Origin of the sequence: Bacillus sp. FJAT-27225 (assembly GCF_001685025.1) — a bacterium.
Lineage (GTDB): Bacteria > Bacillota > Bacilli > Bacillales > Cytobacillaceae > Bacillus_D.
The window spans coordinates 173,015-227,640 of sequence record NZ_MAYU01000022.1; the positions used below are offsets into that span (position 1 = coordinate 173,015).

The 54,626-nt window shown below is 42.5% G+C and carries 67 protein-coding genes and 2 pseudogenes; 25 read left to right on the forward strand and 44 right to left on the reverse strand.

The genetic code is table 11. The annotated features are described in order from the left end of the window. The first annotated feature begins 16 nt into the window (after positions 1 to 16). Both A8F94_RS16960 and A8F94_RS16965 read left to right on the forward strand, forming a co-directional pair. Positions 17 to 418, forward strand: coding sequence for a hypothetical protein (locus tag A8F94_RS16960; protein ID WP_066202936.1), 402 nt, complete (start codon positions 17 to 19; stop codon positions 416 to 418). A 145-nt stretch (positions 419 to 563) separates the two neighbouring features. Then, positions 564 to 1,286: a suppressor of fused domain protein gene (locus tag A8F94_RS16965; protein WP_066202939.1), complete on the forward strand. Its 723-nt coding sequence runs from the start codon at positions 564 to 566 to the stop codon at positions 1,284 to 1,286. A gap of 76 nt (positions 1,287 to 1,362) precedes the next feature. Here A8F94_RS16965 and A8F94_RS16970 read toward each other — a convergent pair whose 3' ends face one another. From A8F94_RS16970 to A8F94_RS16990, 5 genes are all read right to left on the reverse strand, one after another. Then, the gene (locus A8F94_RS16970; protein WP_066202941.1) at positions 1,363 to 1,917 is read right to left on the reverse strand and encodes a nitroreductase family protein; all 555 of its coding nucleotides are present in this window, start codon (positions 1,915 to 1,917) and stop codon (positions 1,363 to 1,365) included. A 224-nt stretch (positions 1,918 to 2,141) separates the two neighbouring features. Next, the gene (locus A8F94_RS16975) at positions 2,142 to 3,545 is read right to left on the reverse strand and encodes a M28 family peptidase (protein WP_066202944.1); all 1,404 of its coding nucleotides are present in this window, start codon (positions 3,543 to 3,545) and stop codon (positions 2,142 to 2,144) included. 364 nt (positions 3,546 to 3,909) lie between these two features. Next, positions 3,910 to 4,632, reverse strand: coding sequence for an amino acid ABC transporter ATP-binding protein (locus tag A8F94_RS16980; RefSeq protein WP_066202947.1), 723 nt, complete (start codon positions 4,630 to 4,632; stop codon positions 3,910 to 3,912). Next, positions 4,607 to 5,338 (reverse strand): amino acid ABC transporter permease, encoded by a 732-nt coding sequence (locus A8F94_RS16985; protein WP_066202950.1) that lies wholly within the window; start codon positions 5,336 to 5,338, stop codon positions 4,607 to 4,609. Before A8F94_RS16985 ends, A8F94_RS16980 begins: the two co-directional genes overlap by 26 nt. Positions 5,339 to 5,355: 17 nt before the next feature. Then, on the reverse strand, positions 5,356 to 6,129 hold the full coding sequence (locus A8F94_RS16990; protein WP_066202952.1) for a basic amino acid ABC transporter substrate-binding protein: 774 nt from the start codon (positions 6,127 to 6,129) through the stop codon (positions 5,356 to 5,358). 180 nt (positions 6,130 to 6,309) lie between these two features. Between A8F94_RS16990 and A8F94_RS16995 the strand changes: the two genes are divergently transcribed. Beyond that, positions 6,310 to 6,729, forward strand: a complete 420-nt coding sequence (locus tag A8F94_RS16995) for an RDD family protein (protein WP_066204028.1) — start codon at positions 6,310 to 6,312, stop codon at positions 6,727 to 6,729. Positions 6,730 to 6,773: 44 nt separating this feature from the next. On the opposite strand, the gene A8F94_RS17000 is transcribed toward A8F94_RS16995, so the two are convergent. The 6 genes from A8F94_RS17000 to A8F94_RS17025 form a co-directional block, all read right to left on the reverse strand. Continuing rightward, complete coding sequence (locus A8F94_RS17000) at positions 6,774 to 7,463, reverse strand: DUF3888 domain-containing protein (protein WP_066202954.1); 690 nt, start codon at positions 7,461 to 7,463, stop codon at positions 6,774 to 6,776. A gap of 72 nt (positions 7,464 to 7,535) precedes the next feature. Beyond that, positions 7,536 to 7,832 carry a hypothetical protein gene (locus A8F94_RS17005; RefSeq protein WP_066202960.1) on the reverse strand — a complete coding sequence of 99 codons (297 nt, stop codon included), beginning with the start codon at positions 7,830 to 7,832 and terminating at the stop codon, positions 7,536 to 7,538. 85 nt (positions 7,833 to 7,917) lie between these two features. After that, positions 7,918 to 8,346 carry a DUF1801 domain-containing protein gene (locus A8F94_RS17010; protein ID WP_066202963.1) on the reverse strand — a complete coding sequence of 143 codons (429 nt, stop codon included), beginning with the start codon at positions 8,344 to 8,346 and terminating at the stop codon, positions 7,918 to 7,920. A 15-nt stretch (positions 8,347 to 8,361) separates the two neighbouring features. Next, a complete protein-coding gene (locus A8F94_RS17015; protein ID WP_066202966.1) occupies positions 8,362 to 8,697 on the reverse strand; it encodes a hypothetical protein in 336 nt (111 codons plus the stop codon). Positions 8,698 to 8,748: 51 nt separating this feature from the next. Continuing rightward, positions 8,749 to 9,204 (reverse strand): GNAT family N-acetyltransferase, encoded by a 456-nt coding sequence (locus tag A8F94_RS17020; protein WP_066202969.1) that lies wholly within the window; start codon positions 9,202 to 9,204, stop codon positions 8,749 to 8,751. 51 nt (positions 9,205 to 9,255) lie between these two features. Further along, the gene (locus tag A8F94_RS17025; RefSeq protein ID WP_066202972.1) at positions 9,256 to 9,717 is read right to left on the reverse strand and encodes an SRPBCC family protein; all 462 of its coding nucleotides are present in this window, start codon (positions 9,715 to 9,717) and stop codon (positions 9,256 to 9,258) included. Positions 9,718 to 9,803: 86 nt separating this feature from the next. Between A8F94_RS17025 and A8F94_RS17030 the strand changes: the two genes are divergently transcribed. Then, on the forward strand, positions 9,804 to 10,166 hold the full coding sequence (locus A8F94_RS17030; protein WP_066202975.1) for a VOC family protein: 363 nt from the start codon (positions 9,804 to 9,806) through the stop codon (positions 10,164 to 10,166). Between the two features lie 258 nt (positions 10,167 to 10,424). Here the strand turns inward: A8F94_RS17030 and A8F94_RS17035 are convergent, their stop codons facing one another. Then, a complete protein-coding gene (locus A8F94_RS17035) occupies positions 10,425 to 11,084 on the reverse strand; it encodes a hypothetical protein (RefSeq protein WP_077247791.1) in 660 nt (219 codons plus the stop codon). 71 nt (positions 11,085 to 11,155) lie between these two features. Between A8F94_RS17035 and A8F94_RS25850 the strand changes: the two genes are divergently transcribed. Continuing rightward, the gene (locus tag A8F94_RS25850; protein WP_175384454.1) at positions 11,156 to 11,332 is read left to right on the forward strand and encodes a hypothetical protein; all 177 of its coding nucleotides are present in this window, start codon (positions 11,156 to 11,158) and stop codon (positions 11,330 to 11,332) included. A gap of 65 nt (positions 11,333 to 11,397) precedes the next feature. Continuing rightward, positions 11,398 to 11,601 carry a hypothetical protein gene (locus A8F94_RS17040; RefSeq protein WP_066202977.1) on the forward strand — a complete coding sequence of 68 codons (204 nt, stop codon included), beginning with the start codon at positions 11,398 to 11,400 and terminating at the stop codon, positions 11,599 to 11,601. Positions 11,602 to 11,673: 72 nt separating this feature from the next. On the opposite strand, the gene A8F94_RS17045 is transcribed toward A8F94_RS17040, so the two are convergent. From A8F94_RS17045 to A8F94_RS17065, 5 genes are read right to left on the reverse strand one after another with little or no spacing between them, the layout of a single operon-like run. Beyond that, positions 11,674 to 12,105: a DUF4275 family protein gene (locus tag A8F94_RS17045; protein WP_066202980.1), complete on the reverse strand. Its 432-nt coding sequence runs from the start codon at positions 12,103 to 12,105 to the stop codon at positions 11,674 to 11,676. Between the two features lie 2 nt (positions 12,106 to 12,107). After that, a complete protein-coding gene (locus A8F94_RS17050) occupies positions 12,108 to 12,494 on the reverse strand; it encodes a hypothetical protein (protein ID WP_066202983.1) in 387 nt (128 codons plus the stop codon). 22 nt (positions 12,495 to 12,516) lie between these two features. Beyond that, positions 12,517 to 13,023 (reverse strand): hypothetical protein, encoded by a 507-nt coding sequence (locus A8F94_RS17055; RefSeq protein WP_066202986.1) that lies wholly within the window; start codon positions 13,021 to 13,023, stop codon positions 12,517 to 12,519. 37 nt (positions 13,024 to 13,060) lie between these two features. Then, positions 13,061 to 13,327, reverse strand: a complete 267-nt coding sequence (locus A8F94_RS17060) for a hypothetical protein (RefSeq protein ID WP_066202989.1) — start codon at positions 13,325 to 13,327, stop codon at positions 13,061 to 13,063. Between the two features lie 27 nt (positions 13,328 to 13,354). Then, positions 13,355 to 13,582, reverse strand: a complete 228-nt coding sequence (locus A8F94_RS17065; RefSeq protein ID WP_066202992.1) for a hypothetical protein — start codon at positions 13,580 to 13,582, stop codon at positions 13,355 to 13,357. A 103-nt stretch (positions 13,583 to 13,685) separates the two neighbouring features. On the opposite strand from A8F94_RS17065, the gene A8F94_RS17070 reads away from it, so the two are divergent. Together A8F94_RS17070 and A8F94_RS17075 are read left to right on the forward strand one after the other, a co-directional pair. Next, the gene (locus A8F94_RS17070) at positions 13,686 to 15,476 is read left to right on the forward strand and encodes a S41 family peptidase (RefSeq protein WP_066202996.1); all 1,791 of its coding nucleotides are present in this window, start codon (positions 13,686 to 13,688) and stop codon (positions 15,474 to 15,476) included. Between the two features lie 72 nt (positions 15,477 to 15,548). Then, positions 15,549 to 15,947, forward strand: a complete 399-nt coding sequence (locus tag A8F94_RS17075) for a GNAT family N-acetyltransferase (protein ID WP_066202998.1) — start codon at positions 15,549 to 15,551, stop codon at positions 15,945 to 15,947. 380 nt (positions 15,948 to 16,327) lie between these two features. Here the strand turns inward: A8F94_RS17075 and A8F94_RS26580 are convergent, their stop codons facing one another. Continuing rightward, entirely contained in the window at positions 16,328 to 16,468 is a 141-nt protein-coding gene (locus tag A8F94_RS26580; RefSeq protein WP_368072794.1) for a hypothetical protein, read from the reverse strand. Positions 16,469 to 16,576: 108 nt separating this feature from the next. After that, on the reverse strand, positions 16,577 to 16,846 hold the full coding sequence (locus tag A8F94_RS26585) for an AAA family ATPase (protein WP_368072795.1): 270 nt from the start codon (positions 16,844 to 16,846) through the stop codon (positions 16,577 to 16,579). Between the two features lie 91 nt (positions 16,847 to 16,937). Between A8F94_RS26585 and A8F94_RS17085 the strand changes: the two genes are divergently transcribed. Continuing rightward, positions 16,938 to 17,192, forward strand: a complete 255-nt coding sequence (locus A8F94_RS17085; RefSeq protein ID WP_066203001.1) for a hypothetical protein — start codon at positions 16,938 to 16,940, stop codon at positions 17,190 to 17,192. Positions 17,193 to 17,321: 129 nt separating this feature from the next. Then, complete coding sequence (locus A8F94_RS17090; RefSeq protein ID WP_254660887.1) at positions 17,322 to 17,663, forward strand: hypothetical protein; 342 nt, start codon at positions 17,322 to 17,324, stop codon at positions 17,661 to 17,663. Positions 17,664 to 18,256: 593 nt separating this feature from the next. Here the strand turns inward: A8F94_RS17090 and A8F94_RS17095 are convergent. From A8F94_RS17095 to A8F94_RS17135, 8 genes are all read right to left on the reverse strand, one after another. After that, the gene (locus A8F94_RS17095; RefSeq protein ID WP_066203008.1) at positions 18,257 to 18,745 is read right to left on the reverse strand and encodes a C40 family peptidase; all 489 of its coding nucleotides are present in this window, start codon (positions 18,743 to 18,745) and stop codon (positions 18,257 to 18,259) included. A 162-nt stretch (positions 18,746 to 18,907) separates the two neighbouring features. Next, positions 18,908 to 19,363 (reverse strand): GNAT family N-acetyltransferase, encoded by a 456-nt coding sequence (locus A8F94_RS17100; RefSeq protein ID WP_066203011.1) that lies wholly within the window; start codon positions 19,361 to 19,363, stop codon positions 18,908 to 18,910. Positions 19,364 to 19,375: 12 nt separating this feature from the next. Next, positions 19,376 to 19,855, reverse strand: coding sequence for an AraC family transcriptional regulator (locus tag A8F94_RS17105; RefSeq protein WP_066204032.1), 480 nt, complete (start codon positions 19,853 to 19,855; stop codon positions 19,376 to 19,378). A gap of 762 nt (positions 19,856 to 20,617) precedes the next feature. Continuing rightward, the gene (locus tag A8F94_RS17115) at positions 20,618 to 20,857 is read right to left on the reverse strand and encodes a hypothetical protein (RefSeq protein WP_066203016.1); all 240 of its coding nucleotides are present in this window, start codon (positions 20,855 to 20,857) and stop codon (positions 20,618 to 20,620) included. A gap of 167 nt (positions 20,858 to 21,024) precedes the next feature. Further along, positions 21,025 to 21,729, reverse strand: a complete 705-nt coding sequence (locus A8F94_RS17120) for a nucleotidyltransferase domain-containing protein (RefSeq protein WP_077247793.1) — start codon at positions 21,727 to 21,729, stop codon at positions 21,025 to 21,027. Between the two features lie 146 nt (positions 21,730 to 21,875). Further along, a complete protein-coding gene (locus A8F94_RS17125; RefSeq protein ID WP_066203022.1) occupies positions 21,876 to 22,613 on the reverse strand; it encodes a hypothetical protein in 738 nt (245 codons plus the stop codon). Further along, positions 22,610 to 23,149 (reverse strand): sigma-70 family RNA polymerase sigma factor, encoded by a 540-nt coding sequence (locus A8F94_RS17130; RefSeq protein WP_066203027.1) that lies wholly within the window; start codon positions 23,147 to 23,149, stop codon positions 22,610 to 22,612. Before A8F94_RS17130 ends, A8F94_RS17125 begins: the two co-directional genes overlap by 4 nt. 252 nt (positions 23,150 to 23,401) lie before the next feature. Further along, entirely contained in the window at positions 23,402 to 23,857 is a 456-nt protein-coding gene (locus A8F94_RS17135; protein WP_066203030.1) for a GNAT family N-acetyltransferase, read from the reverse strand. 89 nt (positions 23,858 to 23,946) lie between these two features. Here A8F94_RS17135 and A8F94_RS17140 point away from each other — a divergent pair, with 89 nt between their 5' ends. Further along, positions 23,947 to 24,150 carry a DNA-binding protein gene (locus A8F94_RS17140; RefSeq protein WP_066203033.1) on the forward strand — a complete coding sequence of 68 codons (204 nt, stop codon included), beginning with the start codon at positions 23,947 to 23,949 and terminating at the stop codon, positions 24,148 to 24,150. Between the two features lie 16 nt (positions 24,151 to 24,166). Here the strand turns inward: A8F94_RS17140 and A8F94_RS17145 are convergent, their stop codons facing one another. Next, positions 24,167 to 24,604 carry an SRPBCC family protein gene (locus A8F94_RS17145; RefSeq protein WP_066203037.1) on the reverse strand — a complete coding sequence of 146 codons (438 nt, stop codon included), beginning with the start codon at positions 24,602 to 24,604 and terminating at the stop codon, positions 24,167 to 24,169. A gap of 195 nt (positions 24,605 to 24,799) precedes the next feature. Here A8F94_RS17145 and A8F94_RS17150 point away from each other — a divergent pair, with 195 nt between their 5' ends. Beyond that, entirely contained in the window at positions 24,800 to 25,300 is a 501-nt protein-coding gene (locus tag A8F94_RS17150) for a DoxX family protein (protein ID WP_066203040.1), read from the forward strand. Between the two features lie 61 nt (positions 25,301 to 25,361). Here the strand turns inward: A8F94_RS17150 and A8F94_RS17155 are convergent, their stop codons facing one another. After that, a complete protein-coding gene (locus A8F94_RS17155; protein ID WP_066203043.1) occupies positions 25,362 to 25,700 on the reverse strand; it encodes a YmaF family protein in 339 nt (112 codons plus the stop codon). A gap of 448 nt (positions 25,701 to 26,148) precedes the next feature. Here A8F94_RS17155 and A8F94_RS25125 point away from each other — a divergent pair. Then, positions 26,149 to 26,636 (forward strand): annotated as a pseudogene (locus tag A8F94_RS25125) (Crp/Fnr family transcriptional regulator); the annotation flags it as partial. Between the two features lie 237 nt (positions 26,637 to 26,873). On the opposite strand, the gene nikC reads toward A8F94_RS25125, so the two are convergent. The 6 genes and pseudogenes from nikC to A8F94_RS17190 form a co-directional block, all read right to left on the reverse strand. Beyond that, positions 26,874 to 27,773: a nickel transporter permease gene (gene nikC / locus A8F94_RS17165; RefSeq protein WP_066203049.1), complete on the reverse strand. Its 900-nt coding sequence runs from the start codon at positions 27,771 to 27,773 to the stop codon at positions 26,874 to 26,876. Positions 27,774 to 27,790: 17 nt separating this feature from the next. Beyond that, on the reverse strand, positions 27,791 to 28,795 hold the full coding sequence (locus tag A8F94_RS17170; RefSeq protein WP_066203052.1) for an ABC transporter permease: 1,005 nt from the start codon (positions 28,793 to 28,795) through the stop codon (positions 27,791 to 27,793). Positions 28,796 to 28,861: 66 nt separating this feature from the next. Beyond that, a complete protein-coding gene (locus tag A8F94_RS17175; protein ID WP_066204034.1) occupies positions 28,862 to 30,478 on the reverse strand; it encodes an ABC transporter substrate-binding protein in 1,617 nt (538 codons plus the stop codon). A gap of 49 nt (positions 30,479 to 30,527) precedes the next feature. Beyond that, positions 30,528 to 31,496, reverse strand: coding sequence for an ABC transporter ATP-binding protein (locus tag A8F94_RS17180; protein WP_066203054.1), 969 nt, complete (start codon positions 31,494 to 31,496; stop codon positions 30,528 to 30,530). Next, positions 31,477 to 32,487 carry an ABC transporter ATP-binding protein gene (locus tag A8F94_RS17185; protein WP_066203057.1) on the reverse strand — a complete coding sequence of 337 codons (1,011 nt, stop codon included), beginning with the start codon at positions 32,485 to 32,487 and terminating at the stop codon, positions 31,477 to 31,479. Before A8F94_RS17185 ends, A8F94_RS17180 begins: the two co-directional genes overlap by 20 nt. 343 nt (positions 32,488 to 32,830) lie before the next feature. Then, positions 32,831 to 33,276 (reverse strand): annotated as a pseudogene (locus A8F94_RS17190) (NUDIX hydrolase). A gap of 199 nt (positions 33,277 to 33,475) precedes the next feature. Between A8F94_RS17190 and A8F94_RS17195 the strand changes: the two are divergent. Continuing rightward, positions 33,476 to 33,958 (forward strand): VanZ family protein, encoded by a 483-nt coding sequence (locus A8F94_RS17195; RefSeq protein ID WP_066204037.1) that lies wholly within the window; start codon positions 33,476 to 33,478, stop codon positions 33,956 to 33,958. A 344-nt stretch (positions 33,959 to 34,302) separates the two neighbouring features. Continuing rightward, positions 34,303 to 34,806, forward strand: a complete 504-nt coding sequence (locus A8F94_RS17200) for a DoxX family membrane protein (RefSeq protein ID WP_066203060.1) — start codon at positions 34,303 to 34,305, stop codon at positions 34,804 to 34,806. 100 nt (positions 34,807 to 34,906) lie between these two features. Here the strand turns inward: A8F94_RS17200 and A8F94_RS17205 are convergent, their stop codons facing one another. Genes A8F94_RS17205 through pnuC form a run of 3 tightly spaced genes read right to left on the reverse strand, consistent with a single transcriptional unit; the run spans position 34,907 to position 37,092 of the window. Next, the gene (locus A8F94_RS17205) at positions 34,907 to 35,356 is read right to left on the reverse strand and encodes an NUDIX hydrolase (RefSeq protein ID WP_066203062.1); all 450 of its coding nucleotides are present in this window, start codon (positions 35,354 to 35,356) and stop codon (positions 34,907 to 34,909) included. A gap of 12 nt (positions 35,357 to 35,368) precedes the next feature. Beyond that, the gene (gene nadR, locus A8F94_RS17210) at positions 35,369 to 36,403 is read right to left on the reverse strand and encodes a multifunctional transcriptional regulator/nicotinamide-nucleotide adenylyltransferase/ribosylnicotinamide kinase NadR (protein ID WP_066203065.1); all 1,035 of its coding nucleotides are present in this window, start codon (positions 36,401 to 36,403) and stop codon (positions 35,369 to 35,371) included. After that, positions 36,400 to 37,092 (reverse strand): nicotinamide riboside transporter PnuC, encoded by a 693-nt coding sequence (pnuC, locus tag A8F94_RS17215; RefSeq protein ID WP_066203067.1) that lies wholly within the window; start codon positions 37,090 to 37,092, stop codon positions 36,400 to 36,402. Before pnuC ends, nadR begins: the two co-directional genes overlap by 4 nt. A 361-nt stretch (positions 37,093 to 37,453) precedes the next feature. Here pnuC and A8F94_RS17220 point away from each other — a divergent pair, with 361 nt between their 5' ends. From A8F94_RS17220 to A8F94_RS17230, 3 genes are all read left to right on the forward strand, one after another. Further along, a complete protein-coding gene (locus tag A8F94_RS17220) occupies positions 37,454 to 37,954 on the forward strand; it encodes a DoxX family membrane protein (protein ID WP_066203069.1) in 501 nt (166 codons plus the stop codon). 383 nt (positions 37,955 to 38,337) lie between these two features. Further along, on the forward strand, positions 38,338 to 38,622 hold the full coding sequence (locus A8F94_RS17225) for a hypothetical protein (RefSeq protein ID WP_066203072.1): 285 nt from the start codon (positions 38,338 to 38,340) through the stop codon (positions 38,620 to 38,622). After that, positions 38,556 to 38,927, forward strand: coding sequence for an SRPBCC family protein (locus A8F94_RS17230; protein WP_254660888.1), 372 nt, complete (start codon positions 38,556 to 38,558; stop codon positions 38,925 to 38,927). Before A8F94_RS17225 ends, A8F94_RS17230 begins: the two co-directional genes overlap by 67 nt. A gap of 78 nt (positions 38,928 to 39,005) precedes the next feature. On the opposite strand, the gene A8F94_RS17235 is transcribed toward A8F94_RS17230, so the two are convergent. Together A8F94_RS17235 and A8F94_RS17240 are read right to left on the reverse strand one after the other, a co-directional pair. Beyond that, entirely contained in the window at positions 39,006 to 40,172 is a 1,167-nt protein-coding gene (locus A8F94_RS17235) for a DUF4317 domain-containing protein (protein WP_441294201.1), read from the reverse strand. A gap of 116 nt (positions 40,173 to 40,288) precedes the next feature. Then, the gene (locus A8F94_RS17240; RefSeq protein WP_066203081.1) at positions 40,289 to 41,308 is read right to left on the reverse strand and encodes an STAS domain-containing protein; all 1,020 of its coding nucleotides are present in this window, start codon (positions 41,306 to 41,308) and stop codon (positions 40,289 to 40,291) included. A gap of 279 nt (positions 41,309 to 41,587) precedes the next feature. Between A8F94_RS17240 and A8F94_RS17245 the strand changes: the two genes are divergently transcribed. The 6 genes from A8F94_RS17245 (at position 41,588) to A8F94_RS17265 (ending at position 47,772) form a co-directional block, all read left to right on the forward strand. Beyond that, a complete protein-coding gene (locus A8F94_RS17245) occupies positions 41,588 to 42,088 on the forward strand; it encodes a DoxX family protein (protein ID WP_066203083.1) in 501 nt (166 codons plus the stop codon). A gap of 411 nt (positions 42,089 to 42,499) precedes the next feature. Then, the gene (locus A8F94_RS25855) at positions 42,500 to 42,652 is read left to right on the forward strand and encodes a hypothetical protein (RefSeq protein ID WP_175384455.1); all 153 of its coding nucleotides are present in this window, start codon (positions 42,500 to 42,502) and stop codon (positions 42,650 to 42,652) included. Between the two features lie 308 nt (positions 42,653 to 42,960). Next, positions 42,961 to 44,898, forward strand: coding sequence for an LTA synthase family protein (locus tag A8F94_RS17250; RefSeq protein ID WP_066203086.1), 1,938 nt, complete (start codon positions 42,961 to 42,963; stop codon positions 44,896 to 44,898). A gap of 225 nt (positions 44,899 to 45,123) precedes the next feature. After that, positions 45,124 to 45,624, forward strand: coding sequence for a DoxX family protein (locus A8F94_RS17255; protein WP_066203089.1), 501 nt, complete (start codon positions 45,124 to 45,126; stop codon positions 45,622 to 45,624). A 198-nt stretch (positions 45,625 to 45,822) separates the two neighbouring features. After that, positions 45,823 to 47,244, forward strand: a complete 1,422-nt coding sequence (locus A8F94_RS17260; RefSeq protein ID WP_066203092.1) for a S8 family peptidase — start codon at positions 45,823 to 45,825, stop codon at positions 47,242 to 47,244. A 126-nt stretch (positions 47,245 to 47,370) separates the two neighbouring features. Continuing rightward, positions 47,371 to 47,772, forward strand: coding sequence for a cytochrome-c oxidase (locus A8F94_RS17265; protein ID WP_066203095.1), 402 nt, complete (start codon positions 47,371 to 47,373; stop codon positions 47,770 to 47,772). 438 nt (positions 47,773 to 48,210) lie between these two features. Here the strand turns inward: A8F94_RS17265 and A8F94_RS17270 are convergent, their stop codons facing one another. Then, the gene (locus A8F94_RS17270) at positions 48,211 to 49,443 is read right to left on the reverse strand and encodes an MFS transporter (RefSeq protein ID WP_066203098.1); all 1,233 of its coding nucleotides are present in this window, start codon (positions 49,441 to 49,443) and stop codon (positions 48,211 to 48,213) included. Between the two features lie 465 nt (positions 49,444 to 49,908). Further along, positions 49,909 to 50,502 carry an NADPH-dependent FMN reductase gene (locus A8F94_RS17275; protein ID WP_066203100.1) on the reverse strand — a complete coding sequence of 198 codons (594 nt, stop codon included), beginning with the start codon at positions 50,500 to 50,502 and terminating at the stop codon, positions 49,909 to 49,911. Positions 50,503 to 50,683: 181 nt separating this feature from the next. Here A8F94_RS17275 and A8F94_RS17280 point away from each other — a divergent pair, with 181 nt between their 5' ends. Further along, on the forward strand, positions 50,684 to 51,013 hold the full coding sequence (locus A8F94_RS17280; protein WP_066203103.1) for a winged helix-turn-helix transcriptional regulator: 330 nt from the start codon (positions 50,684 to 50,686) through the stop codon (positions 51,011 to 51,013). A gap of 213 nt (positions 51,014 to 51,226) precedes the next feature. On the opposite strand, the gene A8F94_RS17285 is transcribed toward A8F94_RS17280, so the two are convergent. Together A8F94_RS17285 and A8F94_RS17295 are read right to left on the reverse strand one after the other, a co-directional pair. Next, complete coding sequence (locus A8F94_RS17285; RefSeq protein ID WP_066203105.1) at positions 51,227 to 51,715, reverse strand: cupin domain-containing protein; 489 nt, start codon at positions 51,713 to 51,715, stop codon at positions 51,227 to 51,229. A gap of 425 nt (positions 51,716 to 52,140) precedes the next feature. Continuing rightward, positions 52,141 to 54,516, reverse strand: coding sequence for a M14 family zinc carboxypeptidase (locus A8F94_RS17295; protein ID WP_066203111.1), 2,376 nt, complete (start codon positions 54,514 to 54,516; stop codon positions 52,141 to 52,143). Positions 54,517 to 54,626: the final 110 nt, after the last annotated feature.

A 54,626-nucleotide genomic window follows, 5' to 3' on the forward strand; every position in this document is an offset into this window, starting at 1 on the left:
CCAGGAGTTGTGTATTATGATGAACCAGGAAACTTTTGGGGAAGAACGTAATAATGGGAAAAGCGCAGAGGTCTTGCGTTATGAAAAAGAAGTGGCCCTCGGGTTATGGGTTCAGGTAGTCGGCCAACTTATCGAACTCAAAGGCTTAAGTGGGCTGCTTCAATTGGAGAAGGATGTGAACCTGACCGGTGAACAGCAAATATTAACGGGTGTCTCAATCAGAACAATCGGTCAGCTTCTGGAAGCTATCTCTGTTACGAAACAAATATATGAAACTGATATCCTTAGGCTTCTTCAGGAACAAAAGATTGCGATTGCCGGAGATATACTTGCGGCAATTGGTTCTGCCCTTGAAGCAGGTGGAGGGCTACAGGTGCTTAATGAAGAAAGTTCTGGAACTACTCGGATTGTTCCATAATTAAAAGAAAGGCTTGTTGCTTTGGAAGCAGCAAGCTTTTTTTTATGAAAAATGCAGATAATTTCATCATGCTGCAGGATAGCTTGGCTTAAAAAGAGAATTAAACTACACAGTAGTATTGTAAAAAATTTGAGGGGGTATGGGAATGTGGCCTTTTAAGAAAAAGAAAAAGGTGTCAGGATCCGGGGCACCTGTATATGAGTACGAATCACAGGAAACGAAGTTCGGAGGGGTAAGGGAATATGATTTTGAAGCTAAGGAAAAATTCGAGCAGCATATTGAAACCTATATAGGAAAACTTAATGCTGTTTTCCATGAGATTGTTTCAAATCTAGTCCATATTGATGTATATCATGTTGCACCAACTCCCGAAAAGCCATTTCACACATTAGTGACCCATGGGATGAGTGATTTGGCAATGAACGTCCCCCAAGGGGCTGAAGACTGGCGGTTTGCTGAATTGGTTTGCTTTTTGCCGGAGGAATACGATATTTCGGATGAGGGCTTTAATGATGAGCGTAATTATTGGCCGATTGGAAACATGAAGTTTTTAGCAAGATTTCCCCATGAGTATAATACCTGGCTGGCCTATGGCCATACGCTTCAGAACGGGAACCCGATTCAGCCCTTCATCGGTGGGACACAGTTGTGTGCGTCTCTATTAATTCCGCCGACTATCGTTGATGGCAAGTTTTTTTCATTGAAGGTTAGAAATGACAAGAACATTTTTATCTACAATGTCATGCCGATTTATAAGGAAGAAATGGACTATAAGATGGAGAATGGGATTGATAAGTTATGCAATCGGTTCGATCTCTATGGGGTGAATGATATTTATCATTTGAACAGGGTCAATACGTGTAAATAGCATGACTGGACGAATACAAACGGGCCTGGCACTATTAAATGATGTCAGGCCCGTTTGTTTTTTAAATGAAAAAATGCTATCTAATCCACTTTGTCACGTTCTGAAATGGATTCCTTTTTCCTTCAGGCAGGGCGCGTTTCGGATAGCCCAAATAAAGAAATCCGAGGACCTCCCCATTCTCTGACAGACGGAAAAATTCTTTCATTAACGAGTCATACGTTGGTGCACCTGTCCGCCAGTATCCCGCCAGACCCAGGCCATGTGCGGCCAAAAGCATATTTTGAATGCAGGCATAAACCGCGCCGTATTCTTCGAGTTGGACTACTTTGGGATTCGTTGCTGGTTCTGCTGCCACTGCGATAACGACCGGGGCACGATATGGTTTTTTTAATTCCTTGTCTAGCTTGGCTGAGTCGGCCTCCCCCTTCATTTCTGCAATTTTCCTAAAAACCTCTCCTAGTTGTTTTCTCCCCTCTTCCACTAGGACAAAGAAGCGCCAAGGCTCTGTCTTGAAATGGCTAGGGGCCCAGGTTCCTGCTTCAAGGATTTGTTCAATAATTGAATCTGGCACCGCCTCATCCTTCAAAAGCCCAAAGCTTCTTCTTGTTTTAATTGCTTCCAGCACATCCATCCGTTACTCCTCCCTCAATCTTAGTCGTTAGGGGTCTAATACAAATTTATTTTCAATAGGTAAAAGTTTATTCTTTCGCCTGCTAAACAATGAATAGCCTATAAAAATAGCTTGGCGCTATTGGAAGCACCAAGCAGGTGATAGGCAGCATACCTAAAGAGAAGGCTGCCCAAATGGACAGCCCTTTCGTTTTCTATTAAACTTCTTCTTTCCAAGGGAAAATTCTAAGCCCCAGGTGGGCGGTTTTCAAAGTCATAGTCAACTGGTTGTGGTGCTACTCTTGAATGAATTAATGCTGGCGTATCTGGTCGGGCGATTTGGTAAACAGAGGCACCAACGAGTTCTGCTGTTTCCTGCAGTTTGTTTTTATCGATCTTGTCAATCGTGTCAGCAGGTGTGTGGTACCATGGCTCGAGCGGCGAGTGAATAAATAATGCTGCGGGTATACCCAGGAGGTGGAAAGGCTCATGGTCGCTTCGTCCCAGTTGTCCATACGGAACGGCTTCCCCCAGTGCGGTTCTTGCACCTGCGGCTGAAGCAAGATCGGTTACGAGGTTCTTCTTGCCATCTATCGTATACATGATTAAACCGTTAGCCTTATTTTCACCGCCTGCATCTTTACTGCCGATCATATCCATTTGGAAGTGAGCAACTATGCGATCAGCTTCCTGTTCACTTAAGCTTCCTGCATAATGATAGGAACCTAACAGACCCGCTTCCTCTGCACCGAATGTAACGAAGCGAAGCTCAGAATCTATTGGCATATTGGCCATGACTCTTGCAAGCTCAAGGACAGCTGATACGCCGGAGGCATCATCATTTGCTCCTGGGCCATTTGCAACGGAATCATGGTGCGCACCGACCATGACAACTTGTCCAGTGTCTTTGTTCTTGTTTGGCTTCATTTTGGCAATCACGTTGTAGGAGATTTTCTCTTCAAGGCCTGATCCTGTTACTTTTATATGGGCTGTTATGGGACCATTTTTCAGTTGCTCTACAATTGATAATCCTTGGGCTCTAGTAATTGCTACCGCTGGGATGTTTTGACCGTACGCGGCTTGACCAAACCTGTTAGATGTACCAGAATTGTTATACATAACTACCCCGACAGCGCCTTTATCAAGTACATTTTGGATTTTTTCAACGAATGTGATATCACCGCGTTCGATTAAAGCAATTTTACCCTTTACACTGTCAGGCACTGTACCTAAAAATGCTTTGCCGACATCTACCAATTCTGCTGTTATCTCTCCACTAAATGAACCAGAGAGAACATAAGGATTCAAATTCTGTCCTCCAATTTCCACTAAGCCGCTGACATTATTTCGTATCACGGAATAGATTGGGAAAGGCTGCACCTCAGTTTCATAGCCATATTGTTTAAAATGGCTTTCTATGTAGTTTACACCTCTTAGTTCTCCCGGAGTACCAGCCTGACGAGGAACTTCTGATAAGTAGGCGATGTGATTATACATGTTGTCAGCACTTATCTTTTTGATGATCTTGTTGTCAAACGCAGCAGCCGCATTGGTGTTTGGAGTTCCTGCCTCCGGAGCTTTGGCATAAGCCCCATTGACACTTAGCATTAATCCTGCAGTAAGTAAAAGTGACATCGTTTTTTTCCGCAACTATTTTTCCTCCTTAAATATTAGTAGTAGTTACCATTAGTAGCCTACACTTATCTGAATTATTAGTAAATTTAAGTATTTTTACAAAATTCACCTTTTTATGAGATAAATGAAGACCATTTTACTAGTTAAAAGGAAGAAAATTATATAAGTATGTTATTAAATATAGAAATAAGGAAAAAAGATAAATCTAAGGTCCTATTAATTTACAATTAATAAGGATCTTAAAATGCAAGTTACATCCTAAAATCAGGCAAGTATCCTATGGAGTCAACAAAAAAACAGGCTTGATGCCTTATGGCACCAAGCCTGTTTTATGTCATCTTACGGGATTTCCGCCGGCAAATAAGAACGTCCCCTTTTGTTAGAGGACTTTGCCGAGGAAGGCTTTTGTGCGTTCGTGCTGGGGATTGCTGAAGAGGTCTTCAGGTTTTCCTTGTTCGACGATGTAACCGCCGTCCATGAAGACGACGCGGTCGGCTACTTCACGGGCGAAGCCCATTTCATGGGTGACGACGACCATGGTCATGCCTTCGAAGGCGAGCTGCTTCATAACGTCGAGTACTTCCTTGACCATTTCGGGATCAAGCGCGGAGGTCGGCTCGTCGAACAGCATGATCTTCGGCTTCATTGCCAGTGCCCTTGCAATGGCGACACGCTGCTGCTGGCCTCCTGACAGCTGTTCCGGATAGTTGTCGGCTTTCTCAAGCACACCAACCTTGTTGAGCAGCTCCAACGCCAGCTTCTCGGCTTCGGCTTTTGCCATGTTGCGTTTCAGGATTGGTGCCATTGTGATGTTTTCCAGGACAGTCATGTGCGGGAACAGATTGAATTGCTGAAAGACCATCCCTACCTCTGTACGGATTTCATTGATATTGGTGTCTGGGTCATTTACTTTTGTCCCCTCGATGTAAATGGTGCCATCTGTTATATCTTCCAGCAGGTTGATGCAGCGCAGGAAGGTACTTTTTCCAGAGCCTGATGGGCCAATCACGCAAACAACCTCTTTTTCATGGACATGATAATCGATTCCCTTTAACACTTCGAGCTTGCCAAAATACTTATGCAGGTTTTCCACTTTGATCATGAGCTAAAACCTGCCTTTCCTTTTTCTTGCGTGGATTGTAATGGTTGCTTGTACGCTTCTCCACGTATGCAATTAGTTTTGTAACGAGATAAGTTAAGATTAAATAAAGTACTGCTGCCATCAAATATGGCTCCCAGAAGCGTTGGTACACCCCTGCTACAATCTTGGCTGCGTAAAGGATATCATTCGCAGCGAGGACCGTTACAAGCGAGGAATCCTTCAACAATGCAATAAATTCATTTCCGAGCGGCGGGATCATTCGGCGGAACGCCTGTGGCAAAATGATTTTCCGCATTGCCTGATTATGGGTCAGCCCCAATGAACGGGCTGCCTCCATTTGTCCTTTATCAATCGACTGGATGCCGGCACGGATAATTTCAGCATTGTATGCGGCACAATTCAGAACTAGTGCAGTAATCCCTGAGACCATAAACCCGAACGATTGTCCGAAAATTGCCGGTATGACGGCCAGGTCGATAATAAGTATTTGCACGAGCAGGGGTGTGCCGCGGAACAGGTCGACATACAGCTTGCTTGGCCAATATATCAGTTTCCGTTTCGATGTCTCGCCAAGTCCAATCAGTACTCCAAGAATAATGCCGCCAATATAACCGCATATAGTCAAGACGATTGTAACCCAGATACCACGTATGAAGAATTCACGGTAGTTCCAGATGATGTCCCAGCGAAAATCAAGGATGTCCAACTGAAACACTCCCCCGCCTATTCAAGTTTTTGGCCTGTAATTTCTTCAAGTTTTCCATTTTCCTTGATCTTCTTCAGCCCTTCGTTCAGAAGGTCCAATACTTCCTTGTTTCCTTTCTTGACCATGAAACCATAGAATTCTTTTTCAAAACTAGGATCTTCAATGACCTTAAGCTTTGCATTCTTATTATTTTTCAAATATTCATAGACAACCGCATTATCGCCGATTGCTCCTTCTGTCGAGCCGTTAAGAACTTGCTGCATTGCGGCCGGCTGGCTTTCATAGGCCAAAATGTCAGGGTTGGATTTACCAAGTGCTTTCTGTGCCGCCTTATGCCCAGTTGTGTTGATTTGGACCGACACCTTCTTGCCTTTCAGGTCTTCGACGGATTTTACAGAGGAGTCTTCCTTTACAACAATAACGAGGTTTGCCTGATAATAAGGCTCTGTAAAGTCATAGGTTTCTTTTCTCTCATCGGTAATTGTGATGCCGGAAACCCCGAAGTCGAGTTCTCCATTCGTAATTTTCTGGAACAACGGCTCCCAGCCGACATTGTTCAATTCGTACTCGAACCCAGCCTCCTCTGCGACTGCCTTAAGCACATCAGGATCAATTCCGACGATTTCCCCTTTGTCATTCATGTACTCAAATGGTGCGAAGGCAGCTTCAGTACCCACTTTAAGCTTCTTCTCACCCGATCCAGATGTACTTGATTCATTGCTGCCGCAAGCTGCAAGAATAAGTGAAAACACAGTGATTAACACAATTGATATAATGCTTTTTCTTTTCATCCAGCCAATCCCCCTTTTTCTTTTGTCTTGCTTGAGTTTTATAGACATGTTAGCTGTTTAAATTATATAAAGTTCAGAATAGTATTTCAACATATAGTATTCAAAATTATCAAATTATTATAAACTAACACTATACGACAAATTACTACAGAAGGTGATGGGTTGAATACTGAATATGGATTGGCTGAATATGAGATTGCAGGATTTTGGAGAAGATTGTTTGCTGATTTATTGGATTCCCTTGTGTTGACTGTCCCGATAGGGTTTGTGATTGGATTGTTTACAGGGGATTTTTGGCCCATGGAGTGGGCTGATAACTACACCTGGAATATTGTGTATGCCTTGTATTGCACTATTCTGCCTGTGTATTGGAATGGATATGTCATTGGCAAAAGAATTCTTAACATTAGGGTTGCAAACCTTAACCAGGAAAAGCTTTCGTTCAAAACAATGATTCTTCGAGAGATTGTAGGCAAACACCTACTTGGTTATGTCACATTCGGAATATCCATCATTGTCAGTGCGTTTATGGTCGGTCTCCGCAGAGATAAGCGCGCAATTCATGATTTCATAGCAGGTACATATGTAGCAAAGGATTAGCATTTGAAAGAGCAACCGCGGATTTAGGCGATTGCTCTTTTTTATCAGCGAAATTGCAGCTTGGCTAGCTCCTCCTCAGGCACGGTTTCATGTTTGAAGTCAAGCAATTCGACTTCGCTCCCGCGGATTTTAAATGTCATTGTGTCCCTGCCATAAGGAGGATTATGCGGGCCCTCGAAAGTTTGAATTTGGACAGTAACAAGAAAATAATAGTTTTCACTGTCTTTTTCAATTTTTAGGATTTTCTCATCACCGCGGAACCAGAGCTTTGACTGGCCGTACTGTTTTTCCACTGCCTCACCTATTGGATCAAGAAGCCGGTCAATCAGCACTTCTTTTAAGAGTGATTTTGGGACAGGAATCCGGTCGATTTTTGTCCGTTTCACATCTTTAATTTCCCATATGTCTTTCAGCAGGCCGCTTGTCTGTTTCTCCACCTTGTACAGGACATTCGTTCCGTCTTTTTTCCAAAGATGTACATAGCCTTTGTTTCCTTTTGTATATAGGCGGGGTTCGTCAATCCACTCTTTTTCAAGCTGAAGTATTACAAAATACAAATGGGCTATTGGAGTGATTGTATGGCCAAGCTGATTGAAGGAGCCGAAAGAATGCTGCTCAAATCCGGTAAGGTCGACATCAAAATATGAATCCTTAGCTTTTCCGGAGGCCTCTGTTTGAATTGCGGCCTGAAGCAGAAGGAATAAAGCTGCGAATGCGAGTAACGTTTTTTTCATGGCTTCTCACCTCATTACATAGGGTGTGAATTAACGTAGAAACTATTAAAAAAACTGGCATCCGCGTGTGGTTTACTCCCCTAAATTCAAGAGCCATTTACGTAATTTTGCCTTTGGGTAGTACACTTTATTGTTAATCATAATGTGTGGAACATCTGAATGTTCCTGAATTAAGGATTTTGCATCCTCTTTCGATATACCCATAAAATGATGCACATCATTTTCTTTAATCAGTTCATGCTCATCATCTTCATCTAAAGAATCAAAAGGACTCTTCGCCTCTGGATTTTTAAAATTTTTCAATCCATCTCCAATAAAATATCCTGCAGCAGCAATCCCTGCTCCAATTAAAACAAAAGAAAAATCCATTACAATCCTCCGTAAAAATATTGTTTATTCTATTCTTTTTGTACATACTTTTCGTTTCTTCACAAAACTGATCACGTGGAGTTTTTTATCCCTGCTCGTCCGGATATGTTTCTTTTAGGAACTTCACGGATTCAATGATTAATTCCTTTAGCACTTCCTTATCGATATCCGCAACTTTATTGATATAGACGCAGGCTTTTCCGGTAGTGTGTTTTCCGAATTTCTCAAGAAGCTGATCCCGCTTTGTTTCACCCGGCGCGAAATAGAGGCTGATTTTAGCTTTGCGTGGTGAGAAGCCTACGAGCGGGGCATCACCCTCATGGCCGGTGGCATACTTATAATGATATTTTCCAAAGCCGATAATGCTAGGCCCCCACATTTTTGCCTCATACCCTGTCGTTTCCGCAAAAATGTCGAGAAGTTTGTAGGCATCCTCGCGTTTTTTCGGGCTATCAACTGTCTCAATAAATTCTATGACACTGCTGTCGGTTTCTTTTGTTTTTAACTCGTACACAGGTTCAACCTCCTTTTATACTTCTTTATTTAAATATGTATAATAATCAATTTCGTCAAAGTACGATCTTATATTGCCAGCTGACAGCTTGCTTATGTCTTTCTTTTTCAATTTTTTCGGTTTGAAGTCTCCCTGGATAAATCTATGAGCCGTTGTATTCCCGGTTTCCCGGCTGTATTGATCCACAGTTAATGTCACTCCATCAATGGTCTTGTACTTTTCATTCTCCTTCACCTCAGAAAGGAACGTCTTTATGTCATTCACAATCAGTTGTTTGTTTTCAGCTTCGCTTGTCCCTCTATCGCTAATCAACTCGGCACGAATGTAAAATAATCGCCACACCATATCCAATAATCATCTCATCACCTGCCTCTTTTTTCACAAGGGGTCTGACCCCTACCCCTACAGGGTATGCTTAATCATTACTTGGCGTGGGTCGCCGTTTTGGTCGGTTTCATTTCGGAGAATTTCATAGCCGTTCCGTAAATAGAAGGATACAGCACCTCGGTTCATCTCGCTTGCCTGGAGAACGAAATAGCCCGGTTCCTGGAGACCTTGTTCAAAGTGATCGAGGAGCATTTTGCCATATCCTTTCCCGCGCTGCTCTTTGGCAACATACATCTGTGACAAATATGCGCTGGATTCTTTATACTGGGCAAGGTAAAAGCCGGAGACCTTCCCGCCCTCGAGAAGGACATACGACCTCCATTCTGGATTGAACAATGCTTCCTCGTACCAAGACAGAATAATTTCGTAAAACTCTTTATCAAAAACCATGTTCCTAAAATTCATGTTATACAATTCTTTTTGTGCCTGAAGAATTTTCGGTATGTATGAGAAGTCCAAAGGGGCGATCATCTGGGATACTCCTTTTGTATATATGTGTTTATTGTAAAACCCAATTGATTTTTATACACCAACCCGGTGCGTTTCTTCAGCAGCTTTCTTGACTCGTTCAACGAATTCAACGACAACCTTTTCACTTGAAAATAGGAGGAACAGCTTAACAAACCACTTGAGCGGTTTGTTCGTCGTCGTGTAGGTAAACTCGGTACGGTTTGCCGCAAGGCTTTTTAGTTCGTAAGCCGCCGTAATGTCAAACATATTCGCTAGCTTAAAACCGACCTTCAGTCTCTTATATTCTTGAGTATCTGTGTGCTCAAGGGTTGTAACGTCGTACTCCATGACACGGTTTCCTTCTTTATACTTTTGGCGGTAAACAGTTCCTACACCTTCTTTGGTTACTTTAACTGGTTTGTTTTCTACAACCTGTGGCATAATTTTTTGCATATTCTCAAGTGAACCGTTCAGGAATGACCAAACATGGTCAATTGGAGCGTTAATTTCAGTTGATTTAGTCCAGCTTTTCATTTTCCATCACCTCTTCTATATATGAACCTTTGGATACGGCTTTTTCTCCAGTATAATATAAACGTACAAGAAAGGAGGATTTTTTCATGATAAAACAAATCGCTACAGTTGCTGTATATGTTGAAGACCAACAAAAAGCAAAAGCCTTCTGGTCGGAAAAGGTTGGCTTCGACATCGTCGCCGACCATCCAATGGGGCCAAACGCGAGCTGGCTTGAAGTTGCCCCAAAAGGTGCTGAATCCCGTTTGGTTATCTATCCAAGATCGATGATGAAAGGCTCGGAAACAATGAAGGCATCAATCGTCTTTCAATGCGAGGATATTACTTCCACATATGAAACAATGAAGGCAAACGGAGTCGAGTTTTTAGGAGAGCCCCAAACCATGCAGTGGGGTACCTTCGTTTCCTTCAAGGATGAAGAAGGCAATGAATTTCTATTAAGGCAATAACAGCTTTTGGCGGCAGGTCCGATGTATGGGCGCTGCTGCCTTTATTAAGTTCCCGCATTGTGTCTGCTTTCAGGTTAGTCGCCAATACAAAACTGAGTGCTCAAGTATTATTGTACTTAAACAATTTTCGTGGACATTTCCACCTCTTTCGACCATCGATTTGTCCTCTAATCTGCCTTTCGTGGACATTTCCACCTTCTTCGACCATCGATTTGTTCTCGAAAACTTTTCCTTCAAAGTAGAACGTCCCTAGTGTGCCTAATTCTTGGCTGTCCTGATTTTATACAGCAGCCAGGTTGTCATGATTTTTTCATCGGGTTTGTGGGTGCTGATTTTGTTGATAAATGGGAAATCGCCGGGTTCAATGTGAATTGAAAGTAACGGTTTCACGGGTGTTTTGCTAATCCATTCGTCAAAATGAACCTGTGATGTACTGGCAGGCTCGAATGTCTCGTCCGGAAAGAAATAGACTGCCCCGCTTGTCCAGGGGTTCGAGGCATGAGTTTGGGCATTTAACGAAAAGAAATAATACGACTTGCCCTTGTCCACCTTTAAGCAGGCATTTCGGAAGTCTCCAACAAGTTTGTTTCTGTCAAAAACAGCATAAAACTGCGGCCAGATTCCATCTTTTGTCCCAAAAACTGCTTCGGTGTACCGCCCGTTATACAAGGTTTGCCTCCGAGGTTCGAATTTCTCGATTTGCTTATTATTGGAGCCGTGTACGACCACCGGCTTTGTAGAGGCGATGTAGTGGATGAACCGGTATTTCATGTAGCGGCCGGTATCTGTTATTGGCTCCTTGTTCAATAAGGCCTCACCATATAGTTGTTCAAAAAATGCTATTTCCTTTTTTTCAAAAGAAAGGTTTGGGCTTTTGTAAAAGAGAAACCCCAGCATTGCAGAAATGATGTTTCGCATTTGCTTCCTCCGTTTGTGGGTTTGCATAGTTTGCCAAATTGTGCGCACGCTAATGGATGGAGGTGATTGAGATGACTAATGGACAAAATCGCCAGGGCGCTGGACGCGGTAATGAAAATAATAACGGCAACAATGGCGGGTTTATGGATAAAATGCGCCAGGGCTTTGAAAATGTCGTTGATGCAATTACAGGTGACGATGATAACAAAGGCGGCGGACAAAAGAACCGTAATAACCAAAAACGCTAAAAGACGTTGAAACCGCCGTTAACTGGTGTTTTTTCTTGACGAATTAGGATACGGAGGTGAAAAATATGCCAAACCGCGAAAACAATCAAAATCAGGATAATCAGATTGCTGAGGGTATTAAAAATACGGCTGGCGCAGCGTTCCATACAGCTCACAACGCGCTAGAAGCAACTGAAGATGCAGCAATGAATGCAGTCGATGCAACTTCCAATGCAGTTAGCAATGTAACGAAGAACGCTCGCAATATGATGGGAAATAACAACGAATAAGAAAAGACGCCTTTCAAAGGCGTTTTTTTCGCAATATACTATCTAGTTTTGGGTGTGTTACACGGTAAGCTGCTAACAATCTTTATAAAAATAAGGCCCGATCCAGCCGGTCTCATGAGTTTTTACATACGTCCAGGTAAAGTCTTTGTCAACGACATAGACATCGTACTCGTTTTTAAGGTCGTCGGCTGTGAACCGTTTGGCATTTTTTAAAATCAAGGCATCCTCATAGTTCTGATAAAATACATAACATGCATATTTCCGGACCGCATTGAAAGCCTGCTCCGCTGCCTTCCCTTCCAGACAGTCCTGTTTTTCATAACTGAAAATGTGCCAGAGAAAGCCGCTAGATTCACCTTTATCATACAGATGGATGGAGAGTTTCTCTCGTTTACTTAGATTCCCAGCGAACCGTTCCTCCCACTGCTTCCGAAACATCCTGCCCATACCTGGAGCTTCCTCGACCTCGACATCCTTGTAAATCAATTTCCTTTGAAGTTCCATGCCTATTCTCCTGCGAAAAGACTGTCAATCGGTATTCCCGCATCAATGTAGTAAGAACCGGCTACGGCACTGCCGTCAGCCCCAAACACATTCACCTCGAAAGATACATTATTTCCGGTAAACGTGAACTTGAGGTCCGGGCCCCGCTCCCACTCCGGAATATCCATTCGTTCGCCTTTATTTATCTTTCCAATTATTTCGTCTATCACTTTCTTGTCCGTAATGACCTTCGTTTTGCCCGGCCAAGGGTTATAGGATTCGTTTTCAATGATTAGTTTCGTGTACGTCTTTCCCGGGATAATCGGGTCCCGCCATGTGAGCAGCACAATTGGGAGCAGAATGAGCAAAAAACCTCCGGCGAAATTCCTGATTCTAACCGTCTTTTTCATGTAAGATTTTTCTCACCTCTAATTAGGTATTGTTGTGGGTTCGCCGCCTGGATGCCTTTTGCAATTCATTTACTCCCATCACGACAGCGATCAGCTCGAATGGTTCCGGGCCGCCTTCCAGACTGGTTACCTGAAATGCAGGAGCCGAGAAAAATCCGTTAATCTTCTCGAACCGCCCCACTTCCTGTTCACTTTCATCATTAACAATATAGAGATTCGATAAAGCCTCTGACTCAATTTCAAATGTGCGCCCGAAACGGGTCGAGTAGGCGTATTTTTGTGCAAAAAAGGCGAAGCGTGCCTTAAGATAGCCGACTTCCTCACCTGTTGAATCGGAAACTTCCCATTTGTTGCTAAAAAAAGGGAATCTCCCGCTGTACACGATTTCTCCTTTTGAGTTCAGGACGTCCAGGCTCGTTGAGAAAGCACTTTTTAAATCAAGCTCACCAACCTTTTCTTTCCCCTCATTAAAAATATCGGACCGGCCTGCCGAGAAAAACGTATCGGATACATATAGTGTCTGATCCATTCCATCACCACTTTCACCTTAGTTTTGCGCGGACTATTTACGCACCTTGATTTGCTTTTTTAGTATCTTTTTTAATGCTATGTACAAGAAGACGGATGTCGCGGAGTTCTTTTTTTAAAATGTCGATGATGTAAATCATTACGGTCAAAATAAGGGCAAGCAAAAGGATGATGATAATCCCTGTGAAAAGAACCTCTGCTCCCTCACCTTCTATTCCCGCCCCGCTAAACGCCAAGCTAACAAAAATGATAAACATTAAAATTCCCGTTAAAATACCAAGATACAAGCCTATATATCTCCGCATTCTCCAATTCCCCCTGAATCGTTGTTATTAGTTCAATCCTTCCTGAGCCTTCCATGCCCAAAATGCCAATCCAAAGGGAATAGCCGGTATTATTGATAGGAACCTGACCCAGTTTTCTGCTCCAGCGAAATAAAGGCATGGCAGCAGCAGCAAAATCCCACTTACCGAAAAAGCCAGCGGTGACCGCTTCAGGAAGCCAGTCAGCAGAGCTGGTATCGAGGCAGCAAGACATGCCCAAAAAATAAGGACACCCATCCTCCCCCTCCTATTCTGAAAATACTGAACCTTATTCCACGATACCACGATATGGATTATAATGGAATATAAGAAAAAATGTTTTGCAGCCAGGGGGGACCATATGGACCAGCGCGTTACTAGATACATAGGGATAGTTGTGATTGCCGTCCTTTTTGCAGGGGGAATGATGTTTTTAAATGAGGATACTGACGTTACGGGAAAGCCGAAATTAGACAGGCAGCTTGAAAATATTGAAGCATTTGGAAGGCTATATGGTGCAGTCCGCTATTTTCACCCAAGTGATGAAGCTGCCGAAATTGACTGGACACGCTTCGCGGTATACGGTGTTGGAAAAGTGAAGAATGCCAGGAACGAAAAAAAACTGAAGGAAGAGCTTGTGGAGCTTTTTTTGCCAATCGCACCAACTCTTGTGATTTATAAAAAAGACGAGGAGCCAGAGCACCCTATGGTCGAGAAAACCATGCAGGTTCTTGCCTGGCAGCATTATGGGCCACCCGGCCTTGACACTACCTATTTTTCGAGCAAGCGCGTTTCTGGACTGGTTTCCGATGATAAAATTATGACCGGCGATAACAAACTATTCGATGATTTCCCCGCTATTCATAAGAAAATCAACCGGCAGCTAAGCGAAGGGCTGCGCTACTCCCTCCCTGTCGTCCTGTATCAGAAAAATGGACAAACGATTGGCAGCACGACTAAGAGCCGACAGGGTTTTAAGAAGTTAAAGGATGAGCTTCTGGAAATGGATTCCAACATGACGACCGCAGATGAAAATGTCCGCCTAGCCGGGGTAATTGTGACATGGAATCAGCTATCCTACTTTCATCCGCACATCGGCAGGCCAGCAGGGAATCTTGATGATTTGGGCAAATCAATTAAAAATGCTTTCGATGACGAGACACGGGAAGACTATTTTGCTACCTTGACAGAAATGATGGAATGGACCGATGACGGGCATGCGATGTCTTCTTTTAATAAGTTTAGGATTGTCGGTTCCCGGATCCCGCTTGAGTTTGACATTGTCGAGGGCAAATTGACGATTACTGCCGTCGGCGATGCGATTAAAGCAAAACGGGGAGACATCGTGGAAAGAATATATGGGCAAGATGCACTGGGTTTTATCAAGGAAGGAGCTGCCAACATTCCCGGTTCTCCTCAGTTTAAGCTGTTGATGGCAATCGATTATCTTTTATTCCAGGATCAACTTAAACTGACTATAAACCGGGATGGTACATTACATAACGTGGATCTTACACCTGGTTATGGAGGATTTGTCGATGAATATGGCCATAAAGAATTTCAGGAATTAGAGCCTGGCGTCTTTTATATCGATTTATCCAGGAACGTTTTTCAGGACATACAGGATAACATGGACGAATTGAGCAAGGCCAAAGGGATTGTTTTTGATATGCGGGGAGGCATTTTCACGAAAGAGAAAGTGAAGGAGCTTTTTGGCCATCTGACTCAAAAGCCGGTTCAAGGCGCTCAGTGGGCTGTCCGCCAAACGACGGTGCCCGGTGAGAATATGGCTACATTTGATGGTGGCCATGATACTCTTCAATCACTTGAGCCATTTTTTAGTGGAAAAATCGTTTTTCTTGCATCAAGGAAAACCTACGGCGCCTCTGAGCAGCTGCTTTCTTTTGTAAAAAGCAACAAGCTTGGTGAAATTGTCGGTATGTCTACTGCGGGAATACCAGGTGATCCCCAGGTATTTCCTATCCCAGGGAGTATTCAGGGGATAATGACTGGAGTTGAGGTCAGCCTTAGCGACGGAACGCCAATCTATGGTGTTGGCATAAAGGAAGACTTTACGGTTATCCGGACATTCGACGGAGTAAAAGCTGGAAGAGATGAATATTTACTGCTAGCATTGGGGTTGATTCAATAAAACTGATTATTATGATTGTTATGATAATCAAGTTATAAATGTTCAACAATGAAATATGGAGGAGCAGTAAATATGCAGTATAAAACGTCTTTAGAGGGGGTTACCCCCGAAATGCTGGGCGGATTTTTCGTCGGCTGGCCGAATCCACCGAAAGAATCAACTTTTTTAAAATTACTGGAGAATAGTTACCGGGTTGTCGTTGCAGTTGATAAAGGCAGGCTGGTCGGCTTTATTACCGCCATCAGTGATGGGGTTTTGTCAGCCTATATACCGCTGCTGGAAGTTTTGCCTGACTACCAGGGACATGGTGTTGGGAAGGAATTGGTAAGGCGTATGACCGATGAGCTTGGTGACCTGTATATGATTGATTTGCTGTGTGATGAGGAACTGCAGCCATTCTATGAATCTGTTGGAATGAGGCCGGCGTCCGGGATGATGGTGCGCAATTATAGCAGGCAGTCTGGGGAATAGGGGCTTGGAGGAGAATTGGGTTAGCCAGTTCTCCTTCAGTTTTTGATTGTGGGTTAGATCCGTGTCAGAGAGTCCCAGCTGGGTCCCTGTCCATTTAGGGGCTAGTGATCTTACATAAGTGATTTCTAACTATAAGAAAAGGTAAGACCACATCCTTAACCTGATTAATTGGTACCAACGTATAGTTTATTGGACGGTTCTCTCTTTCCAGAACGGTGATTCGTCTATTAAATTCATTTTATTGGACGTTTCGACCCTCGCAACACGCCGATTCGTCTTTTAAATTCTTTCTATTCTCTTTTGCCGGGGCACCGTTCACCTATTTTTGCATTTAGTAAGCTTGTCCGCTTTAAACACCTTCCCTAACAAACCAGATAAAGTCACTCCCCTCCATACCGTTTCGAAAAATAGCGTTCAACTTCGTTCGCATTCTTCACGACGAGAATCTTTTCTTTGTAACTGCCATATTTAGTAAAGAAATTCGGTTTTCCAGTTTCAAAGTGTTTGTTCCATTTGAACATTATAAGAAAAATCTCCCAGGTCGGTCTATAATGGGAATGTTCGAGGGCCGAGCTTTTGTAAAATAAATCTTCTGGTTATCCTCCAAAGCCTGACTGAAGTCGGCGGGTCTAAATAGATAATAAGCTCAGCTTGTTTAAAGCGCCGGATACCCAGTCCTCGTTATGTACACCTTCTACAATCCAGCTCTTACCGCACTGGATATCCCCCATTAAAGCCAAAACTTCCTGTTCCTCTCTTCTTCTATCACCAGCGGGATTCCGCTCGCGGACAACATTATCAAGCTCATAGTGAGGAATGTTCAGCTGTTGGGATAATTTTTTCGCAAGCGTTGTTTTTCCACTGCCCACCAACCCGATTATATGAATCTTCCGCGGCACATTCGTCAACTCCAATTCTCCGAAACTATTTCAATTTTGTGGCAATTATACTAAACTTAAGGAAGAACATGGTAGCAACAAGGAGGAAAAAATGAAACTCGTTTATCGCGCGCTCGTTTGGTCAGCAGCTTTCCACATTCTTTATTTCGCAGTCGAATTTGCGATTGGCTACATAAAAACATTGTCCTACAAGCCGGAGTTGAATGAAAAATATGGCCACGCCCATTCATTGCAAAGTGAATTTGCATTTGGCTATACCGGCTCACCGCTATTTTTCCTGGCAACCTATTTCGTCATCGCGGTAATTATCGCTGTTTTTCTGTTTAAGTTGAAACGAAAGGCTTAAGGAGGGGGAATATTTATTTTCGGAAAAAAAGTTGTCACCGCCTCAATTTCAGGTACGATTTACGCGCTGGTGCTTGGGTTTATCGTTCCCTACCCGTTTGGCAGGGATTTCGATACCAGCCCCTATTGGATGGCAGCGATCACAGTCATACCAGTCTATTTGATGTACAGCTTCCCTGCGATTTTATTTTACGGCGTGATTACCTCCTGGCTCAGCGATAAAGCAGCCGAAATGATTGCAAAGAAATCCCGGAACATGAAGCTGGAACCCATTCTTTCAGCAGTACTTCATCTCGCATTCGGGCTCATTTTGCTATGGTACAGTCTTGCTGCTTCGATTTTATTTTTTATTGTTGACCGAATTCTAAAGCGGATTGAACGGGATTTTTGGTGGGACGCCGCGATAAAGAGCTTTGCACTCCCTATGGCGTTATGGGTGCTTACGGCGAGTGTAGTTTGGTGGAATGGTTAACTGTTGAAAAAAATTTAATAAATTTTTTAAAAAGTGGTTTGAAAGATGGTTAGGCAGGGAAAATTGGTAATGTAGCGGCGCAGGACAGGGATAACCGTGAATGTGATGGTTAATGGTAGCAGTACATTGACAAAATGTTAATGTGGATCGGTTATCGGTTGTTGGTGCGATCGTTTACTTTGGAGAAAGATTTGCTTTCTCGGGCGAAAGGTTTGTTGGTCGCCCGGCGGACGAAGTTGGTTCCGCCTAAGGTATATTTAGCAGTGGCTGCTAAATTGGGCAGGGTATGACTGCTGAATAGGGCAAGTCTACTCCTCAAATCCCCGCACGTTCGGGAATGGAGAAAGCCTGCACCAGGCCGGTACGGGCTTTTTTCATGTGTAAAAAAACAATTATTTGATGCACTTCTTTTCTTCTTTTATTATTCCTCGAGCACCGTCAATATTTCAACTACAAAAGGATGAATCGTTATCTGCCGCTTCGCTTGCCTTCCTAAAAATGGCGAAGGATAAGTATATGCAGTATTAACAACTTGTTTAACGTAAATAACACAAACTCCATCCCGGAATAAGGATGGAGTTTGTTCTTTTACGTTATTGCTTTAATACTCGCTTTGCACCTACATAACGGTCTTTCCAGTACTTCGTATCCATCGATTGGATTGCAACACCTTTGGAAACAGTGACTGCGATGAATTTATTATTGCCAAGATAGATGCCTACAAAGGAAACGCCTTTGCCGTCAGTGTTGAAAAATACGAGATCGCCTTCTTTAAGGTTTTTCTTGACTACAGCTGTACCCTTTTTGTATTGCTCTTTTGTTGTACGTGGAAGATTGATATTTGCTGCGGACTTTTTGTAAACAAATTGAGTGTAACCAGAAGCATCAAAGCCTTTTGTAGTAGTACCGCCCCATTTGTATGGTTTTCCAATATAGTTTTTTGCTACCGAAGTTACTTCCTGGCCCCAGGAAACGGAAGCCTCTGCTTTCTTCGTGAAAGCTCCAGCGAATAGTGAAAGAACCAGCGCAAAAATAACTCCCCACACTACTAAACCTTTTGAAACGTGAAACCGAACTGCCATGTTCATGACCCCCATCAAATTTGAATTTGTTTGACACAACACAATAGTCGAGGTGGGGGTTAGATTCGTTTCAAATTTTTCATGCGAAGTGTTCGACAGTTTCCGGACACATCAGTCGACAATTTGCCATGCAGATTCGCCAGTGCAGTTAGGGTTACCCAATCAGCGATGGCCCTCTCTGCGTGCCTGTATGTAGCCGTAATATGCACATGTCCCATTCTGTTCTATATCCTTCACTTCAAAACCGCAGCGTTGATAAAAGCCGAAATTGTTAGCAGAGGTATGGGCGAACCAATCTCCATGAGGAAGCTTCTGGACACAAAGCTCCACAAGCCTTTTCCCAATTCCCTTTCCTCTATATTCAGTTAACACGGCCAAATCCATAATCGTGGCTGCCATGATCCGGTCTGAAAGTACCCTTACCATTCCAATCATCTTTTCGTTATCCCAAACCGTGAATGCCCAGGTCGAGTTCTCGAATATGAGTGTGAATTTCTCCTTTTGCCACTCTGGTGTATTCCGTACCCACCCCGCATCTTTAAAAAGAGCCTCAACTTGGTCGGCGGGTACACCTTCCGTGCCTTCCCGAATGACCAGTCCATGATAATATTGATACATCTCCAAGGCTCCTTATATTTTCTTTTTAACAGGAACAAACAAATCGACTTTGCATTTTCCTTCCGGGTCTTCAGCAGGGTTATTCCTATTGAATTCAAGATTGTACCGGGTGAAGTCAGGCTCATGGTCACTCTCCGGGAGCCATGTTCCGAACATAAATTCATAAGCCGAATTCAATTGCTCGGGCGTGTCATAAAACGAATGCACCCCAAAAAGCCCACCCTTCAGTTGTTTGAAATGCACTCCCTTATGACTGTCTTTATCGAAACCTGCTGGGAGCGTTACACAAGCATCATGCCGGCATTCTGCAGCTGGCACCATATCCGGATTATCGAGGGAAACCCCAATAAATTCTTGTTCAGGAGGCAAGAGCGAATTCTCGTATGCCCATCCAATCAATCTTCCCCAATGATCCTGCGGCTCAAAATAGCTTCCAACCCTCCGAATATACGCTACCTCTAAATCTGGCAATTCTCCCAACTGAACATTCATATTTTCATCTCCCAAAATGGTTGTGATTTCGTTTTTATTCGCTAAAACTTTATAAAATCCTCCCTTATTAAAAAGAGACTTATTCCATAAGGTCCTTCTCCCCATCTTAAAACTCACCTTTGATCAAATTTTTTACTGAATCCCCTAAATTTTTCTACAGGGGATTTTGTACCTTTAGCTTAATAGGATTTCAATAAAAAGATGCCTTAATCCTTCTTGGATCAAGGCACCGGTAGTGAATGAAGTTCTTTAGTTCTCTTTATAATTAGAAGCTTGGCAATATAAATAAAGTAATTGCTACCAGTAGCGAAGAACTTGCCCACGTTATCAATAATTTTTTCTCTAACTTCACCGAAACATCAACTAATTTATGGACAATTGATAGAACAAAAAGGTTTATAAAAAATATAAAGTAATCAGCTACGATGAACATAATCCATTTATAAGTAGAAAATAGGTTTTCTAATGGTGTCACAAAGAATAAGAAAATAAATACGGCGAATGAAATCATCACCCATATAAAAATTACGATAAACATTTTATTCCAAACTTTGTGATGCATAAACCCTTCTGCTTTTTTAGCGTGATTATAAATGAGTTGATTACATACAAACAGAAGGATTGAAACACCTATAAACAGAATTAATTGCTTTAGTACGACACTTTCGATATGTATATTCCCTTCTCGAATATAGTAATCAGCTATAAAAGCAAATAGAATTAAAGTTAGAATACTAACAACTTGTTTGATTACATAAGACTTCACGATACTTTAACCGTTGATTTAAATCCTTTTAACGTGTTTTTCTGCTTGAACACAATCCAAAGAGTTATTGTCATAGTTGTAGCAGAAATCATATATGATAGGAAGTTCGCCATTTCCACACCATTTGTAGAGTAGCGATTCGGTGTATAAATGAAAGTTAAAATAACTCCTTGTATTAAATCTGCTATTCCTAGTGAAATGAGTACAACGGTGAATACGCCAATTATTTTTTTCATTCTTCCTCCTCCTTTATAAAGCTTACGGAATTTGTATTCAAGAAGTTTCAATATTCACCTTTTAATGTTTAGCTTCTTCACCATCCCGCCTCGTTCAATAAGAAATTCAACAAAAAAGAGCGGAGTTCCTTTCTGGAACACCGCACCCTATAGGTGAAAAGAAATAACTATTTTCCCTGTTTAAAACCATCAAATAAAGGACCGCCTAGGGGTTCATAAACCTTATTTACAAAATTAATAAATTCTTGCTTTTCTCCATTTTTGTAAAAACAATCAAGGGACTCAAAAAACCGTTTATATAACCCCTCATCAAATTTTTGTAAAGCTCTTGCTAGGCCTTTTCCTCTGCCAGTCCATTGTCCATTTAAACGCAGGATAAAATCCGCAATTTGTATTGTAATTGTATTCAAAGTAATAATTGCCTCTTGATGATTTTTCGAATCAGCAAAGTCATCAAGAAGGTCATACATAAAATATCTTGACGCTTCTATATAATTTTTGGACAGGGGATTGGGACCTGTTTTTATAAAGTCTTGGGCTATATTTTTTATTTCTTCTGATTTACCGTTATCCTTAATGACTTTCCCCTCAGCTAACATATTGGCCAAAATTGGTCTTCCTGCATCTTTATCACGTTCAAATTGCTCTAAATAAGTCCTGTAATTATGAATGAATACTTCAATTTTCCAGCCATATAAAATAAAACTTTCCCGATAACTATTTACCATTGAATCATCAAAAATTACAACATCCAAATCAGATGTAACTGTCTCTTCACCTCTAGAAGCACTTCCTGCCAAAAACACAATATCACTTTTGGGGAATTTTTCTTCAGCGAATTTTCTAGTAGTTTCAATTCCAGATAACCTCAAAACTATCCCCCCGTCCTTGATAAATCATCTAATACTAATTCTGTTTTCTCTAAGGATATACCTTTAAATTATGATTCTTGTTCAACTAACCTCCCCGTTCGTAATAAGAAATCCAACAAAACATTACAAGTCCTCGGAAACTGAAACTAATTCTGTAAGTTTTCTGGTTCATAAATATTAACGGTAACCTCATCGATGAGATGAATATGAATGGTTCTCTTCTCTATATTTTTGCTTCCACTTAGTTGATAACTTAACTGAACTTCAAAACTAGGCTCTGCTTTGCTAGGAATGGTCTTATCAATCATTAAGGTTTCATAATTAATTTTATAATAATGTTCAATCAGAGCTTCAATTACTGACTCCCTAGTTGCAAATGAATACTTTTTGATTTCTTCAATATCTTTTTGCTTAAGAGCATGAAGATACAAGATATACACTTCAGCACCCTTATCTGAATTTATTGCCTTAGACATTGATTGATATAGTTCTTGGTAATACGGGTAGGTTGTTAATAATTCATTAATATCATAGGTATTTTCCCCTGAAGGTGCCGGAATTTCTTTATCAGGGTGATCATTTTTAGTAAGTACGTCTCCCTTCCTGTTGTTTTGGTCTTTAAACCAGCTAGGATTTAGTGACTCCGTATTGCTTTCTTTTTTCTGAAAGTAATACGAGGAAGAAATAATCCCGAATAAAACGATTGTCGCCAAAACAGCTATTGAATACCTAAAATTTATCGATAAATAATACTGTTTAAACGGTGTATTTTTTCTCTTTGGATTTCTGTTAAAGTCATTCAAAATTCTGGCCTTATGCCGGGGAGTGAATGGTACTCTGTTGTTTAATTCCTTTCTCGCTACTTCACTATCAAAGGATTTCAAAATGTTTCCTCCCTTTGCAATAATTTTTTCAACTTTTCTCTGCCCCTTCTAAGCCTTGTTCTTATCGTTGTCTCCTTTATATTGAGAATCTCACTCATTTCATTAATTGTGAGTTCTTCAATATAAAAAAGCAGTATTACTTCCCTATACTCAATCTGCAGCCGTAGTATTGTATCGATTAATTGTTTATTTTCGGCTTTCTTTAAATATGTATTTTCTGTGGATATGTAATTATCTTTTACCATTGATTTCAGTAAGCTGGTCGTTCTACGCACCCAGGCTGTTCTTAAATAATCTTTGGCTCTATTTACCGCTATTCGATAAATCCAGGTATATAGAGATGACTCCTTTCTAAAAAGGTGAAGATTTTGAAACACTTTAATAAAGACTTCCTGGGTTAAATCCTCTGCAATGTATTTATCTTTTACATAGGTATATATTAATCTTTGGATTCTTTGACCATAAAGATCCAGCAACTCATTAAGTTGCTGTTCACTATCAAAGTCCTGATTAATTTTTTCGTTTTTTTGGTACAACTTATTGGCACCCCCTTATTATTTTTTTGACGTAAACATATCCATTATTTATTCACCCATTTTAAAATATCTAAAATACTTTGTTCATTTTTTAAAGGATGCCGCCATTAATTTACTAGTAAATTTTTATTCTACTAAACTGACCCATAAGGCTATCAACAAAAAGGTGCCTTAATCCTTTTGGATCAAAGCACCCGTAGAAGTAAACGTCAAACTGCTTGCATCTTTAATTACCTAATAAAGCCTCTAGGTTCACTTTATTTCATATACTAGCCATTCCGAAATTTCTCCGCCCATTTTTTCATAAAGCGCTTGGGCCGCATCATTATCCTTTGCCGTTTCCCAGGTCATTCCGGCAAAATCATGTTCGCGGATGTAGCCTAGGCAAGCCTGAAACAGCGATTCCCCAACCTTTTTTCCACGGGCATCTGTGCTCACATATAAATCGTTTAAGATTGCCTGCCTTTTTACTTTTAGTGTACTGAAGGTGAAATATAAAGTAGCAAATCCAAGCAGGTTTCCGTTTTCTTCAGCAACAAACTGCAACCCGCTTGCAGGGTTCTCAAGGAGATGGCGAATCAAACCTTTCAAATCTTCTTCGGAAGGTTCTGGCCGATTATAGAAATCTACTATGTATTCCCTCATAAGGCCGTATAGGCCGGTGATATCCTTAAAGTCCGCTTCTCTTACCACAATCGTGTTTTGCATTGTTTTCTCCTAATTTTAAAATTTTTTTTAATTACAAACAGGGATACAATAGTAGTTACCTATTTTATTCCGCGAAAGGACACTTTAAAATGACCGTATCCGATGACTTCCCAAAAATTCCAAAGCCAGCTGAACGTGCCCTGATTGGTGCCGGTTATACCAAACTTGAGCAGTTCACATCCATTTCAGAAGCAGATATCCTAAACTTGCATGGTGTTGGACCAAAGGCAGTAATGATACTTAAAGAAGCCCTTGCAGAAAAAGATTTGAAATTTGCAAAAGAGGATGGATGACTCTCCATCCTCACTTTTAATGAACCAGTGAAGCCCTTAAATCCGAAATTCCATGCTCGAGATAAGCTTTCAAGCAACTGAGCATATATATCCAGCCGCCCATTTGTCCCATCATCTTCTGGACTATATCAGGATCTTCTTCTTTCAATCCAGCTTCCCTAACCTCAACAATCGTGGATCCGTCTTCCTGTATAAAGTTGATGGTGACTATTGTTTCCGCTTCCGGTGCTCCCCACTTGAACACGATCTTATTTGCTGAAGCAAGCTCAAGGACATGTACTTCCCCTTCTGCCCCGTATTCTTCATACCGCCACGTTACTGTCTTTCCTTCTTCCAATCTTCCAGTGCCTGAGGAAAACCAATAATTGCCCATTTTCTCCGGATCAACAAAAGCTTCAAATACTTCTTCAGCAGGCTTTCGTATCCTCATTTTCGCGGTTACTTCGGTATTCATTCCCATCACTCTCCTCATAAAATTTAAAAGAAAATTCTATCTTCTCTTCCATTCTGTGCCTTTTGTCACAGCTTAGTCAAGAAGCTTTGACAGCTTTTTGAACAGCTTTCGAAAGCCCTATTCATACCATGCTTACCGGAGTATATTTACAGTGTAAACAACGAATTTAAAAACAAAGGAAATGGGGAATCATTCATGTTTAACACATTCTTAAGGGAAAACAAAGTTGTTGCTGCTCTTCTCGCTGTCCTTCGTGTCTATCTCGGCTACGCCTGGTTCACAGCAGGCCTTGGCAAAATCCAAGGAGGATTCGATGCCAGCGGATTCATCAAAGGTGCGATTGCTAATCCAGTTAAGGGCCCGGACGGTGGCGTTGTGTATCAATGGTACGTTGACTTCCTCCAAGGTATAGCCCTTCCTAACATTGACCTATTCAACGTTCTAGTCCCTTGGGGTGAGCTTCTTGTAGGACTTGGCCTTATGATTGGCTGCCTGACTACTGCCGCAATGTTCTTCGGTCTTGTTATGAACTTTGCATTCTTCTTTGCCGGAACTGTCAGCCACAACCCAACTGATATCCTGTTCGGATTCATCATCCTTGCTGCGGGTGCGAACGCAGGCAAATACGGTCTTGACCGCTGGGTACTTCCTTACATCAACAAAGCCGTCTTCAAGAAAGCACAAGCCCAGAACTAGACTTGAACCATTAAAATAGCGAGTGTCCCAAAATTGGGCACTCGCTATTTTTTTAAAAAAATTATTTATTGCCTGGTGCCGGATGATCGACTCCCCTTACGTGATGTCTATGCCCATCATCCTCAGTTGTATAGAAGTCATAATAATGCACATGCATCCCATTACCAACTGGAATGGCCGGGCCTGAATACGCTTTGTAATAATGTGAATGGCCATTTTCAAAAACGACATATCCTTCTGTGGCGTGAATATGGCTTCCGTCCTGGGTCATAATTGGAGGGGAAGTAACGTCCAAACACTGATGTACATGGCCATCTTCCACAGAGGTATAATCTACCGAACCGTGATTATGCCGGGGGACAAATCCTTGGACAAAATCATCTTTACCCTGTCTTACCATCTCCTCACTCCTTTAGAAACATTCACTGTAATTTGTGTTTAAGTGACTCTCCGTTGCCAGCATTTTAGTACTTACATGCTGAGAGTAAAGTCTGGTCAACCTTTACTGTTATAACTATATTAAAACTTGAAAAAAGTATGATTTTTTTCTCATTAAAATATCATTCTATTTACCTGTATATCCTTTCCTCATCCATTCTTCATGCACGTTTCCAAGTATAATTCTTTCGTGCGTTTCTCCTTCCTTTAATAAGGAAGGCAATCGTATTACATCATTTGCTGTTTGGGACGACTATGCTCTTTGTCACACCTCTGATAAGAAGCTTTCAAAGCTTTTTGAATAGATTCTCTAAGCTCTATTCACACGGTGCATACCGGAGTATATTCACAGTGTAAACAAGTTAATGAACTTACTTTAAAATAAACCAAATCGAAAAGGGGAATTATTCATGTTTAACAAATTTAAGGGAAAACAACATTGTTGCTGCTCTGCTCGCTGTCCTTCGTGTCTATCCCGGTTATGCCTGGTTTACTGCAGGCCTTGACAAAATTCAGGGTGGATTTGGCGCAAGCGGATTTATCAAAGGCGCGATTGCCAATCCAGTAAAAGGCCCGGAAGGCGTCGTTGTTTACCAATGGTATGTAGACTTCCTGCAAGGCGTAGCTCTTCCAAACATCGATCTGTTCAACGTTCTTGTCCCTTGGGGGAAATTGCTTGTAGGACTTGGCCTGATGCTCGGCTGTTTGACAGTTCTTCGGTCTCGTTATGAACTTTGCATTCTTCTTTGCCGGAACTGTAAGCCATAACCCAACAGACATCCTGTTCGGATTCATCATCCTGGCTACTGGTGCGAACGCTGGTAAATATGGCCTTGACCGCTGGGTGCTTCCTTACATCAACAAAGCATTTTTCAAAAAACATCAAGTGCAAGACTAAGAGGATGCTTTCCCTTCCCTGCCGGCATCAAAAGCCCTTCATAATGGAGGGTTTTTTATGGATAAAATCAAGACGATCACTATTTCTTTTCGGACAATTGCTGCCGAAAGACATGCAAACGCCAGTGCTTTCCTTCTCCCCCCTATCTAGAAAAGTCTACATTAAAATTGCTCATACACCAGGAAGCGTCGATCTCAATTGACCAACCCTTCCTGATGTACGAGCAAACAATAAGCACTAGTTCTTCATTTTTGGATCAAGAGCATCTCTTAATCCGTCACCCATTAAATTAAATCCGAGCACGGTGAGCATGATGGCAATCCCCGGAAAGAACAGGGTCCATGGGGCTTGTATCAAATAATTTTTCGAATCTGCGAGCATTTTTCCCCATTCGGGCGTCGGAGCCTGAGCACCCATTCCTAAAAACCCCAGAGCTGCTGCTTCGATAATCGCAGTCGCAATTGCCAATGTTGCCTGAACAATTACCGGAGAAATACTGTTTGGCAACACATGCCTAAAAAGGATTCGGGAGTCCTTCATCCCAATCGCCCGGGCTGCCATAATATATTCTTCCTGTTTGACACTGAGTACCCTTGACCGGACAATTCGGCCAAAGTTTGGAATATTGATGAGGGCAATTGCAATAAGAGCATTTTGTAAAGACGGCCCTAAAATCGCGACGACGGCAATCGCCAATAAAATACTAGGAAAAGCAAGCATAATATCAAAGATTCGCGAAATAATCGTGTCAACCCAGCGGCCATAGTATCCCGAAACAACCCCGAGCAGCGTGCCAATGACGACCGACCCTAATACAGATGAAAAACCCACCCATAAAGAGATTCTCGCTCCATAAATAACCCTGGAAAAGATATCCCGGCCAAAGTCGTCGGTTCCAAACCAATGCTTACTTGACGGCGCTTGCATCCGTTCTGCTAAAACCTGCTCTTTAAAGCTGTAAGGTGCAATTAAAGGAGCGATGATGGCAAGGATGATAAAAAACACAACGATGCTTAAGCCGATTAAAGCCAATTTATTTTTATAAAAGGATTGCCAGGCTTCCTTCCACGGAGGTACCAACTTATCCTCCTCGGCAATCTTAGGAATGTCAGCTATATTTTTTGCCAGTTCTGCCATAGTGGAAACCTCCTTTATTATGTATATTTAATTCTAGGATCAATAAAGACATATAATAAATCCACTATTAAATTGATAAAAACAAAAATTGCCGCAATGATTAAGATGCCTGACTGGATTACAGGATAATCGCGGTAGGCAATCGCGTCATACAAGTAGCGGCCAATTCCCGGCCACCCAAAAATCGTTTCTGTTAAAATGGCTCCCCCTAGCAAAAGTCCAGTCTGGAGGCCAATTACAGTCAATACCGGAATAATTGCGTTCTTCAACGAATGTTTATACACGACCCAAAACATTCTCACCCCTTTTGCCCTTGCTGTCCGAATATAATCGGATTTCATGACTTCAAGCATCGTCGCTCGAGTCATTCTCGCTATAATGGCCATCGGAATCGTGGCCAGGGCAATGCTCGGCAAGATAAGATGCTGAATCACTGTCCCGAATTGGTCCGTTCTGCCTTGAAGTAAAGTATCAATTAAATAAAGCCCAGTAATAGCCGTAACAGGATCCCTTACATTCTCCCTCCCAGTTGTCGGCAGCCAGCCAAGTTCAATTGAAAATGCCCATTGTTCCATTAAGCCAAGCCAAAAAATTGGCATTGATACCCCGATTAAAGCTAATATCATAGCAACATAATCAAACCATGACTTTGAAAACCAGGCACTAATAATGCCAGCATTGACACCAACCAAAATAGCAATCAGCATGGCGACAAGTGTCAATTCTAATGTTGCGGTCAAGAAGGGCCAGATTTCTTCGTTGATTGGCCCCCTTGTCCTCAAGGAAGTGCCTAAATCACCATGCAACAAGGAATTAACATAATCAACATATTGTATGTACCATGGCCTGTCCAAGCCTAACTGTTTCGTTACTTCTGCAATTGCCTCCTTTGTTGCTCTTTGTCCAAGAATTACCTGGGCAGGGTTTCCAGGAATAGCATGGATGATGGCAAAAACAACAAGGGTCATTCCAAATAAAACCGGAAATAACGCTAAAATACGCCTGGCAGTATAAGCTAGCACCCTTTTCACCCCTTATCCTTTTATTAAACGAAAGGAGAGGCAAAGGTCCTCCCCTTTCAAGTTTCATTATTTAAATTCGACTTTCGTCACAGCTTCTGAACCTGTTGGATGCGGCAAGTAGTTTACTACATCTTTATGGGCAGCAAGTAATGGAATAGAGTGTACAAGCGGTACCCACGGAGCATCTTCTTTAATAATCTCCTGGGCTTTCTTGTATAACTCGTTCCGTTTCGCCTGATCTGGTTCGGTTTGGGCCTGAATCAAGATGTCATGAAGTTCATCATTGCTATATTGGGCATAGTTATTGCTGCCGATGCTGTCCTTATCCAAAAGGGTATATAAGAAGTTATCCGCATCCCCGTTGTCTCCTGTCCAGCCAAGCATGAACATATCAAACTCCCCTTTGCGGGCCTTTTCCAGATATGTCGCCCATTCAACAGTTTGGAAATTGGCCTTTACGCCAATTTTACTTAAGCTTTCCTGGATCACCTCTGCTACCTTCTGTGCCTCAGGCATGTAAGGGCGGGCAACTGGCATAGCCCATAGGTCAATTTCAAAGCCTTTTTCATATCCGGCCTCTTTCAATAATGCTTTCGCTTTTTCCAAATCATATGGATAATCACTGATTTGATCATTATACCCTTCAAGTGAAGGCGGCATTGGGTTGATTGCAGGTTCTGCTTTTCCGCCATAGAACGCGTCAATGATGGATTTTTTATCAATTGCATGATTGATTGCCTGGCGTACCAGTTTATTATCGAAAGGCTTACGGGTATTTGTCATGCCAATGTAACCCACATTGTTTGACGGGCGTTCAATGACTTGCAACTGATCATTTGCTAAAACTGACGCTTCATCAGAATTGTTTAAACCATCCAGAATATCAATCTCGCCTTTTACAAGCGCATTTAGACGGGCAGCATTTTCAGGAATGACACGGAAAATGACTTTATTTAACTTAGGCAAACCTGCTTGCCAATAGTCCGGGTTTTTTTCAAGTGTAATCGTATCGTTTTGTTTCCACTCTACGAACTTGAATGGACCTGTTCCGACCGGATTGTTCCGGAAATCATCGCCAAACTTTTCAACAGCTGCCGGACTGGCCATTGAAAACGGAGACATTGCCAGGTTTTTCAGGAATGGAGCCTGCGACCTCTTCAAGACAAATTGTACGGTATGTTCATCTACTGCTTTAACTTCCTTGATAACATGGCCCTTATCTTTTTTATAGCCGCCAAACATCGAATAGTAAGGGAATTTTTCGTCGTCTCCGTTCATCCAGCGGTTAAAGTTAAATACGACAGCTTCGGCATTGAAATCTGTGCCGTCATGAAATTTAACCCCCTGGCGAAGAGTAAATGTATAGGTTAATCCATCGTCACTCACTTTCCAATCTTCAGCAAGACCAGGGTTAATCGTTGTATCCTGGTCACCATACTGGACAAGCGTTTCAAATATATTCTCAGTTACCCTGAACGCCTCCCCTTCTGTTGTAGTAATCGGATCAAGTGATGTCGAATCACCGCCACGGCCATAAACAAGCGTGTCTTTCTTAGGACCTGCTTCATTCCCGCTTGCAGGCTTCTTGGTACCTCCAGATTCATTGCTGCTGTTGCAGCCGGCCAAAAACATAAAAATAGCCAGCATCGCAAACAAAAGCAGTTTAATTGACCTTTTTTTCATAATCATTTACTCCCCCTATTGTTTTGATGATTATCATAAATGCTCCCGCTCACCCGTTATATAAGTGGCAGGCAACAACATGACCATTAATAATGACTTCTTCCGGTCTGACCGTTTTGCAGACATCCATGCATTGCGAACATCTTGTATGGAATGCACAGCCTGAAGGCGGATTTGATGGGCTCGGCAGTTCACCTTCAATCAAGTTGGGCTGCTTCCTTAAGTCCGGATCTGGTATTGGAACCGCGGACAACAATGCTTTTGTATAAGGATGCATCGGATTTTCATACAGTTCCTCACTGTCTGCCAATTCTATTAATCTCCCTAAATACATGACACCGACCCGATCACTGATATGGCGGACAACACCCAGATCATGAGCAATAAATATGTAGGTGAGCTGAAATTCCTTCTGGATTTCTTTCATCAAATTAAGAACTTGAGCCTGGATGGAAACATCCAAAGCGGATACCGGTTCATCAGCTATAACCAATTTCGGTTTGGTCATCAATGCCCGGGCAATTCCAATCCGCTGGCGCTGGCCCCCACTGAATTGATGCGGATACCGTTTTGCGTGATAACTGCTTAACCCGACAACCTCGAGCATTTCCTTCACGCGTTTCTTCCGCTCTTCTTTTGTGCCGATTCCATGGACAATCAAGGGCTCTTCCAAAATTTGCTCCACAGAATTCCTTGGGTTTAAGGAAGCATAAGGATCCTGGAAAACCATCTGGATGTCTCTTCGAATTTTCCTCAGTTCGGTTTTTGACATCCTTGTAATCTCTTTGTCTTCAAACATGACTCTCCCGTCGCTTGCCTCTATTAAGCGCATCAAAAGCCTTCCCGTTGTCGACTTGCCGCAGCCGCTTTCACCAACAATCCCGAGAGTTTCTCCTTTTTTTACATAAAAAGAAACATCATCAACTGCCTTGACCTCTCCAACCTTTCTGCCAAATAATCCGCCAGTGATTGGGAAGTATTTTTTTAGACCCTGTACCTCAAGAAGTAACTCCGACATGGTTGTCAATCCCCCCCTTCGCTTTATGCAGGAAACAGCGAACTTCATGTCCATCTTTCTCAGACTTATAAAGTCCAGGCGTCTCGTCACGGCAAGGTCCGAATACTTCGGAACATCTATCAGCAAAACGGCATCCGTTTACAATCGTTCCCGGCCTCGGTACGGAACCAGGTATACTATAAAGCCAATCCTTTTTCTCAAGTAAATTGGGCACTGATTTCAGCAGCCCCCTCGTGTAAGGATGCTGTGGATCTTTTAATATTTTCCGGACATCGCCTTGCTCGACAATTTGGCCGGCATACATGACGATAACCCGCTCGCAAATTTCGGCCACAACGCCCAAATCATGTGTAATGAGAATGATTGATGTTTCCGTTTTTTGATTTAAATCCTTCATGAGAGCTAGAATTTGGGCCTGAATTGTTACATCCAGGGCTGTTGTCGGCTCGTCCGCAATCAGCACACGGGGGTTGCAGGCCATCGAGATTGCAATCATAACCCGCTGCCTCATTCCGCCTGATAACTGGTGCGGATATTCTTTTAAAATTCCTTCTGCCCTTGGAATCCCAACCAGTTTCAATAGTTCTAAACTCCTGACTCTCGTCTCGGCTTTTGATAGTTTTGTATGTAAGCGTATTGCCTCCATTAGCTGGTTGCCGATTGTAAACAGTGGGTTCAAGGAGGTCATCGGTTCCTGGAAAATCATCGAAATTTGGTTACCACGGATTTTCCGCCATTGTTTTTCGGGAAGATTGGTTAAATTTTTCCCCTCAAAAATAATTTCACCTCTGTCGATTTTACCGGGTGGCGATGGGATTAGACCCATGGCCGCCAGAGAAGTCACACTCTTCCCGCTCCCCGATTCGCCTACAATCCCGAGAATCTCACCTGGCCGTAAGTCAAAACTTACACCATCGACGGCAGGGACAGCCTTTTTATCCGTTTGAAAGGTAACCCTTAAATCATTTATCCGCAAAATTGCTTCTGTCATGCGTTTCACCTGCTTTGTTATACTATTGGATTAAAAAAGCGACACTTATGATATTATAATATATTGAATAGTGAGAATATTATAGCAAAAACAATAATTAATGTATATCTAAAAGTGGGAAACACGTAATTAATTGGAATAGCAGGCAAGCAAGAACCAGCCCCTATCCCTATATAAATAAGCCAGCAGCTACGAAAAAATGCGAAATTACCGTTTTATTCATATTAATTGATGACTACAGCCACATAGAATCATCTCTATGAAAAAAAAAAGACCCTGCAGGCCTTTGTCAAAACCGAAGTGATGTGTTCATCTAGACTTCTCTCCGTTTGTAAATTATTTTCTATAATAACTTTAACGTTTCTTCCACAATATCCTTGCCATTAAACTCAACATAAAAAGGATGAAGGCTCTCATTTAAACAATAGTCAATCCGCTGCCTGAAGTTTTTTAATGTGATCATTTCCAACGCCTTTTCAATAGGAAAAAAAACCACTTCCAGGCTTTCTGGACTTGTTTGTGGCTGTTCACCGATGGCCTTTCCCAGGAACAAAGTATTGCAAATCGACCTGTCAACATTTTGAAAAATCCCGCAAAACTTTGTTATTTCAATATCAATTCCGGATTCTTCCTTCGTTTCTCTAATGGCGGCAGCTTTAATTGATTCTCCCTCCTCAACCTGACCGCCAGGCATTTCCCAGCCCCGCCTCGGTCCTTTGATTAGCAAAATTTCTCCTAGGTCATTGAAAACAATCGCCGCTGCGAAACAATGTGTTTCGGTGAATTCATGTTCATTTTCTCCCTTATCAATGTAATGGTTTACTGTCATCAATTGTATTACTATTTGTTTACCTACTATTCTATAAAAAAGTTTCGTAATTGGGGGCTTTCTAACACAATCACAGTAGTTACTTCATAAAAAAACCAATACATCTTAACCCTCATCACTAATAATTGGGAATAACTAAACTTAATGAAAGGCAAGGGCATGAGAAAATTTTTCAGGATTACAGTTACGTTTATATTTATTGTTTATTTGATTATTCTTACAAAGGAAATTCTCTTTAAGTTTCCGCTGAGTTTTCTTCATCATGATTCAGTCCTTTATCGTGATTTATGGCACTCCAGCAATATCGTTCCATTTAAGACGATTTATTTTTATCTGTTCCTTGCTGATATTAATTTTGATATCCGGGTACGAAACTTGGCGGGAAATGTAGTTGGCTTTATGCCGCTTGGATTCTTGCTCCCAATTATGTTTGCACGTTTCTCCACATTAAGATCGGTCTTCCTGGCATCTTTCAGCCTAAGCCTTACATATGAAGTTCTGCAGCTTTTGTTGAAGCTTGGGAGCTTTGATATCGATGACTTAATTCTGAATAGCCTTGGCGGACTGTTAGGGTTTCTCTGTTTTAAACTTGCTGCCTTCTTCTTTTTTAAAAGAGGAACGCCCCGGACTTTTACCCACTAATTGTACTGTCGGGGGACATATCGGCGGGACGCAGTGGAACAAAGCTCTCATTAGTGACTTTATCCTGCAATTTCTCGTCGCAAAGTCACTTAGATATAAAGTGAATCTAAGAAAGCTGATTCAATCGGGTTTTACCAAAGCTGTCCGTTGGCATACATGCCAGCGTTTTTTTATTGGTTAACACTCTATGTGATGAAGTTCACAAATTGGACAAGAAGCTTTGACAGCTTTTTGAATAGTCTCCAAAACCCCTATTCGTATAGTGTTATCCGGAGTATATTTACAGTGTAAACAAGTTAATTAACTTCATTTAAAATAAACCAAATCGAAAAGGGGAATTATTCATGTTCAACAAATTCTTACGTGAAAACAACATTGTTGCCGCTCTGCTTGCTGTACTTCGTGTGTATCTCGGTTATGCCTGGTTCACAGCTGGCCTTGGAAAAATTCAAAGCGGTGCATTTGATGCATCAGGTTTTATTAAAGGCGCGATTGCCAATCCGGTTAAAGGCCCGGACGGCGGTGTCGTTTATAGCTGGTACGTTGACTTCCTGCAAAGTGTAGCACTTCCAAACATTGACCTGTTCAACGTCCTTGTACCTTGGGGCGAGCTACTTGTAGGCCTTGGCCTGATGCTTGGCTGCCTGACAACTGCAGCAGCGTTCTTCGGTCTTATGCTGAACTTCGCATTCTTCTTCGCCGGAACTGTAAGCCATAACCCAACTGATATCCTGTTCGGATTTATCATCTTGGCTGCTGGTGCGAACGCTGGTAAATACGGCCTTGACCGCTTTGTTCTTCCATACATCAACAAAGCATTCTTCAAAAAGCATCAAGTCCAAAACTAAGGCAGAGCCATCCTCCTCTCCCCTTATATATAAATTGGCCCTTCACATCGGAGGGCCTCTTTTTATATGTCCAGCTGGTTTTTCTGGTATGTCATTTCTATCATTTTTCAAAAGTATGCTGTTTAATCAACGAAGCGATGATTCTCGTCAATCCCTCCGGCAGCCTATCGAGCGGGAAGAATTCTGCTTTAATTGATTCAATGCCATCCGGCTGAAGTACACCGCCTTTTATATCATTAGTCTTATAGACGACAGTTACTGGATAAAATTGATCCCCGTTTGCCAGGTGAACAAAATACTCCTCGCCAGAGAGCACAGTTATCAGCTCGAGTGTCCCAATTTCGAGCCCAGTTTCTTCGAATACTTCTCTCCGGGCCGTATCCTCGGCCGATTCGCCGAGCTCCATCAGCCCGCCGGGAACGCCCCATTGGCCATCATGCCGTTTTTGCAAAAGCAGCTCGCCTTCTTCATTAAAAATAGCAACTGCCGCCCCGACGAGAATTAACGGCCTCTGCCCGACCGTCTCGCGAAGTTCTTCTATGTACCCCATATTTTCCCCCATTCATTCATCAAGTAATTCATTTACTAGCTGTACTGCCTGCTCAAGCCTCTCCTCATAATTTCCTTTTATCGTTTTGTACGGAATACCATGTTCATCAAGGAGGCCTTTTAAAATCTCATGGTTATATTCCCGCACTTCCTGGTTGCCGAACGAGCGTGTCCCGTCATCAACCCATACGACATCCGGTTCGAGGAGCAGCCACAAATCATATTTCTGGGTTTTTGCTACCTCATCAAGGACCCGCCGCCTCCTGCCCTGATAGGCAATTGAGAAATATTGAGTAACAATTGCTTCTGTATCTACAAACAATACTTTGTTTGCTTGTTTCAGCTTTTCCTGCTCTCTTACTTTATGCCCAAAGGCGATTTGCGCAAAGTCTTCATCCAGGGTGATTCCCTCACAGCCTCCAATTTCTTCATAAAAGCTTCGCCCATACTCAGCGACACACGAAGTATTGTATAAAAGTGCTAGGTTTTGGACGAGCGTAGACTTTCCGCAGCTTTCCGTACCAACCACGGCGATTTTTTTAGCAAAATAAGGCTTCACACAATCCGGCAGCCACTCCCAATGCTTAATGGCTCCCTCCGTACGAAGCTTCGTACCGGATATTCCATATGCAATGCGCTCCGCATCAATCACAACATGCTTGGCCCCAGGATACAATTTTTCAAAATAAGTACCATAAGAAGGCTCGGAGCTAAACACCGTGTCAATTTCCTTTCCAATTGCAGCTTTAATCAGCCTGGCTCCCCGCTCCCAGTCCGAAAACCGTCCAGTTTGCATTTCTTCGATTGCATGAACGCGCACGTGCGGCATATCCTTCGTCAGCTCGGTCCACCAGCGGAGCCGAATATAATAAGGAATATGAGGAAGCTTTGCATTCTTTAGAATGACATTTCTTTCGTATTCATCATCATACGAAACGATCACATGCAATTCATCAACCATCGTGCTCGCCTTAATCATCGCGTATACATGCCCCATATGGATAGGATAGAACTTGCCCCCGAACATTCCAACTTTTCCTCTGGTCATGCCGCCTTGGCCACTCCCTGCTTTTGGGACATTTTAATCCAATTGATGTAGCCATATATGCTGTTAATTAAAAACGCGCTCCACATGACAAGCATGTTGTAGTCATTGCCTCCTGACTGGAACAATGTGATTGCCCATAGCAGGATTGAAAGGACATTGACCATAATCCACAACGCCCATTGTTCTGCAAACCGCTTGACCATTAGGATTTGTGCAATGATTGACAGCACGACCGCTACTGAATCAATGCGAACCTGCTGGCCGCCGATTAAGTGAAGGATTTCCGCATACACTGCCGAAGAAATCACCATGATGACACTCAGCCAAACCCATTGTTTTTTCGTCAGCCTCTTAACTGCTACATCCTCGCCAAGTGTACCTTGGCCTATTTGGTTCTTTTTCCAATAATAGATCCCAATGAACTGGAGCGGAAAATAAAAGATACCGTTCAGCATGGCTTCCCCGTACAATCCATATGTATACGAAATATACGCATACGTCCCTGTCTGGATGATCCCAAAATAATAATTGCTGATTTTCCCCTTTGCAACCAATACAACACAAAGCATGCCGGTTATTGAACTAATCAGGCCAATCAGCGTGTCGTCCCATGCGAAAAACAAGAAAATGTTTATTCCGGTAAATACTAATAACCAAACTTTTTCAAACAGCGTCCAATCCTTTAGCATACCATTTCCCCCTTTTATATTTCTGCAGACTATATTTCTTCTGTATGAATGGTGGAAATTCCTGCTTTATATAGATTCATCCTATTATAATGAGAACTCAGGAGACTATGAAGTTTTTTTCCACCGCAATCAAGTCCTTGAACTCTTCCTCCACACCCCCGTGAACCATTCAGCTTTTCTACAGCTTATTCAGCCCTTTTACATAAAATCACCGCTGTCTGTGGTGTTTGTCACACTTTCGCCAAGAAGATATGACAGCATTTTGAACAGTCGTCTTAACTACTATTCGTACGTTGTTTACCGGAGTATATTAAAAGTGTAAACAACGTATCTAAAAAACAAAGGAAATGGGGAATCATTCATGTTTAACACATTCTTAAGGGAAAACAAAGTTGTTGCTGCTCTTCTCGCTGTACTTCGTGTCTATCTCGGCTACGCCTGGTTCACTGCAGGCCTCGGAAAAATCCAGGGCGGATTTGATGCTAGCGGCTTTATCAAAGGCGCAATCGCAAACCCAGTAAAAGGCCCGGACGGCGGCGTGGTGTACCAATGGTATGTAGACTTCCTTCAAAGCGTAGCACTTCCAAACATTGAACTGTTCAACGTGCTTGTACCTTGGGGTGAACTGCTTGTCGGACTTGGCCTGATGCTCGGCTGTTTGACAACTGCTGCAATGTTCTTCGGCCTCGTGATGAACTTCGCTTTCTTCTTTGCCGGAACTGTAAGCCATAACCCAACAGATATCCTGTTCGGCTTCATCATCCTTGCAGCGGGTGCGAATGCTGGTAAATACGGGCTTGACCGCTTTGTACTTCCTTACATCAACAAAGCTGTCTTCAAAAAACAACAACCGCAGAACTAAAGTAAAGGCAGAGGCCTCCCCCTTCTCGCCTTTCATATAAAAGTAGGTGTCCCAACAATTTGGGACACCTTTTTTTAAATTTCCATATGGAAGCAGAAAAGTCATTTATCCTGATTCGTTTAAAATACCCGGGAACTTTCACATTCAAATCCAAGCCATCCAGATACACTGCCAAGCGAACGAAAACCAGCCATTAAACCGCCCCTACCGCTTAAAGCCATGGTCAACCTCATAGGCTTCCAATCCAAATTGCACAAAACATATCCGAGAGTTTTAATGTTTTATCCGAGATTTCTTTACGACCCCCTAATTCTCTTGGACACGAAAAGGGTTGAAATATTACACTTGTGACAAGAATAGGTTCAGGATTAGGAGGTCAAAGTATGCCCAAAAGGAAAATTGAGGCGTTGGAGGATGTAAAGAAGAATTACGTTCGTATGGCCATTGAAAGCGGCAATTACGCATCTACCGCACGGCGTGCAGGAGTTGATGCTAAAACTCTGAAAAAATGGATGAACGAGTATGGTGATGAAATCAGGGAACAAATGGAGGATCCAAACACGTTTCCGATCGGGTTGCCTTGTGGTTTGCTCCTGAAGCAGTGGTTGAACCAAAAGAAGGAGGTACATACGAGCTCTATTTCATTCCAGGCAACCGAGAATCCATGAATACAAGAGGATGTACCGTTACTAAAATCGTCCCTGAAAAAACGCTACAGTTTACTTGGAAGGGGCCTGACCCTTTCAACTCCCTTATGAATAGGGGGCATGAGCTAACTGAAGTGAAGGTCAGCTTAGATGCTGTCGGGCCAACGGAAACCAAAGTCTCAATAGAACATAGCGGCTTTAATAGAAGCAAAGAATGGGATGAAGCATTTAACTGGCATCAAAATGCATGGACAGGGGTGCTTAGCAGCCTGAAATCGGCCATTGAAACAGGAGAAGGCGAGCTTTGCTGCCAGCCTAATTTGTAGGTAACAGGGGATGGTTTCAAAGCGTCCCCTTGTTATAAAAAAAAGAATGCACCCTTGGATGCATTCCTTATTGTAGTTTTACAGATTTTCAGTTTCCAATTGGAAGCCCTCAACAACGGCCTCTTCATCGATTTCAAGCAGAAGGCAGCGTTTCCCATTATGGGTCACATACCGAACATTCTTCAAATCTTCCGGGCTAAGGGTGACCGTAGCCACCTTTGTATTGATTTTAATCGATTTTGGCACAAGGCTGGTGGCCTTCATTTCTTTTTTCTCATTATCAAGCACGTTTTTAAAGGCGAATTCGACTTTCTCGGTGCTCACGTCCTTTACACCGCTATCGTGAAGGATTTGTTCGACATCGTGATAATCCAGCATCACGGCTTCTGATTCTTCGGATTCCTCTGATTCTTCAATGACTTTATTGATTTCAGTATAAATATTTGCAAGCACATCGGTTTCAACTTTTTCACCAATCAACGAATGAAGCACAAGTTCAAAGCTGTCCTTTTCTTCCTTGGCTGTGTGGATAGGCTCACATGTCAACACTTCTTCAATGAAGCGGTCACTCGGCTGGTTTGCCTTTCCTGCCGAATAAAGAATGTGGTTTACATCCGCCGACCCTTGATTGAATGTTGGAAAAAGAAAGCCGAACATCGGTGCCGAAAGATTAATAATTGGATCGACTGATGTATTTGCCTTAAATTCTTTTTCAATATAGTCGAAGACGAGCGAAGACTTCGGCTGATCGGTCCGGTTTTGGCTGCAAAGGATGAACTTGTGAGAAAAGACTTCATCATCCCCGCCTTCTTCTGTATCCTCGTTCCGCGCCCGTGTGGCAATCTTGAATTCTCCCCGAATAAACGTGACGACTGTATCCATTTCATACGTTAAGCCATCATACATTTTTTCCACGATTGACAGCATTCTTTGCATCCAACTTTCTGTATCAGTTGTTTTCAGGCTGTCATATAGGACGGTTTGCGTGCTGCCTTCTTCCCCGCGCTTGAATTTCAGGTCAAACAGCTTGGCATCGAGTTGCCCTGCAAGCACCTTTTTAAAGTTGTCCATAAAAAGCTCCTGCTGAAACTGCTCAAGCATCCCAAACGGCTGGCTTTGCCAATGGTAAATTTCAGATGTTTCTTTTTGTACATACACATTGAAGATATCTGTAATTTCCAATTTATCGTTATCCGTCTTAAATTGCTTTCGAACTGTGCTTACATCCTTCTTATTCACATACATTCTCCTCTCAAGCTCCAGACATAAAATTTTATCATTGATTTTTTAGATTTTACAAGCTAATTCACCCAAAATTAAAAAAGGGATGGCCGCCAGCACCAGTGGCCCATCCCTTACTCTTACTGATTGTTTTTCTTTACAAGTTCATATCCGTTTTCGCCAATGGCATGTTCTACCCCTTGCTGCAGGCTTAAAAATGAAAGGATACCTGTCATTTTCACGTTCGCATTGGCCATGTGGCTCGCAAGCCCAGAGGAAACCCCGACAATATAACATTCACTTCCTAACAGGCGAATGGCTTTGATCAGCTTTTGCAATCCGAATATAGTGTATTCGTTAATTTGGGTCATTCCTGTCACATCGATTAAGATGTAATTTGCTTTCCTGGCAGATAATTCGAAAAGGGCCCTTTCAACAAGGTCTGAAAGCCTTTCCTCGTTAAATGTCCCAATGAGCGGGATAACCAGTATTCCCTCCAATACAGGAATGACTGGGGATGACAGCTCTTTTACAAGCCCCGACAGCTCTTCTGTCCTTTCCTGAACCTTTTCCTCCAATTCAGCAATACTTTCGAGCTCCTTCTTCCTGGCCAGGTTGTGAATATTTTTGCTGAAGGTAATAGTGGATTTGGTCAGCTCTATCTCATCATAGCTGCAGCCTTCATTTTGAGTTTGTTTCACCTCATACCACATGTCTTCTTTAAAAAGACCGCCAAAGATTCCTGCCCAATGACTGGGCATTAAAACATGTACATGTTCATTTTCCCCATTTTTGAAAATCCGGTTCTCCCAGCTATTGAAGAGCCGAACTACTACTTTCTTTTCATCCAGTGAGAGGTATGTAATCTCAAAATCTCCCCATCCTGCACTTTTGTATATATCCCGGTATTCAACGAGTATTTGCTCAATATCACTCCGGCCCTCATAGTATGTTTTCACTATTTGCCCCATTTGATAGCCGGTTGCCTCATATACTGTTTTTGAAACACCCTTACCCGAAACCTCTTCGATCGTATTTAAAAACAACTCGATTGCAGTGTCCCAGAATACCAGTGCGGAAGCACCATCAAACGTTATCAAACCGTCCGTCTCATCCCAGATGAACTCATTTGTGTTTACATGTATGCTGGTTTTTGTCATTCTTGTTCTCCTATACTATAAAGTTTGGGTGGGAATTTGCAACAGCATTTTCAAGTTGAAGACTTATATTAATAAGTTCTACCTATAACCTTAAAATCCTTTTCATTTAAAAAACTATAGTCTGGGTTTTCACTATATGTACGTGTTTTCACAACTTAGACAATAAGCTTTGACAGCTTTTTGAACAGCTTTCGAAAGCCCTATTCATACCGTGCTTACCGGAGTATATTTACAGTGTAAACAACGAATTTAACTAATAAAGGAAATGGGGAATCATTCATGTTTAACACATTTTTAAGGGAAAACAAAGTTGTTGCTGCTCTTCTCGCTGTCCTTCGTGTCTATCTCGGCTACGCCTGGTTCACAGCAGGCCTTGGCAAAATCCAGGGCGGATTCGATGCTAGCGGCTTTATCAAAGGCGCAATCGCCAATCCGGTAAAAGGTCCGGACGGCGGCGTTGTGTATCAATGGTATGTAGACTTCCTCCAAGGTGTAGCTCTTCCAAACATTGACCTGTTCAACGTACTTGTGCCTTGGGGCGAGCTTCTTGTAGGACTTGGCCTGATGATTGGCTGCCTGACTACTGCCGCAATGTTCTTCGGCCTTGTTATGAACTTTGCATTCTTCTTTGCCGGAACTGTCAGCCATAACCCAACAGATATCCTGTTCGGCTTCATCATCCTTGCTGCTGGCGCGAACGCAGGTAAATACGGCCTTGACCGCTGGGTACTTCCGTACATCAACAAAGCTGTTTTCAAAAAGGAACAGCCGCAAAACTAACACAAAGGCGGAGTCCCCCCCTTCTCCCCTTTCAATATTAATAAAGAGGCCGTCGCTGATGGGCTCTTTATTTGTATGGGGTTCTACCGTGTACGTATGAGAATTCATAGGCGGAAAATTTCCGGCTACTATATATAGAGGCAGTTTAAGAAGCAGAAATAAGCGGAGATATTCCGATTAACCTGCTCTACATAAGACAAAAACAAATGATTTGAATCATATAACCGGAAAAACATCCCTTATTTTTTAGAAATATCGTTATTTCCCAATTTAGCCGGAATTCTTCCGATTATTTTTCAAACAAAGTGAGATCAACGATCAGTTATAACAAGACCCTTGTTTTAAAAACAAACAAGTTCTTTACCAAATAAAAGATATGGTATACTTGCCCCAAAAGGGGGACAAGAAATTATGAGGGATTCATTTGTATTGCTTCCGATTCTCATTTTTTATATCGTTCCAATGGTTTTCATCATTTGGTACATGCTTAAGTTTTTGAAGGTTCAGCAGGAACGGAATACGATTTTAAAGACAATTTCTGAAAAATTGGATAGAAGGCTTTAGAAGACAGGGGAAACCTGTCTTTTTATATTTTGCAGCCTTCACTGCCCAAAGACCTGCAAAACAGCTTCTATATAGTTTATAGTTTTAATGCTCCGAAACCTACACAACTGATCCTTTTTTTGCACCTTCAGAAATCTTTTCCATAGTTTTTTAATTGTAAGGTATGCTATACTATACATTCGAATTTACAAAGGCTTAACATATGCTCTATGATTTATCAAAAAATGTTTTTTAAATACTAAGTCCATTCATAATTTGTTCATATTTTTCTTATAAGATATACGCAGTATAAGGTAGGTGTAAAAAGTATGAAACAACTCTCCATTTTAAATAAGTTTAGGGGTTTTTTCTTTTTAGCTGTGTTGTTACTCTGGATAAAGACGTATGCAGTGCAATTGACTCAATTTAATCTAGGAATAGACAACGGGCTGCAGGAATTTCTGTTGTTTTTCAATCCATTGGGATCTTCCTTGTTATTCCTTGGATTGGCATTCTTCTTCAAAGGAAAGAAGAAGTATTCTTCCATGTTGGTTATTTACTTCCTCTTGTCTTTCCTTTTATATGCCAATGTATTGTACTACCGGTTCTTTAATGATTTTATTACATTGCCAACCTTGTTTCAGACACAGAACTTTGGCGATGTCAGCAGCAGCATAGGTTCGCTGCTAAAGCCGTATGATATCTTATTCTTCATTGATTTTGTGATCTTAATTGGCCTATATGCTTTCAAGATTGTAAAAATTGAAGTCAAAAATATGAGCCGCGCAAAAACTGCCGCGCTTTTCGCATTTGCTTTGTTCATTTCTAGTATAAATCTGGCTTTGGCGGAAATGGACCGACCTCAATTATTGAAGAGAGGCTTTGACAGGAACTATATCGTGAAGTACTTGGGAATGTATAATTACACCATTTACGATGCCGTCCAAAGTTCAAAAGCTTCAGCCCAAAGGGTATTGGCCGACAGCGATGAAATAACAGAAGTCATCAACTTTACAAAATCCAATTATGCCGAGCCTGATCCACAGTACTTCGGGGCGGCTAAAGGCATGAATGTGATTTATTTGCATCTTGAATCGATTCAAACTTTCCTTATTAATTACAAGCTGCACGGTGAAGAGGTTACTCCATTCCTTAATTCACTGGTGAATGAAAAGCATACTTTATACTTTGATAACTTTTTCCATCAAACGGCACAGGGCAAGACAGCCGATGCAGAATTTATCATTGAGAATTCATTGTATGGATTGCCACAAGGTTCCGCTTTTACAACGAAAGGAAAAAACACGTACCAGTCGGCGCCAGGAATTCTTGGCCAGAAAGGCTATACATCAGCCGTCTTCCATGGCAACGGCGGCACGTTCTGGAACCGGAATGAAATTTATAAAGCTTTTGGTTATGACAAGTTTTTTGATGATCGTTCTTATGAAATAAAACCGGAAGACAGGGCAGATTATGGCCTGGAGGACAAGCCATTCTATAGGCAGTCAATTCCGCTCCTGGAAACATTGCCTCAGCCATTTTATGCAAAGTTCATTCCTGTTTCCCATCATTACCCGTACACGATGGATCAGGAAGAGGCTACAATCGCACCGCATACAACGGGCGACAAATCGGTCGACAACTACTTCCAGACAGCCCGTTATGCTGACGAAGCATTGAAGGAATTCTTTGACTACCTAAAAGAATCCGGACTGTACGATAATTCAATCATCATTATGTATGGTGACCATTATGGAATCTCTGAAAACCATAACAGAGCAATGGCACAAGTGCTTGAAAAAGAAATCACTGCATTTGATAACATTGCTCTGCAGAGAGTGCCACTGTTTATTCGTGTTCCAGGCATTGAAGGCGGAATTAACCATGAATACGGCGGGCAAATTGACTTGATGCCTACACTGCTCCACTTATTGGGTATTGATGCTAAAGACTATGTACAATTTGGGACAGATTTGTTATCCAACGATCATGACGAGCTGATTCCTTTCCGGAACGGAGACTTTGTCAGCCCGACGATTACATCCATTCGAGGAAAGTTTTACGACTCGACGACCGGACTTGAATTGGAAGAGGACAGGCTGGAAGAAGCCAATGCTTATCGGGAAAACGCAATGCAAAAGCTGCGGCTTTCAGATAAAGTTGTAAATGGTGATTTATTGCGATTCTACACGCCTGAAGGGTTTACCCCGATTGATCCATCGAAATATGACTATACATCTCCCGGAAGTTCTCGTTTGGAAAAATAATAAAAAAACTGCTTAAGGCTGTGGCCTTAGGCAGTTTTTTTATGTTTAGGCGTTTCTTTTTTCACTATCTGTACAGTAGTTCACAGGTTAGACAAGAAGGTTTGACAGCTTTTTGAATAGATGCCAAAACCCCTATTCGTATAGTGCTATCAGGAGTATATTTACAGTGTAAACAAGTTAATTAACTTCATTAAAATAAAACCAAATCGAAAAGGGGAATTATCCATGTTTAACAAATTCTTACGCGAAAACAATGTTGTTGCTGCTCTTCTTGCTGTACTTCGTGTCTATCTCGGCTATGCCTGGTTCACAGCAGGCCTTGGCAAGATCCAGGGCGGATTTGACGCAAGCGGCTTTATCAAAGGCGCGATTGCTAATCCAGTTAAAGGCCCAGACGGCGGCGTTGTGTATCAATGGTATGTAGACTTCCTGCAGAGTGTAGCACTTCCAAATATCGACTTGTTCAACGTACTAGTCCCTTGGGGCGAACTTCTTGTAGGTCTAGGACTGATGATTGGCTGCCTGACTACTGCCGCAATGTTCTTCGGTCTCGTGATGAATTTCGCATTCTTCTTCGCCGGAACTGTTAGCCATAACCCAACTGATATCCTATTCGGATTCATTATTCTTGCAGCTGGTGTGAACGCTGGCAAATACGGCCTTGACCGCTGGGTGCTTCCTTACATCAACAAAGCAGTATTTAAAAAGCATCAAGTCCAAAACTAAGGCGGAGCCCTCCTCCCCTCCGCTTACTATATAGACTGAGCCCTTCGTTCGAAGGGCTTTTTTTGTTACTCGATCCTATTATCCGTTTCTTATCCACGCTGCCTGCAAGCAATACTATGGTTTCCATCAATTTCCTTCATTAAATCCCGGTTTTAGCAAGCACCCTATACATATATAGAAAATGGGGTGAATTTTACCATGGTCAATAAATATATCGTTGCAAGTGGAATCATCGCCGTTGGGCTATTTGCTGCAGGTGCCTATTTCCTGGATGATGGGGAGCCTGAACAAAATGAGATGTCACGCATTCAAGAGACCACTGATGGGCTGCGGCTCCTACGGGAACGTGATGGCCATCAACTCCGGATTACGGAATTTGACAATGTGTGGAATGGCGGCCAGACCAGAATCTTATTAGAAAAAGATCCTGAGATCGCACTGATTTACCACAATGAAAAGGATGCCAGCCATTATGTCCACGATGAAGTCGTAGTCGATTTCCTGTCCGAGCCTTCACAACAAAAGCTTGGTCAAATCAAGGAAGATATTAACGGAATCCTCCTTAAGAAACTTAATTCGACTTATATCTTTAAGTCCCGAACCATGGAAACAAGAGAATTATTAACCTATTTTGCAAAAAGAAACGACATTGAGTTTGCAGAACCAAAATACTTTCTTATGCAAAACGATATCCCAATTCCAAACGACGTGTTTTATAGGGAGCAGTATCAGTGGAATTTACCTGTCATTGGTGCGGAAAAAGGCTGGTCTATATCGCGCGGCTCAGAGGACGTGACGATTGCTCTTATCGATACAGGCGTCGACCTGGATCATCCTGACTTAAAAAATCGGCTGGTTCGCGGCTACAACGTTCTCTCCGATAACAATGATCCCGATGATGATAACGGCCATGGCACGCATGTGGCGGGTATTATTGCATCGGAAACGAACAATGGTGAAGGTGTAGCGGGCATTACCTGGTACAATAAAATCATGCCTATTAAAGCAATGGGAAAGGAAGGCTACGGAACAACCTTTGATATTGCCAAGGGTATTTACTGGGCAGTGGATCATGGAGCACAGGTCATTAATATGAGCCTTGGCAATTACCAGCCCTCCAGAGTATTAAAAGAAGCCATTGATTATGCTTACAGGAAGGATGTCGTTCTGGTTGCGGCGGCGGGAAATGATAATTCACGCCAGCCTACCTATCCTGCCTCCTATCCCCAAGTACTGGCTGTTTCCGCCGTTGACCATGAGGGTGTGCGTGCAGAGTTTTCAAATTACGGAACCTATGTGGATATAGCTGCTCCTGGCGTCTACATCCCGAGCACATATTTCCTTAACCGATATGCAGCACTTTCAGGGACTTCAATGGCCGCCCCGCATGTCGCCGGGCTCGCAGGCCTTATTCGTTCCGAGAATCCAAAACTCTCCAATCGAGAGGTCATAAGAGTCATGCAGCGATCCGCAATTGATTTAGGAACAAAGGGAAAAGATGCCCAATTTGGCAGCGGTATGATAGACATGAACAAGGCACTTACACTGGCGCGGGAAACCGAGCAGGCACCACGCCGTGAAAGTCCGGTACGCAGTTTATTGGATTGGTTAAGTAAATAACTTACGTGAAAAGTCCCCCTGAAGCGGGACTTTTTTCATTGTGCCGTTTTGCCCATTCATAATATTGAAACAGCCACCGTATATATAAACTGTGACAATATTATGAAATTAAAGGGGTGATAGGAAATGAGGTTGGGGACACTCTTTCTTAAGGTTGCTTCCGTGTATTTCCTCGTTGGGGTTTGTATGGGACTCGGGATGGAAATGGCCGGGGACCACAGGCTCATGGGGGCACATGCTCACATTAACCTGGTTGGCTGGGCGTCGATGGGATTATTCGGACTTATTTATGTTCTTTTTCCAAAAGCCGGCGAAACCCTTTTGGCAAAGCTCCATTTCTGGCTTTATAACATTTCTCTGCCGTTATTCATGCTCGCTTTATCGCTATTGCTTCTCGGTAATGATTCATTAATGTTCCTGTTGATGATTTTTCCTAATGTATTGGTTCTTTCAGTTCTTTTCTTTGTCATCAATGTTTTTTTACATGTCAATGCCGCAGATGTGCAGAAGCTTGTGAAAAAAGAGTGACTATTTATTAATCTTAGGCTGATTTCTAAAAGAATGTTGTATTTTGTAGTAGAGATTCCGCTCCAGGATGCTCGCTTTCCGCGGGGCGTGCGGTGAGCCTCCTCGTCGCTAAAGCGACTGCGGGGTCTCACCTGTCCCGCTTGTCCCGCAGGACGTTGAACAATCTTCCTGAAAAAGCATCGCAGGAGAAAATGCGTTTTTTGCATTTTCGAACGAGCTCGCACCTTCCGCTCCAATCAACCAAATACCAAAGCTATGTCTATTCTATTAGCACAAAGTTTATAACAACAACCTAAACTTAAGTCATAGTATTTTCCTCTGCAAAAAGGAGAGGTTCCTTGAAAAGGATAAGCCGATTTTACTTGTCACGAGGTGCTCAATTTAATTTTAATAAATGGGAGGCCCCTTTTATAATGGAGCCTCCCATTTTTATTTTGATTAGTGTCCTTCGGCAATAGCCCCGGTTGTTTTTTCCTGAAAAAAGACGGCCTTCGACGGCCTTATAACCGTTACAACGAGCATACTTGAAATCAGTGCTGCTGCTGTCGCAAAAGAAATACAGACAAGCTGGATTGAAATCATTTCTGCCAAAAATCCTACCAGTAACGTCAATCCAATTTGAATAATACCCTGGGCCATTTCGGCAAGGCTTGCAAATCTGCCCATCAGTTCAACCGGAACATGATTCTGGAAAAAGGTTGCATAGCCAGTTGTTGCAAATGCCATGAAAAAGCCCAAAAGCACAAAAGCTATTGTTGCCGTAATAAAATTAAACGACGAATAAAACGCTATATAGCCAATAGAGGTGAGAAGCAGCCCACCACCCAAATAGAGCTTAAGTGAAACTTTCTTTGCTACAAGCGCAGCTGTAAACGAACCTGCCAAAGCCCCTACACCCGTTATACTCACAATGAGGCCGTAATCCCGGGTGGATAGGTTCAATACCTCCTTGATAAACGTTACCTCTTGCGGATCGAGGGCAAAGCCAATTAATGTGGCAGTCTGGAACAAAAGATAAACAAGGATAAAAAACTTGGCTGTCTTCACAAAGGTACTTACTGCTTTCCAGTCGGAAACGAGTGTTTTCAATGTTATTGGTTCACGAGCCTCCTCTTTCTTTTCATCAACATCAGGAAGAAAATAAATAAGAAGTGCACAAACAAAAAACGAAATCGCATTGATGAAAATACATAAGTCCGTACCCCAATTCATAATTAAGAAACCTGCAACTGCCGGGCCGAGAAGGAAAGCACCGGAGCTTGACATTGTCATGATGGAATTGAACCGTTTCCTATTTTCCTCAGGAACAAGCTTTGTTATGTAAACAGAAGATGCCGGGCCAAAAAATGCCCCAGCTAAATGGGTAAGAAGCAGAAGGAAATAAATAAACCATAGCGAATCTGTAAAAGGTATGAGGAGAACAAGAAAACCTCGAACAACATCTACAAGTATCATTAGTTTCCGTTTATTTGCCCGGTCAATTACGCTTCCTGACCATGTGTTGGTAAGCAATGCAGCGATTGGGCGCATAATATAAAGCCCTGCAACGGCTGCTGCCGATCCCGTTATTTCGAGGATTGAAACGTTCAATGCAATTAAGTAAATCCAGCTGCCCAGAAACGAGACCCCTATTCCCGATAACAAAAGTATCGGATTCTTCCACGAATTCATCTTTTCATCCTTCCTTCAATATTTCCCTAATTATACCATCCGGTTTTAAATTTTCGGAAACTTTCTTCAATAATTTCCGTATGAGCATATTGGGAAAATTTTAAGTTTAGCTGAAGGAGGCGCAAAATCCGAACAAAGTTTCTTTTGGATAGGGATTGGATTGATTACACTGGAATTTCGGTTGAAGAATTTTAAGAGTCCAAAGAAGTAGACAGACGATTATTCATTGATTAAAGAGCGGGATTTGCACCTGTATTTAAATTCGAGACAGGATGAGGTTAGATCTGTTGAAGACATATACTGGAGCCCGAAAGGTTCAGATGAAAGAGACAACCTATTATCCGTACCACCAGTTTATGGAGTGGCTCATATGGAGGGTTTTTATAAAAATTACTTCAAGACAGCTCTAGGTCTGTAGCGTATATAGAATTAAAAAGGCTGCCCCATTAAGGGACAGCCAGAGTTTTAGCGTACTGTTTTTAACGCTTTGCTCCAAGAAGTTACTTGGTCAAGCATCAAGTTTACATTTTCAAGGTGAAGCTCAGCTGGCTTGAATACACTGCCATTTTCGAAGTCAGTGAACAAAGACAGGGTTGGATGTGTACGTACGTCCGCAATCATCAATTCACCCATGATACCACGAAGATGTTCAGCTGCACGCGCACCGCCAGTAGAACCATAGCTTACGATACCAGCCGCTTTGTTGTTCCAAGCTTCACGAGCAAGGTCTAGAGCATTTTTCAATGCGCCAGTGATGCTGTGGTTGTATTCCTGAACGATGAATACAAAGCCATCAAGACTAGCAAGCTTTTCGTTCCAAGCTGCGATTCCAGGAGCATCTGCTTCGCCAAGGAAAGGCAGTTTGAAGTCTGCAATATCAACGATTTCATAGTTTGCATCGCCGCGCTTATCAGCGATTTCCTTCACCCATGCGCCAACCTGTGGGCTTACACGGCCTTCGCGTGTGCTTCCAAGAATAATACCGATGTTGAGTTTTTCTGTTGTCATAGTTGTTTCCTCCTTTGGTTGTTTACCAAATAATTTGTCAAATAGACCCATCTTTGCACCACCTATTTTAATGACGATAAGAAGCTGATTACTTTTCAGCAACTCACCGTTACTAGCTTACTTTATGTAAGTAATTATATTAATACAATTTACCTATGTCAAGTAAATTAGTTTCATTTAAATATTTAATTATTTTTTAAATAAGGGTATAATAATAAAAAGGAGTGATGATATGAACCCTAAACAAGTTTGCCCGCGTTTTGAGAAAGCTATGGGTTTACTGAGCCAAAGATGGACAGGATTGGTCATATACCAGCTTCTGAATGGGCCGCAGCGCTTTTGTAACATAGAATCTACTATTGGCATAAGCGGCAGGGTTCTTTCTGAACGGTTAAAGGATCTGGAGGCGGAGGGAATTATCAAACGTGAAGTATTTCCTGAAACTCCCGTCCGGATTGAGTACTCATTGACAGAAAAAGGGCGGGCACTGGAACCGCTTATGAAGGAAATAGAGAATTGGTCACAGTCCTGGCTAGAGGCTGATAGTGCCATCTCTAAGTAAAAGATAAAATTCAAGGATACAGCCGGCACTCTGGTGCACTGACTGTATCCTTTTTTGTCACGCTATTTCAGTGTTGCCTTAATAATGAAGCGGTGCTGCTTTACTTCCCTTTTTTCTGGATCGCTGTGTGCACTTTATAAAGCTTGTCTTTATACCTCAAAATCTCAAAATCAGATATTTGCCATGGGATTGCCTTCAAATCAGCAGCAGTCATTACACAGGGAGCTTTTCATAAGCAATTTTTTCGATAATGCTCTTATGCTGAGGATAGTCCTTTAACAGTTCGTCCTGTGTAAATAGCTCGAATTCTTCAAACTCAAAGCCTGGAGCGACCATGCAGCCCACCAGTGCAAACCCCTCTTCCCCAAGAAGCGATGAGCCAAAAATCGTGTTCTTCGGCACAGCAACCTGGGGCACTCCGCCATTTTCCAAATCCAGGCCAAGCCGCGCTTCTTCATATTCGCCATTTTCATGAATCATATGTACAGCCAATGCATTTCCCGCATGAAAATACCACAGCTCATCAGACTTCAATCGATGAAGGTGGGAGATATCGCCCGCTCTGAGCAAAAAATAAATGCTTGTGTATAACGTCTTTTTCCCGTCCAGCAGTTCTTCTGATTTGAAGGTTTGCTTGAAAAAGCCCCCTTCCGGATGGGGTTCTAGCTCCAGCTTTTCTATCCAATATTCTGCATTATGCATAGTGTCTTTCCTCCTAAATCCATACTCCCTTCCAAGTATAGCGGTGATGGCCCGTTGACGCAAAAAGCCTGGCAGCAAGGTTGAAGCTGCCAGGCTTTTGTTCTACGTCTAGCTCCAGCGCCTATCGCCTAGTAAACTTCAGGTCTCCTCCCTACGATAAGTCATCATCGAATCGCTTAGGTGCTCCTGCGCCATAGCATATTCATGGAAGCATATCTTCAGCTCGTCGCAAAGCCCAAGTAGCTCTTTCGAAGATGTTTTTTCATGATGTGATGCAAGTAGAAGCTTCGCTCTTCGTGATTCCTTTATCTCAGTCGAAGCCCCTCCAGTTTGTACGGCGATGACCACTAAGGAAAGCTCCCTAGAATATTCATCGCAGGGACAGGCGTTCTTTGCCTGTCACGAAGGCGCTTACGCTTTTGTTTTTACTTTGTAAAAATTGCATTTGAAAGCAGTCTGAATAGGTAATCGGTATGGTCACGGAAGCCAGCTTCAAGTCCAATCAAGGTTACATCCTTATGTTCCTCTTTTACGACAACAGGCAGGCCTGACACTTCAGGGCGATTCCTCCAGTGTCCTGCTAAGAAGAAGTCTTGGCTGTTATCAAAGGTGGCCGCAACTTCGTCATTACCTGACACCGTATACCAGGCTGGACGGTAAACAAAGCCAATATCGTCTTGGCCGTATCCCGCTGTCAGCCCAGTACCTTGATAGTCGACCTTCACGATCCCGTTACTGTTGCCACCGCCGGTAGTGACAGTGTTATCGGTCAATCCAAGCGTCTTGGTTGCCCGTGAGGCACCTGCACCGACTGCAATGTATTTTCCGCCATTGTCCAGGAAGCTGTTAAGGTTCGCTTTAAACGCATCGAGCTGGCCTGGATTCTCAAAGCCAAATTCTTTGTTGGCTGTACTTAGGTTTGTGGAAATTAAGCTTTCCGTGCCGCTGTAGACAAATGCATCGAACCGATCAAGCCCTGATTCCGAAACCTCGACAGGAGTCACTTCGCTTACATCAAAACCAAGACGCTTCAAAGATAGTTTGGTCCCTGAATGTGACTGTGCTTTGCCCATTCCGCCATCCTTGAGGATTGCCACTTTCAGATTTTCGATTGTTTCTGCATCAGCAGGGATGCTGGCCGAGCCAATCTGAATGCCTGATTCCTTGACTGCAGCAGAAACCTTGTTTGATGGGGCATTGGCATAGAAATTACCTTTTGGATCACGCTTAATGTCGACACCTTGCTTTAACAAGTCGTTGACAAGTTTTACGGCCTTCACTGAGCTATTAGGAATAAGGAAAGGCCCTTTCCCTGTAACCGCTCCCTGGCTTCCAACATTGTGAACCTTTGAAGACACAACAGTTACCTTCTCATGGACCGGATCGGCTGCAAAGCCCCATAGCTCCGGCAGGCTCCACGCTGAGATGTCGTACATGGCTGTAGTGTCATTGGAAATATCTTCTCCATCCCAAAGCATCGTATTGGCAAGACCCGCTTTTGCCTGGTCCATCTGGACGATGTACGTTCCTTTCTGATAGGACTGGCCGCCTGCTGTAAATGGCTTGGATGCTTTTACAACTTCAATGTCGTTGTTAATCAAGTGCTGAACTGCTTTTTCAGTTACAGTCGGATCCTTTTCATCGACCGGGAGGATGTAGGCATTCGGAAAATGCCCGTCTTCATGATATGGATGGTCAAAGTTGATTCCGCGCTTAAACATTTCGATTTGGTCGGCAATCATTTCCTGTTTGTTTTCAGTTGCAAATTCCAGAGCACCCATGATTGCGTCGTACATCCAGCGGACTCCATCTTCATCATTGGTTGGTGCTTCGAGAGTGTGTCCATAGGCACCGTGATACATCGCATACATTGGCGTAAAAATTGGCGGGTAGTCATCCCAGCCTGCCGCATCATCACGCTGAGGAATATAGACGCCCTCCATACCTTTGTACAGATTACCGCTGTACTCGGATTTATTGGAGAGGATTTCGGCTTCCATAGCCTCGGCCTGTCCGAACGCCCACTTTTGATACAAATCATATTCATAGTTCGGGTTATGTGGAGGTGTACATGGTTCAATCAACCCCTGCAAGCCTGGCCCATAATTTTTCACATAGCCATGGGTATCGAGGAAAACCATTGGATTCCATTCTTTCAACAGTGCCACGGTTTCTTTCGTTTCCGGCTGAGACTGAGTAATGAAATCGCGGTTCAAGTCGATGCCTTCACCGTTAAATCGGGTTGCATCTACACGCCCGTCCGGATTCTGGACAACGTTGAAGATTAAAATATTGTTGGCCAGTATATCTTTTGTTACCGAATCATTTTTGGTTGCGAACCGTTCAATCAGCTGCATAACTGCATCGGTGCCGACAAACTCTGTCCCGTGGATGGAACCATTTATCATAACAGGAACCTTAAAGTCGGGATTTCCAGCAATCCAATCCTGTGCCTTTTGAGGGTTCTTGAACATTTGCTTCCTTAGTGCCTGGATTTTCCCAAACTTCCCCTGGGCTTCCGGATCTGCAATCGTAACAACATACAATGGGTATCCTTTTGAGGATACTCCCTTCACCTCAACCTTTACACGGTTAGACAGTTTTGAAATTTCATCTAGCTTTTTGCCAACCTCAGAGAATTTCATAAAATCATAGTTTTCGTTGTTAAATTTACTTCCATCCTGCTCCTCATTTACATTGACATTCACCCATTTGACCGGGCTAGCAAGCGGAGCGCTAAAAGGCACTGCTGCCAGCAAACTTGCAGTCAGCAAACTGGCCACAACCTTCTTCTTTTTCATGAACTTACCTCCCCATTTTGTATAACCACTCAAAATTATGTATTTTTATACTACATTTAGTATTTTAATAACTTAAAACACTTATCACAATAGGGGGATTTTCCTATTCA

Excerpts from the sequence above, each read along its gene's own strand:
- A8F94_RS16960 (WP_066202936.1), top strand. The coding sequence starts at position 17 with ATGATGAACCAGGAAACTTTTGGGGAAGAACGTAATAATGGGAAAAGC.
- A8F94_RS16965 (WP_066202939.1), top strand. The coding sequence starts at position 564 with ATGTGGCCTTTTAAGAAAAAGAAAAAGGTGTCAGGATCCGGGGCACCT.
- A8F94_RS16970 (WP_066202941.1), bottom strand. The coding sequence starts at position 1,917 with ATGGATGTGCTGGAAGCAATTAAAACAAGAAGAAGCTTTGGGCTTTTG.
- A8F94_RS16980 (WP_066202947.1), bottom strand. The coding sequence starts at position 4,632 with ATGATCAAAGTGGAAAACCTGCATAAGTATTTTGGCAAGCTCGAAGTG.
- A8F94_RS16990 (WP_066202952.1), bottom strand. The coding sequence starts at position 6,129 with ATGAAAAGAAAAAGCATTATATCAATTGTGTTAATCACTGTGTTTTCA.
- A8F94_RS17000 (WP_066202954.1), bottom strand. The coding sequence starts at position 7,463 with ATGAAAAAAACGTTACTCGCATTCGCAGCTTTATTCCTTCTGCTTCAG.
- A8F94_RS17005 (WP_066202960.1), bottom strand. The coding sequence starts at position 7,832 with ATGGATTTTTCTTTTGTTTTAATTGGAGCAGGGATTGCTGCTGCAGGA.
- A8F94_RS17020 (WP_066202969.1), bottom strand. The coding sequence starts at position 9,204 with ATGATCGCCCCTTTGGACTTCTCATACATACCGAAAATTCTTCAGGCA.
- A8F94_RS17025 (WP_066202972.1), bottom strand. The coding sequence starts at position 9,717 with ATGAAAAGCTGGACTAAATCAACTGAAATTAACGCTCCAATTGACCAT.
- A8F94_RS17030 (WP_066202975.1), top strand. The coding sequence starts at position 9,804 with ATGATAAAACAAATCGCTACAGTTGCTGTATATGTTGAAGACCAACAA.
- A8F94_RS17035 (WP_077247791.1), bottom strand. The coding sequence starts at position 11,084 with ATGCGAAACATCATTTCTGCAATGCTGGGGTTTCTCTTTTACAAAAGC.
- A8F94_RS25850 (WP_175384454.1), top strand. The coding sequence starts at position 11,156 with ATGACTAATGGACAAAATCGCCAGGGCGCTGGACGCGGTAATGAAAAT.
- A8F94_RS17040 (WP_066202977.1), top strand. The coding sequence starts at position 11,398 with ATGCCAAACCGCGAAAACAATCAAAATCAGGATAATCAGATTGCTGAG.
- A8F94_RS17045 (WP_066202980.1), bottom strand. The coding sequence starts at position 12,105 with ATGGAACTTCAAAGGAAATTGATTTACAAGGATGTCGAGGTCGAGGAA.
- A8F94_RS17050 (WP_066202983.1), bottom strand. The coding sequence starts at position 12,494 with ATGAAAAAGACGGTTAGAATCAGGAATTTCGCCGGAGGTTTTTTGCTC.
- A8F94_RS17055 (WP_066202986.1), bottom strand. The coding sequence starts at position 13,023 with ATGGATCAGACACTATATGTATCCGATACGTTTTTCTCGGCAGGCCGG.
- A8F94_RS17060 (WP_066202989.1), bottom strand. The coding sequence starts at position 13,327 with ATGCGGAGATATATAGGCTTGTATCTTGGTATTTTAACGGGAATTTTA.
- A8F94_RS17065 (WP_066202992.1), bottom strand. The coding sequence starts at position 13,582 with ATGGGTGTCCTTATTTTTTGGGCATGTCTTGCTGCCTCGATACCAGCT.
- A8F94_RS17070 (WP_066202996.1), top strand. The coding sequence starts at position 13,686 with ATGGACCAGCGCGTTACTAGATACATAGGGATAGTTGTGATTGCCGTC.
- A8F94_RS17075 (WP_066202998.1), top strand. The coding sequence starts at position 15,549 with ATGCAGTATAAAACGTCTTTAGAGGGGGTTACCCCCGAAATGCTGGGC.
- A8F94_RS26580 (WP_368072794.1), bottom strand. The coding sequence starts at position 16,468 with ATGTTCAAATGGAACAAACACTTTGAAACTGGAAAACCGAATTTCTTT.
- A8F94_RS17085 (WP_066203001.1), top strand. The coding sequence starts at position 16,938 with ATGAAACTCGTTTATCGCGCGCTCGTTTGGTCAGCAGCTTTCCACATT.
- A8F94_RS17090 (WP_254660887.1), top strand. The coding sequence starts at position 17,322 with ATGGCAGCGATCACAGTCATACCAGTCTATTTGATGTACAGCTTCCCT.
- A8F94_RS17095 (WP_066203008.1), bottom strand. The coding sequence starts at position 18,745 with ATGGCAGTTCGGTTTCACGTTTCAAAAGGTTTAGTAGTGTGGGGAGTT.
- A8F94_RS17100 (WP_066203011.1), bottom strand. The coding sequence starts at position 19,363 with ATGTATCAATATTATCATGGACTGGTCATTCGGGAAGGCACGGAAGGT.
- A8F94_RS17105 (WP_066204032.1), bottom strand. The coding sequence starts at position 19,855 with ATGAATGTTCAGTTGGGAGAATTGCCAGATTTAGAGGTAGCGTATATT.
- A8F94_RS17115 (WP_066203016.1), bottom strand. The coding sequence starts at position 20,857 with ATGAAAAAAATAATTGGCGTATTCACCGTTGTACTCATTTCACTAGGA.
- A8F94_RS17135 (WP_066203030.1), bottom strand. The coding sequence starts at position 23,857 with ATGCAAAACACGATTGTGGTAAGAGAAGCGGACTTTAAGGATATCACC.
- A8F94_RS17140 (WP_066203033.1), top strand. The coding sequence starts at position 23,947 with ATGACCGTATCCGATGACTTCCCAAAAATTCCAAAGCCAGCTGAACGT.
- A8F94_RS17145 (WP_066203037.1), bottom strand. The coding sequence starts at position 24,604 with ATGAATACCGAAGTAACCGCGAAAATGAGGATACGAAAGCCTGCTGAA.
- A8F94_RS17150 (WP_066203040.1), top strand. The coding sequence starts at position 24,800 with ATGTTTAACACATTCTTAAGGGAAAACAAAGTTGTTGCTGCTCTTCTC.
- A8F94_RS17155 (WP_066203043.1), bottom strand. The coding sequence starts at position 25,700 with ATGGTAAGACAGGGTAAAGATGATTTTGTCCAAGGATTTGTCCCCCGG.
- nikC (WP_066203049.1), bottom strand. The coding sequence starts at position 27,773 with ATGGCAGAACTGGCAAAAAATATAGCTGACATTCCTAAGATTGCCGAG.
- A8F94_RS17175 (WP_066204034.1), bottom strand. The coding sequence starts at position 30,478 with ATGAAAAAAAGGTCAATTAAACTGCTTTTGTTTGCGATGCTGGCTATT.
- A8F94_RS17180 (WP_066203054.1), bottom strand. The coding sequence starts at position 31,496 with ATGTCGGAGTTACTTCTTGAGGTACAGGGTCTAAAAAAATACTTCCCA.
- A8F94_RS17185 (WP_066203057.1), bottom strand. The coding sequence starts at position 32,487 with ATGACAGAAGCAATTTTGCGGATAAATGATTTAAGGGTTACCTTTCAA.
- A8F94_RS17195 (WP_066204037.1), top strand. The coding sequence starts at position 33,476 with ATGAGAAAATTTTTCAGGATTACAGTTACGTTTATATTTATTGTTTAT.
- A8F94_RS17200 (WP_066203060.1), top strand. The coding sequence starts at position 34,303 with ATGTTCAACAAATTCTTACGTGAAAACAACATTGTTGCCGCTCTGCTT.
- A8F94_RS17205 (WP_066203062.1), bottom strand. The coding sequence starts at position 35,356 with ATGGGGTACATAGAAGAACTTCGCGAGACGGTCGGGCAGAGGCCGTTA.
- nadR (WP_066203065.1), bottom strand. The coding sequence starts at position 36,403 with ATGACCAGAGGAAAAGTTGGAATGTTCGGGGGCAAGTTCTATCCTATC.
- pnuC (WP_066203067.1), bottom strand. The coding sequence starts at position 37,092 with ATGCTAAAGGATTGGACGCTGTTTGAAAAAGTTTGGTTATTAGTATTT.
- A8F94_RS17220 (WP_066203069.1), top strand. The coding sequence starts at position 37,454 with ATGTTTAACACATTCTTAAGGGAAAACAAAGTTGTTGCTGCTCTTCTC.
- A8F94_RS17225 (WP_066203072.1), top strand. The coding sequence starts at position 38,338 with ATGCCCAAAAGGAAAATTGAGGCGTTGGAGGATGTAAAGAAGAATTAC.
- A8F94_RS17235 (WP_441294201.1), bottom strand. The coding sequence starts at position 40,172 with ATGTATGTGAATAAGAAGGATGTAAGCACAGTTCGAAAGCAATTTAAG.
- A8F94_RS17240 (WP_066203081.1), bottom strand. The coding sequence starts at position 41,308 with ATGACAAAAACCAGCATACATGTAAACACAAATGAGTTCATCTGGGAT.
- A8F94_RS17245 (WP_066203083.1), top strand. The coding sequence starts at position 41,588 with ATGTTTAACACATTTTTAAGGGAAAACAAAGTTGTTGCTGCTCTTCTC.
- A8F94_RS25855 (WP_175384455.1), top strand. The coding sequence starts at position 42,500 with ATGAGGGATTCATTTGTATTGCTTCCGATTCTCATTTTTTATATCGTT.
- A8F94_RS17250 (WP_066203086.1), top strand. The coding sequence starts at position 42,961 with ATGAAACAACTCTCCATTTTAAATAAGTTTAGGGGTTTTTTCTTTTTA.
- A8F94_RS17255 (WP_066203089.1), top strand. The coding sequence starts at position 45,124 with ATGTTTAACAAATTCTTACGCGAAAACAATGTTGTTGCTGCTCTTCTT.
- A8F94_RS17260 (WP_066203092.1), top strand. The coding sequence starts at position 45,823 with ATGGTCAATAAATATATCGTTGCAAGTGGAATCATCGCCGTTGGGCTA.
- A8F94_RS17265 (WP_066203095.1), top strand. The coding sequence starts at position 47,371 with ATGAGGTTGGGGACACTCTTTCTTAAGGTTGCTTCCGTGTATTTCCTC.
- A8F94_RS17270 (WP_066203098.1), bottom strand. The coding sequence starts at position 49,443 with ATGAATTCGTGGAAGAATCCGATACTTTTGTTATCGGGAATAGGGGTC.
- A8F94_RS17275 (WP_066203100.1), bottom strand. The coding sequence starts at position 50,502 with ATGGGTCTATTTGACAAATTATTTGGTAAACAACCAAAGGAGGAAACA.
- A8F94_RS17280 (WP_066203103.1), top strand. The coding sequence starts at position 50,684 with ATGAACCCTAAACAAGTTTGCCCGCGTTTTGAGAAAGCTATGGGTTTA.
- A8F94_RS17285 (WP_066203105.1), bottom strand. The coding sequence starts at position 51,715 with ATGCATAATGCAGAATATTGGATAGAAAAGCTGGAGCTAGAACCCCAT.
- A8F94_RS17295 (WP_066203111.1), bottom strand. The coding sequence starts at position 54,516 with ATGAAAAAGAAGAAGGTTGTGGCCAGTTTGCTGACTGCAAGTTTGCTG.